This window comes from uncultured Brachyspira sp. (genome assembly GCF_934747485.1).
GTDB lineage: Bacteria > Spirochaetota > Brachyspiria > Brachyspirales > Brachyspiraceae > Brachyspira.
In genome coordinates this window covers 1-57,671 of sequence record NZ_CAKVGN010000006.1, presented here as the reverse complement: position 1 = coordinate 57,671, position 57,671 = coordinate 1, and the positions used below count along the sequence as shown (strand labels likewise).

Sequence of the window (57,671 nt, the reverse complement as noted above, 5' to 3'; positions counted from 1 at the left end):
TAAAATTAATACAGAAATAGAGACTAAAAAATAATAAAGTTTATTTTAGAAAAAAAGGATACTCTTTTATTATTAATTTAAGGGTATCCTTATCATAGTATAATTATTGAAAGAGTGTAATTTATGTTAAAAATAAACATTAAAGATGAAAAATATCAGGCATATTTATATATAGCACCCTTTTTTATACTCTATATAATATTTACATTGTATCCTATAATAGGCGATGTAATTATGTCTTTTCAAACAGGTACTTTTACAAGATTAAAATTTGCAGGACTAGAAAATTATAAAAGACTATTAACAGATAAAGTATTATTAGAAACTATTAAAAATACATTTATGTTTGTTATAGTTTCTACTATAATGTATTTAGCTTTTGCTGTGCTTTTTGCTTTATGGGGACAGCATCAAAATAGATTATCGAGTATGATAAGAATATGCATATATATTCCAACTATACTAATAATAAGTGTTATGACTAATATATGGACTTTAATGTTCAGACCTGAATTAGGACTTTGGAGTTATATATTTAAAGGTACAAGTTTGGCGGATTGGAATTGGCTTAGAGATGTTAATTTAGCAAGGTGGACTATAGTGCTTTCTACATTATGGTGGACTGTAGGTACTAATATGCTTATAATGATTTCCGCTTTAAGGTCTATACCAAAAGAATTATATGAGGCATCTAGTTTAGACGGTGCTAGTGAAATAAAGCAATTTTTTATGATAACGCTTCCTCATTTATATTCTGTGTTTAAAACTTCAAACTTTAGCTAGTTTTAAACTATTTGGACAATCTATGCTTATTACAGGCGGAGCACCCGGACATTCTACAAGGTCTATAGTGCTTTATATATATGATGTTGGTTTTGGTTCAAGAAATCCGGGATATGCAGCTGCTATAAGTGTTTTGTTTATGCTTATACTAATATTCTTTAGTGTGCTGCAGGCAAAATTATTAAAAGAAAAATAATATTAGTGGGAGATAAAAAATGAAAAAGAAAATATGGGTTTCTATAGGGGTTATATTAGCTTTGCTTTGGATATTTCCTATAATATGGTTAATTGTTGTGCCTTTTAAACCGAGAGGATTTTCAGCTTCTTCTTTAGACAAGCTTTTTACAGGCGGTTTTACTATTAACAATTTTCAAAGACTTATTGCAGAATCTCAATTTATATTATGGTTTTTAAATAGTGTTGTTATAGCCGTTATACAAACAGTATTAGCAACATCTTTTGCATCTTTTGTTGCTTATGTATTTTCTCAGATGAAATTCCCGGGCAAAAAGTTTTTGTATGCTCTTTTATTTATTTCCTTTATGGTTCCGGGAGAGGCTATACTTATACCATTATTCAAAATAGTTGCGATAGACATGAATTTAAGCAATAGCATAATAGGAGTTATTATACCTGCTATCACAAATATATTTTCATTTGTTATTATTAAAAGTTTTTATGATTCTATACCTAAAGCATACAAAGAATCCGCTCAGATTGATGGAGCTGGTAATTTTAAGATTTGGTATAAGGTATATTTACCTATGAGTTTTGGCATAACTATGACTATGGGGGTATTAAATTTTATAGGTTCTTGGAATTCATATACTTGGCCTTTACTTATAATTAATTCTCCTGAAAAATATACTCTTCCTATAGCATTGCCGCAATTTCAAACTGCATATACAGCTATTGATTTAGCATTGCCAATGGCGGCCAATTTACTTGCTACTTTGCCTATTATTATATTTTTCTTAATATTCCAAAAACAGATTATGGAAATACAAATGGACGGCGGAATTAAATAATTAAAATAATAGAAAAGTTCTTAAAATAATATTCTCTATATTGCAATAAATAATAGGTATAATTATCAATCCTATTATTTATTGTAATTTTTATTTTATATAAGTTTGTAATAACTTTATAAAAAATTACTGTATGTAAAAAAAAAATCAAATATAAAAACTCTCACAGACTAAAAACCTATCTTTTTCACTTAAATCTTTTTTTATAAAAACATTTTTTATATTTAAATTATTACAAATATCAATTAAAGCATTGCCCTGATTGCATCCTATCTCAAAAAAGAAAGCCCCGCCATCATTTAAATATTTATCTATTATATTCAAAAAACTCTTATAAAAATCAAGCCCATCATATCCAGAATATAATGCATTTTGAGGCTCAAAGTCTAAATCTTTCTGAAGAGAACCTTTATCACTCAAAGCTACATAAGGAGCATTTGAAACTATTATATCAAATTTTGTTTTTGGTGTAAAAATTAAAGCATCTGCATTTATTATATTTATTAATTTTTCATTGCCTAATATATTAAAAGCATTTTTCTTTATAACTTCAAAAGCACCGCTGCTTATTTCAACTGATGTAACAGATATATTTTTATTTTGCTCTATAAATAATTTTTTTAATGTTACTGCTATGTTCCCGCTTCCGCCTCCGATATCGCATATTGCAATATTATCTTTCTCTTTTGCATAATCTAACACTAAATCAACAAGCTCTTCAGTTTCTGGTCTTGGTATTAATACATTATTATCTACATAAAAACAAAAACCATAAAACTCTTTTTTGTTTATAATATAAGCAAGCGGCTCATAATGAAGGCGTTTATTAATTAATTCTTCTATATTATTAAGCTCTTTTTTTGTTAACTCTCTTAATGCATCAGTTATCAATTTAGTTCTATTTATATTCAAAACATGCATTATAATAGTTTGTGCTTCTATATATGAAATTTTATAATCATTATTTATTTTCTCTAAAGTTTTAGCATATTTTATTGAAGCATTATTAATATTCATCTTTTACTATTTCACTCTATTAAATTTTCCACTGTTAATTAAATTCGATATTATATGATTTTTTGATTTATCATTAGCAGCAATCAATATTTCATTAACATCATCTATAAAATCTTGGAATTCTCTATTACAGCAAAGTTTATGCATAGTATCTATATCTAAATAAGCTCTTTTTTTAGCAGAAAATATTATCTGAGAATCTTCAGGATTATAGTAATCTAATTTTATCACACCAACTCCAAAAGATTGATTTAATCTCTTTACCTCTTCCATCAAATCTATATCATTTTCATCTATTTCCATAGTTACAAGCCAAGCCTCATTAGCCCAAGAAGAATTTGATAATGCCTGAAAATAATACTCTGTAATATTACTGAGCGTTAAAGATAATTTTAATTCATAAGCATAAATCTCTGCTGTAGGTATGTTAATATTTTTAAATAAATCTAATACCGATTTATTAATATAATCTTTAAATGTAACAGCAACTATATCAGGAGTGCCCCATTTCATTTTTCCTTTTAGGTTTGTATTTGCAGCATTAGCATTTATAGTTTTAGAATATATTTTCATGTTGTATAAATAATTAGTGAGAGGAGCATGTAAATCTTCTTCTAATATCTTTTTGGTATTAATTTCTTCTGTATCTTCTTCATTATTATTAATATCATTTATTAGATTTTTATTAGAATTGTTAATTTTGCTTTTTAAAAAGAATTTAGCCTTTCCAATTTTAACAAATATAGTAGTGTCAGGATTATATTTGATATCAGAATATATTTTTGAGCCAATACTAAATTTGGGAGTTTTACTCATTTGGAAATCTGGATTATTTTGTCTACCAGTTTCTTCTATTTGCTTATCATAACCTAGTTTACAGGCTTTTTCCCATATTTCGTTTGATTTCATAGGTACATCACTTTGTTCTAAAACTCTTTTTGCTGCCTCGTAGTATGTCATAATAAATAATCTCCTGCATCGTTTTCTACATATATAATACAATATTTTTAATTTAAAATAAACAATATGTAAAAATTAGTAGATTTTATAAAAAATTATTGTATAATTTATATGTCTCTTTATTTTTTTTAAAAAATTACTATACTATAGATAGACACATTTTTATAACTTTTTCAAAGCACTGCCGATAGCTAAAATTTATAAAAAATTAATCGAAAATGTATAGTAGTAAACTTAAAAAAGTTAGAGTAATACAAATATTGAGGTTATTTTTTATGAAAAAAATGCATAGTTTATCAGTAAAAGTCCCGATTATGGTTAGCTGTATTATAGCAGTAACTATATTGGTGTTATCTATAATTCTTACAATAGCTGCTTCTCGAGGTATTAGAACTGCTACTTTAAATGGTTTTCAAAGTACTGTACAAGGTTATTCTTCAACTATAGAATTAGTGCTGCATGAACAGCGTGTTCTTATTGAAACTTATTCAAAAAGTGCAGCTTTTCAATCTTTTATAACAAACTACAATGATATAGAAGTGAAAAATAATTTGGAAAAAGTATTGAAAAACTACAATGATATCAACTATTACTCAACAAATACGGGTATTGCCACTATTGATGGTACTATACTAATAGATAGTTCTGACCCTAATTTAGTAGGTGTTTCACTTGCTGATATACATCCTGATTTATATCAAAGTGTTGTAAAAAACAATTATGATTTTGAGTTTGATAATATTATCAAAAAATCAATAACAACGGGAGGAAATGCTCTACTCCTAATGGGCGGTATAAAAGATGATGTTGGAAATATACTTGGTATAGCATATATAAACTTAGATATGGATAAAGTAAACAACTCTTTTATCAAATCTTTGCCTCTTCAAGGAAGCGAGAGATTGACCGTAGCAAATCATGATAAAATGGTATTATTATCATCTGATGAAGAGTTTGTTGGGGTAACTTTGTCTCCGGTATATGATGTTATTAAAACACAAGATAGCGGTATTATAAACTCTTATAAAAGCGATAATACAAAAACAGCAAGAACATCTGCATATAATGGTATAACCGGAGTTCCTTGGTCTGTAATACTTGCTAAAAATGATTCTGATATATATAGTCAAATATATACTATTATCATAGAAGCTATAATTATAGGTATTATATTTATAATAATATCTTCTATTTTAGTATTGCTATATATTAGAAGTATCACTAACCCTCTACAAAAAATTATTGAAATATCTAAAGAAATATCCAAAGGTAATTTAACTGATACAGAAAAAACAATTCATAGAAAAGATGAACTTGGAGAATTAGCAGACTCATTTGCTGCAATGCGTAAAGAACTTGTAAGTATTATAATAAAAGTAAGAGATTCAGTAGAAAAAATCACAAGCAGTGCACAAGAGCTTTCACAAGGCAGTAATGATTTATCACATAGAACAGAATCACAGGCTGCAAGTTTGGAAGAGACTGCAAGCTCTATGGAACAAATGGCTTCTACTATAAAATCTTCTACAGACCAATCTGTACAAGGTAATAGAATGATGGTTGAATCTAGACAATCTATAGAAAGTGCCGGAGACATAATACTTGAAACTACAAAAAATATAGAAGAAGTTTATGAAGCTAGTACTAAAATCAAAGATATTACAAACATCATAGAAAATATAGCATTCCAAACTAATATACTTGCTTTGAATGCTGCTGTAGAGGCTGCACGTGCCGGCGATCAGGGTAAAGGTTTTGCTGTTGTTGCTTCTGAAGTAAGAAACCTAGCTCAAACTACTCAATCTTCTGTAAAAGATATTACAAACTTAGTAGATAATGCTTATGATAAAATTAATAAAGCCACTGACTCAGCGAGAACTTCTCAAGAGATATTCAATGATCTTAGAGTAAAAATAGATGAAACTGCAAGGATAATGCAAGATATTAGTTCTACTGCTGTGGAACAACAAACAGGTGTTGATCAGGTTAATAGAGCTGTTGCGGATATGGATAGCGTTACTCAGCAAAATGCTGCTTTAGTAGAAGAATCTTATGCTGCTACTATGTCTTTATCTAATCAGGCTCAAGAGCTTTATGAGGCTATGAAGTTCTTTAAGATAGATAAAGAAGATTTAGAAAATAATTAAGATATAATAGTGCAATCAGTAATAAATGCTTTATAAAGTGTTTATTACTGTGATAATAAAAAAATATTTATTTTTTATATAGGTGCTTTTATGGAAATTATTTATCTTTATGCTTTAATTATTTTAGGTTTATTATTTGCCACATTAGTGCTTCTAAAAACATTGATACTGAATAAAGATAAAGTAAAAAAACCAAAGGCATTAAAAAAACGTATAGAAGAATTAAATAAAAGACTCAAAAAAAATCCATATGATTATGATGCAATAAATCAACTCGCAAACATAGAAGAAGAATTTGGAAGCAAAGAAAAGGCTTTAAATCAATATAAAATGCTTCTAGATGAAAACTTCTTTTCAGATAAAGAAAAAATAGAAATATATAAAAAATTAGAAATCATTTGTGAAGAGTTAGGTGATATACAACAGGCTTTCAAATATACATTAATCATAAATAAAGAAGAACCTGAAAATAAATATTATTATACTAAGGTAGCTAATACCCTTGTAGAAGAAGGATACTTTAAATTAGCATATGAATATTATCATAGAGCATTAGTATTAAAAGCTGAATTCTCTATAGATGATTATAAATATGCTGCATTCTCTTCTTTTCAGTTGAAAGATTATAAAAGAACTATTATTTATCTTGAAAAACTATACAAAAAAATGTGTAAGGATATAAACCAGTATAAAATCGACATCGCTAAATTGATGCAATCTTTGGTTTCTATATATATACTTTCTGATGAAATTAATATAGCTAAAACTTTTATAGAAGAGGCTTTTATATATAAAGCAATAGACAGCGATAACAGACTTTATATGAATAAGATTTATTTATTCATATTATATAAGTTAGATGATAATAAAAAATTCACTGAAATATATAATAAACTAATAGATATGTATAAAATTAATAATGATTCTATAGATATAGCTGATTTAATATTTGATTATGGATTTTACAGCTATTTTCTAAAGGACATAAAATCTGCTATTAGATATTTTAACATAATAAAATCTTTCAATATAGAATTATATAGTATTTTCAATATAGATAGTATATTAGAATATTTGAAAAACGTAGAAATAGCTAATTCTCAGTTAACTAAACTCTATGAAGAGAAAAAAATATATGATTCAAAATATAAAAATGATAACTTTGAAAACTATATTAAAAAAGAATATATAGATAATTGGGAAAAAGCTATCAATTTATGGGAAAGCTCATTCATACATTTAGATTATATATCAAACTTAGTAGAAAATAAAAAAACTATGAATATAGAAGAAGTATTAAAAGAGTTCAAACTATATGATATAGTAAATCACAATGTACAAGAGACTCAAAAAACTTCTACATCTGCAAATAAAATTGATAAAATATTTAATTTGAGCTTTTCAGATTTTAAAAAAATATGCCAAAATATAATATCATCAAAACTTTCTTACACTATAGTACAAGAATATATAGATAGTGCTGATAAAATTAAAGGAGATGAGATTGACTATTTGGCTTATAATAATAAAATGGCAAGAGTTGAACTTACTCTAATATCCTTCAGAAGATGGAAAAAAATAGATATAGGAGAATTAAGTATTAGAGACTTTTTTATGAAAGTACAAGAATCAGGAGCAAAAAATGGAATATTGATTGTTCCTGCAGAATTAACTAAAAGTGCAAGAAGCTATGTATCGCACAATGAAAGTATTACAGTGTATTCTAAGCATCAATTTAATAATTTACTTAAGGGTGAAATATTTTAAATAATAGCTTCTTTAATATTATTTTGAAGTTTGTATATTAGGATTTATTTATGGAAAATATATATATATATGTTTTTATATTCTTATTATTATTGTTATTTATAATAGCTTTATATTTATTTATAAATAATAATATTTACAGAAAAAACAGTAAATCTATAAAAAATACTATTAATGAATTAAATAGCAGATTATTAAAAAATCCAAATGATTATAACACTATTTATAAATTGGCTCTAATTAAAGATGAAAATGGAGAAATTATTGATGCTTTAAAAAAATATGAATTTCTTATGTCTGTTAATTATTTTAATGATAATGAAAAAATTAAAATATACAAGAGAATGGAAAACATATGCGATGAATTAAATTATAAAGAAGATACTTTTAAATATGATGTAATCATTACAAATTTAGAGCCAACTAATGCACATTATTTGATAAAAGTTGCATACACATTATTTAATGAAAAAAAATACCAATTTGCATGCAATTACTTTAATAAAGCTATTATGTCTAGAAGAGAATTTAATATAGACGAACTTAAAGCTGCTGTATACTCATATTATAATATAAAAAATTATGAGAAGGTAATTACTTTCTTAGAAGATTTAGATAAGAGAATAGATAAAGATTCTATAAATTTCCAAAGTGAATTAGTAGAAATAAGAAAAGCTTTAATATATATGTATTTATTTACAGATAAACTTCAATATGCCAGTGAATATATAGAGGAACTTTTAAATGACAGCAGAAGTTTAGATAAAAATTTACTAATTTATTACAACAGAATGTATTTATTTGTATTGCATAAATTTGGAGATAAAAAGAAATTCAAAGAAGCATATAGAAAAATAAAAACAACATTAAAAACTGATGAATTAGAAACTGCATATGAAGAATTAATTTTTGATTTTGGATTTTATTCCTATTTTTTAGGATATATAGAAGATGCTATAAAATATTTTGAGATAATAAATAAATTCAGTTCTAATATATCTAAAGCATACAAACTAAATGATGTTTTAGGTTATTTATATCAAGTATACAGAGCTAATTTGCAGGTTAATAAGGGAAGCCGTAAATTAGATAATGTTTATGAACATGAATATTATAAAGACTATATACAAAAAGAAAATTTGAATGAATGGGAAAATACTGTAGAAATTTGGGAAAACAGTTTTATTAATTTTGAATATATTAATACTTTGGCTGCAAAAAATAATAATAGTTCTATAGATACAGATAATATACTATTAAGCTTAAAAATGAGTCATAATATTAAATTTGATAATAAAACTAAATCAAGTTCTAATAATTCAAATAATAATATTGTTGATAAAATATATAATTTAACTTTTAATGACTTTAAAAAAACTATGTAAAAATATAGTAACTAATAAACTTTCTTATACCATAGTACAAGAGTTCATCGATAATCCTGATGACAATATAGATGAAATTGACTATCTTGCATATGATAATGAAACTGGAAAATATAACTTAACATTTATTTCTATTAAACGTTGGAATAACACTAATGTAGGCGAATTGATATTAAGGGATTTTATTGTAAAAGTAAAAGATTCCGGTGCCAAAAAAGGTGTATTAATAGTACCTGTAGAATTAACAAGCAGTGCTAAAAGTTATGCTATACACAGTGAAATTATTACAATCTATTCAAGAAAACAATTGAGCAATTTATTAAAAGGTGAAATCTTTTAAATAATTAGCAAATAAAAAATTTAAGCACTTACATCTATAAACTTAAATTCTTTAACATCAAATAAACCGTTAGTTGTAAGTTTAATTTCTGGTATTACAGGAAGTGCCATAAACGATAAAGTCATAAATGGGTCTATTTCTCTATTAACATTAAGTTCATTATATGCTAATTCATGCATAGAATATATTTTTTTTACTATGTCTTTAGGTGCTTCATCTGACATTATGCCTGCTATTTTTAATTGTAATGTATCAAGCACTTTTCCGTTTTTTACAACAGTTATTCCTCCAGAACATTTTTCTATTTCTTTTATCGCAAGTATTATATCTTCATCATTATCACCTACGGCTATTATATTATGAGAGTCATGAGAAACGCTTGTGGCTATAGCACCATTTTTTAATTTATAATTTTCTATTAGTCCCAACCCTATTTTGCCAGTTGCTTTATGTCTTTCTACAACAACCAGTTTTAATATATCTACACTCTTTCTGTACTTAAAATATCCATTCTCAAAACCTACTATTCTCACACTCTTTTCTGTAACCAAATCTTTATTAACTATCCTTATAACATTAGCTTCATCAGATTTTAATTTTATTTGTATATCATTAGCTGTAATAGGAGCAATATTTATAGTATTAAAAATATTATCATTATAGTTGTCTTTTTCTACTTTAAATAAAGACTTTCCATTTTCTGAAACTAATTTTCCATCTATAAATACTTTATTCGCTTTAAAATCTCTTAAATCATCAAACAAAACAATATCTGCCTTATAGCCAGCAGCAACCAAACCAATATCTTTTAACCTATAGCATTCTGCCGCATTAATCGTAGCCATAGCGATTGCATTAAACACATCAAGTCCATGCTCAACTGCTATTTTTAAATTATGAGATATATGACCATTTTCTATAATATGATCCAAATGCTTATCATCTGTACACATCGCACATCTTCTTGAATTGCTTTGATTAACTCCCTGTAAAAGCGAAATTAAATTTTGTGCAGCAGAGCCTTGTCTCAAAAGCACATACATTCCATTAGCAATCCTTGCCTTCAAATCTTTAGCAGATACGCATTCATGGTCAGTATAAACTCCTGCAGCCCTGTATGCATTAAGAGTTTTTCCTCCAAGCATAACACCATGACCGTCTATAATCTTATCAGCATTAATTGCAGCTAACAATTTTTTAAGTACATCTTTATCAAGAGACAATACCCCCGGACAATTCATCATCTCAGCAAGTCCAAATATATCTTCATCATTTATAAACTTTTCGATAACAGAAGCATCGAGCACAGCCCCAGAATCTTCAAAGCCAACAGCTGGCACGCAAGAAGAAAGCATAAACTTACATTTTAACGGGCTTTTTTTGGCAGATTCAATCATAAACTTAATACCATCAATACCGCATACATTAGCAATCTCATGAGGGTCTGTAACTATTAACGTAGTACCAAAAGGAATAACAACTTCTGCAAAATTGGCCGGTGCACATAAAGATGATTCTATATGCACATGTGAATCTATAAGTCCGCTTGTAGCATAAGAGCCTTTAGCATCAATAACTTCCTTTCCATTATAAGAACCTACTCCTACAATATAATCATCAACAATAGCAATATCTCCGTCCGTAATAGTCGCTGATATTGGGTCCACTACCTTACAATTTCTTATAACCAAATCGGCCAAAACCTTTCCGCTTGATACCTCAATCATCTTTGATAATTTTTCTATAGTCATTAATAATAGTCCTTATAATTTAGTATATATTTTAAATATAGTAAATTATAGGTAGATTTTCAAATTTATTAATTATAATAATTAATATCTATATATTTGCAAAAATCTTTTATCAACTCTTCTGTCCTATCTGCTATTTTTTCATCTGTCCAAGGATCATCTTCTGAAAGTTCTGGTGTATACATAAATAATTTACTTTTATATATAGCAATTTTTTTATTTATTTCATTACCAGCAATGATATTATCTCTTGATGGCAATAATGTTAAATTTCCAAGTTTATGCTTATTTTCATCACTACATTTTATCCATTCATCTTCTTTTGGATTTTGAGGATAAATATGTTCAAATGTCAATTTTGCAGTAAATTCTATATCAAACATGTCTTTTGTAATTGTTAATAATGTTGTATTATGTATAAAATACATAAAAGCTTTTGCCCATTTTGGATAATATAAATCATAAGTTCTTAAATTCTCACATAAGTTTTTACATAAAAAATTTAAATCTTTTCTATCATGTGTTATTATTCTTGGCTGCAAACTACAAATATCCGTTTTATCATCATGATTTTTAATTGCTTTTATTATTGAAAAATTAAATGATTTAATTTTTTCTATAGTATATCCATTTATTAAGTGTATCCAATGCCATTTAACTAAAAATTTTGCCACATCAATTATATCATCTTCAGAGTAATCATAAAATTTCATTGAAACTAAAGCAGGTATCCAAGTATATGAATTTTTACCCATAATAAGCAAATGTCTCAAACACCATATATAACTATTTTTAATTTTAAAAATATCTTCATAACATAATACAAATTTCTCAAATTCTTCTATAGCTTCTAATTTATTTCTATTTTTCCATAATTCTTTAATATTTTCATTATTTGTACCTTTTATAGAATCTGGTTTATACATTGTAATATAATATCTAAATAAAGCCTCTAATGTTATTTTATATTCTTTGGACTTCTTTTCTAGTTCTCTCCATTTAGACTCAAAATATTTATGTTTCTTTACATCTATATCATTCATAGCCTCAGCTTTTATTATATCAGTAGAAGTTAATTCAAGTCCTCTAGTGTTAAGTATAGAAAATATTTTCAAAGCACTATCTCTTGATGTTGTTTCAACTTTAACAAACTCAATATTTTTTAAAATAAAATTAATAAATTTTATTAATTTAAAATTATCTTCATAATCATTTTTCAAATCGTTATATAATTTTAATAATATATCATAATTATCACATAATTTACTTTCTACTTTTTTTATATCTTTATCAGAAAGAATCTTAGTTATTATAACTGTATCATTAGATTTTTCAGATACTAATTTACATAATTCTTTATCCTTCTTAACCCATAAACAATCTCTTATCCATAATCTTAATTGAGATAAATCATCTTTTTCAATTTCAGAAGCTTCACCTATTTCTTTGAAACATGTCTCGTTAAAATCATTTTCTAATATTTTTAAAAATAAAATAAAAGTAGTTAATCTTTGCTGTCCATCTATTAAATTATATTTGTTATTATCTTCATCATCCATTACTGTTATTATAGAACCAAAAAAATAATTTGTATTATTATTTTTTATATAATCTTCGTAAGCTTCAAATATATCCGTAATAAATTCACTTATATTTTCTTTTTTCCAAGAGTAGTCTCTTTGATATAAAGGTATAGAATAGTAAAAATTATTATTAGAATTACTTGATAATAATTCAATTAAACTTAGATGTGTTACATTTTTTATCATATTATTATTCATTATAATCTCCAAAAAATATAAAGCCTAACTATATTTAATAGTCAGGCTTTTTTTATTTTATATTCATTTATTTATTCGCTTAAAATCTTTCTCAATACTTCATTAACAAGTTTAGGATTACCCTGACCTTTAGTGGCTTTCATTGTTTGACCTACTAAGAAGCCGAATGATTTTTCTTTACCTGCTTTGAAATCCGCTACTGATTTAGGATTTTCTTCTAAAACTTTTCTAATTATTGTTTCAAGCTCTCCAGTATCGCTTACTTGTTTGATGCCTTTTTTCTCAACTATAGCGGAAGGAGCTTCTCCTGTTTCGCACATATCCTCAAAAATCTCTTTTGCTATTTTACCGCTTATAACATTCTCATCTATAAGTTTAAAAATTTCAGCAATATGTTCTGGTTTTGGTTTGAAATCTTTTATAGTTTGAAGTTTTTTATTTAAGTACGCATTAACTTCTACCATTATCCAGTTGCTTATTTTCTTAGGCTGTTTAGGATAAGCTTTAACTGCTGCCTCATAATAATCAGCTAAAGCAGCATCTTCTGTTAACACAACTATATCCTGATCAGGCAAATCATAATCTTTTTTAAGTCTTTCACGTTTTTGCTGAGGAAGTTCTGGAAGTTCTTTTTTAGCCTGTTCAATTTCTTCATCTTTAAGAACTAAAAGAGGTATATCTGGGTCTGGGAAATATCTGTAATCTGCAGCACCCTCTTTTGAACGCATACCTTTAGTAGTATTCTCTTTGGCATCATAAAGTCTTGTCTCTTGTAAGATTTTTTCACCGTTGTTTAATGCTTTTATTTGACGCTTAATCTCATAGTCAATAGCAAGTCTTACATTTCTAAAACTGTTCATGTTTTTTACTTCAGTTTTAGTGCCAAGTTCTGTGCTTCCTTTAGGACGTATAGAAACGTTAGCATCGCATCTTAAAGAACCCTCTTCCATGTTACAATCAGAAACATCAATATATTTAAAAATCTTTTTAAGCTCTGTTAAATATTGATAAGCCTCTTCACCTGTAGAAATATCAGGTTCGCTTACACATTCAATCAAACAGCAACCAGCACGGTTAAGGTCAACATAACTTAAAGGTCTTCCTGTATCATCATGCACAAGTTTGCCGGCATCTTCTTCCATATGTATTCTGTTTATTCTTATGCTTTTATTATAAGAAGAGCCATCTTCATTAAGCACAGTTATATCAAGATGACCTTCAGTACATATTGGTTCGTCCATTTGAGTAATTTGATAGTAAGAAGGCAAATCTGGGTAAAAATAATGCTTTCTTGCAAATCTGCTTTTCTTCTGAATAGTGCAGTTAGTAGCAAGTCCTGCTTTGATAGTTTTATGCACCATTTCTTTATTAACTATAGGCAAAGTACCCGGGTGAGCCTGACATCTTGGACAAGTAAGAGTGTTGGCAGGAGCACCGAAAGTGTTTGGGCATGAACAAAATGCTTTAGTTTTAGTGTTAAGCTGAACATGCACCTCTAATCCTATGACTGCTTCATATTCCATATTTATTAATCCTAACTTTAAAATTATTATTTGTTATATTTTATACGAATTTGATTTTTTTTCAATATAGTAAAAAATTATTTCTTGTTTGAGTATTAAGATACAAAAACTTTTTTATTTAAAAAAGCAATTTTTATTTATATTAAAACAAAAAAATTGATTTTAATGTTTATTAAAACACAGTTTTATAGAAGATTTTTATTATATTTTAGATTTAATATGCTTTTATATTTTCATTTTCTAAATTTAATTTAATAGTTTTAGAAGTCTCTAACAAAATTATTTCAAAAAGTTTTATATCCATCTTTGCTATATTAAATCAAATTGCTATCTCTTAATATTTCAACTTTCATTATATCATCTATCCAATGATAATTTTGAAAATCAGATACTCTATTAAAAACATCTTTTATATTGCAATTTATAATTTTGTTTATGTTTGATTTTATCATAATATTTTTATAAATAAAAAGGCTAATCATAAAAATGATTAACCTTCTTTAATAAAACTCTTATCTATAATTTTTAATCTCTTCTTCTGTTAGCAAGCATCAAAAGTCTTAGTAAACTGAGTACCGCAGTAACAGCAGCAGCAACATAAGTTAAAGCAGCAGCATTAAGCACTTTTCTTGCACCATAAAGCTCTTCAGAATCTAAAAATCCGCCCTTATCCAAAATCTTTATAGCCCTATTAGAAGCATCAAACTCTACAGGCAATGTTATTAAAGAAAAGAGTACAGCAAAAGAAAATAATATAATTCCTCCCATCATAAGATATTGAGAAATACTTCCAACTCCTCCAATAACAATACCAATAAGTACAAGCATAGGTCCAAATTGATTGCCAATAGCACATAATGGATAAAAACTATTTCTTAAAGTTAAAGGAGCATAGCTTCTATCATGTTGTATGGCATGCCCAACCTCATGAGCAGCAATACCTAAAGCAGCAACATCTGTGCCATTATAAACATCATTAGAAAGTCTTAAAACTTTAGCACTTGGGTCATAATGGTCTGTTAAATGCCCGTTTATTCTCTCTATAGGAATATTTAAGCCATAAGCATCTAATATATATTTTGCTGTTTGTGCACCTGTTATTCCTCTTTTGTTTTCTACCCTACTATATTTTGAGTAAGCACCATTTACTTTCATCTGTGCCCATAAACCCAATAATATACCGGGTATTAATATCCATATATATCCAAAATAATATTCAAAATATCCGCCAAACATTATTTATCCTCCTAAAAATTACTCTAAAATTATAGCATTAAAATATAACAACCTCAATACCAATAAAGTAAAATTTTTTTACTTCTTTGTAAGAGTTAATATTAAAACTTGAACAACAGACATATCAATTTCAGGAACTCTCAAAGCTTGAGCAATATTATACGGCTTATATTGTTTAAGTTTGTTAATGGCATCAATCTTCACACTTTTTAAAGTAGAATAATCAAAATCTTCAGGTATACGCATTTTCTCGTATTTTTCTATATCTCTTATTTCGTTTAAATATCTTGCAATATATCCTTCATATTTTATAGCAATCTCGGCATTCTCCAAAACATTTTTATTATAATCTCCGTCTATTAAATGTTTAATTTTATCTATACTCCATTCTGGTCGTTTAATTATGGAAGATAAACTCATAGTACGGTACTCTTTAGCCTCTTTTGTAAAACCTAATTCTTCTGTTTCTTTTTGAGTGAGTGTGCGTTTGTTTAAGTATTCCACAAGTATTTGAGTTTTTTGTTTTTTATCTCTTACTTTCTCTAATCGTTCTTTACTTGCAAGACCTATATTATAAGAAAGTTCTGTAAGCCTTTCGTCAGCATTATCCTGCCTTAAAAGCATTCTATGTTCTGCCTGTGACGTAAACATTCTATGAGGCTCTTTGGTTCCTTTGGTAGTTAAATCATCAATTAAAACGCCAATATATCCGTCGCTTCTTTTAAGTATAAATGGTCCTTCTTTTTTTATTTTTAAACTTGCATTTATTCCTGCCATTATACCCTGACAAGCTGCCTCTTCATATCCGCTTGTGCCGTTAATTTGTCCTGCCAAAAATAAACCTTCTATTTTTTTAGTTTCCAAAGTTGGCTTTAATTCTATAGGGTTTACATAATCATATTCTACTGCGTATGCCGGTTTTAATATTTTTACTTCTTCTAAGCCTTTTAATGACCTTATCATCTTTATTTGAACATCTTCAGGTAAGCTTGAAGAAAATCCATTTATATAAACTTCATTAGTTCTGTAGCTTTCTCTCTCTAAATGAAGCTGATGACGAGGTTTATCTGCAAACCTTACAACTTTATCTTCTATGCTTGGGCAGTATCTTGGTCCTATTCCTGTTATAACTCCGCTATACATCGGAGATAAATGAATATTGTCTTGAATTATTTTATGTATATTTTCATCTGTGTAAGTGATATAGCAAGGCTCTTGAATTATGTCAATTTTATCGTCCAAAAAAGAAAATGGAGTTATTTCATCATCGCCTTTTTGCATTTCTAATATATCAAAGTTAATAGAATAATAGTCCACTCTCGCAGGTGTTCCTGTTTTTAATCTTCCTACTTCAAGCCCCAAACTTCTTAAATTATCAGAAAGCCCTATTGCTGGAAGCTCTCCAATTCTTCCTGCCTGTTTTTGATACTTACCAATATGAATAAGCCCATTTAAAAATGTACCTGTTGTAAGTATCACCGCATTACATTCATATTCTCTGCCTCTTTCTGTTTTTAGCCCCTTAACTACATTATTTTCCACTACTATTTCTGTTACTATATCCTGATGAAGTGTGAGATTATTCTCGGCGTATAATGTTTTAGCAGCTTCTTCTTTGTATGCATATTTATCTGCCTGTGCACGCGGAGCCCATACTGCTTTGCCTTTGCTTCTGTTTAGCATTCTAAATTGCATCATAGTTTTATCTATTAATATGCCCATCTCACCGCCGAGTGCATCAATCTCTTTTACAATAGTGCCCTTAGCAACTCCTCCTATAGAAGGGTTACAAGACATTTGACCTATGGTATCCAAATTGATAGATATAATTAAAGTTTTCATTCCAAGTCTTGCAGAAGAAAGTGCTGCCTCTATACCAGCATGCCCAGCACCAACTACTATAACATCATATTTATTATTCATAATTAAGACTTCTCTCTATATTTTTTATTTAATTATTAAAAATGATATATTAAAAATACTATATTGTAAAGCTGCATTTTTATAACTTAATTTTATACTACATTGACTTTATAATAATTTTATGTTATTATGATTTTCATGATTATTCATGAATATACTAAACTTAAAAAAACTTTTTTCAACAAAATATATATAATAGCTGTTTTGTTAAATATATTATCATCAACTATGTTCGCTGAAATAGATTTTAATTTGATTGCACCATTTGGTTACAATTTTACTTTTTCTGATATAAAAACAACATCTGCAGGAACCTATTATTCTTTATTAACTTCTAAAGATAGCGATTATTATGAGGTAGGAGTGCAGTCTCAAATAGGATATAATTTCTATACAAAAAATGGTATTTTTAAAAGCATAAGTGTAATGGCTGAAATAGGATATCAATTATTTCCAATGTCTATGTCATATTATGGATATAATACTAAATATATTACAAATAATGTATTATTTCACACTTTACATTTAGGATTAATTCAAAAATTTTATGTATTTGATAGATTATCATTTGGTATAGGCGGAGGAGTAAGAATACCTTTCTCGGCAGATATTAGAAAAAATAATGTTGAAGATCCAACAGGTAAATCTCCTTTTCCAATTAATAATGGAAAATATGATTATAATTATATAAAAACTTTATTTGACAGCAGAGTTATTCCTTATATAAAATTGACTATGGACGTATATTATTTCTTTAATGATTTTGTTTCTTTGATTGCAGGATTTTATTTTACATATAGCATGGATATGAAATTTAATACAGATACATTAAATCTTTATTTTAATGATGAATACTATCGAAACTATTCATATTCATCAATTGGTGTTGGGCTTAATATTGGTTTATCAATTGGAAGAAAAGGAAGCAATCAAATAAAAAGAATTGAATGATTAACTTAAGGTTATTGTTTATGAAGAAATATTTTAAATATATTATACTTATTTTTATTTTTTATAATAATGTTTTTGCAGGAATAGATTTTTCTTTATTCTTGCATAATGATGGAAATGTGTCTATTTTAAACAAAAGTATAAATAGCCAAGATTATTTAAAAGATGTATATGAATATGTATATTGGAGTGCGGGCGTTCTTTCTGAAATAGGGTATAATTTTAAGTTTGATAATAAATATATTAATAGTTTAAGTGTAGTAGGAACTATAGGTTATATGGCTTCCACACTTCCACTTGAATATAATATAGATCTTTATGGAATAGGCAGATTTTACGAGATTACATTTCTTCACACTCTAACTACAGGAGTTTCAATAAAAATTATTAATAATGTCACTAATTATAATTTATCTTATTCTATAGGTATAGGAGGCGGTGTAAACACTCCTTTTTCTGGAAATGTTATAAGCCAATTAGCTTCTACTGATGAGTATTTTTTAACAGGTAAAGATGAATATAATTATAATGATATAAAAAATGTATTTAAAAGCGTTGTTATACCATATATAAAACTTGATATTAATTTATATTATCATCTAACTAAAAATGTATCTTTTTTGGCAGGAATTTACTTTAACTATAATTTTGCTTTTAAATACAATACTGATTATATAAATAATTATTTTATGAACTATATGGGATACAAAGTACTTGATAAATTAGAAATTTCTGGATTCTCTATAGGGCTATCTTTAGGTTTTGCCATAAGAGATAATGGATATTGATTTTAAAAAATTATCATTCGTTTTGGCTTATAGCGTATATATTAAAATATCTCAAAATCAAATTCTCTATAGTGTTATTACTATTCAAACTAAATCTAATATTAAAACCAATAAAATATTTATTATTAATTAAAACTTTTCTCTCTCTTTTATAATCATCATTAGAAATATAATCATAAACAACCATATTAACTTCTATATGAATATCAGATAAAATATAACCATCTTCAAATATCTCAGCGGTAACAACCTCAAAATTATTATTATAACTATACTCACTAACACAAGAAGAACTATATAGTTTTAAAACACTATTATCCAAATAATTTTCAACTTCCTCTTTTATTTTTTTCTCAAGATTTTTGTCGCTGTAAATCTTTTTTCTAATATCATATTTATCCATTTTTATTATTTCTCATAATATATTTACTTCAAACATTATATACTATATAATACGAAAATCAAAAAAACTATAAGGCAAGAATCACCTTTATGAATGAAAGCTTAGAAACTAAAATTAATAACACAATAGAACAATATAAAACCATTTGCAAATTAGAGCCTAATAACCATAAAGTGAGAGTAGACTTTGCAATATTTTATACACAATTGCAAAAATATAATGAAGCTATAGAAGTATTAAAAACAGCACTTAATATAAATGATAAAGATTATACAATATGGCGTTTGATTGGCATATCATATACAAAAATAGAAAATTTTAAAGAAGCAATTTTTTATTTAACAAAAGCATACGAATTAGAAAATAATGATTATATAAGCCTAAATTATCTTGGAAACTGCTATATAGAATTAAAAATGTTTAATGAAGCTATAGAGGTGTTAAACAAGTCTTTTATGATAGCTCCAAGAGAATATATTAATTGGCGTTATTTAGGCATTGCTTTATTTAATACAAATAGAATTGATGAAGCAATTGATTCTTTTAATAGAGCATTAGAGCTTAACAAATATGATGAAGAGAGTTTATATTATCTTGGTCTATGCTATAAAGAAATAAATGATTATAACAAATCAATAGAAGTATTTGAAAAATGTTTAGAGTATGGTGATAACAATAAAAAAATATATGCTCTTTTATATGAATTATATAAAAAAACAGGCAATGTAAAATCAAAAGATATGCTTGAAAAAATAAAACAGCTTTAATATCTTTATTAAGAACTAATCATTAAATGACCAAATAACCCAACTATAAATATTATACCAATGATGATTACAATATATTTTATTATTTTTATAACTCTTCTAATTTTAGGATAAAAATAAAAAACTCCATTTTGAACACCATGCAATACAGTTGCCACCAATAAAAAACCCTCATCTATTCTGCCGGATAAAGGAAGTATATCAGAGACTATATCTAATGGAGATGTACAATAAAATACACTAGCAACAAAAGGTATCCAAGATATAATATGATGATATTTTTCAAATATACTATCTTTTGTTTTTATAGCTTCCTCATCTTTATTAAACCAATTTAACATATTACCCCTATAACGTACATAAAAATATTATTTCATATAGTCTAACACAATAATAAAAATTTTTAAACAAAAAAATGATAGTTAATATAGTATTATTAACTATCATTATGCTATAAAAGTTAAAATATAATAATTTATTTAATATAGTTATCTTTTATCTCTTTTAATTCATCTTCAGAAAGCACAGATGAAGCAAGCGGTATTAATATATTTTCTTCTTTATAAATCATATCATTTATATTATTGTAAAGCTTATCTATCTCAGTAAAAAAACTATTATCATCAAGATTATTATTCTTTATATAATCCATATGCTCCATTATATCTTTATCTACTTTAGACATAACCTTTGAAGGCTCATCATTATCATGTTTTTTTAATGCTGTAAAAATTAAAGATTCTTTTTTTATATAATGTTTTTTTACTTTTTTATAAAGCTCTTCAAAAATATCTCTATTTCTATTTTCTAATATATCTTTTAATAATTTTTCTATCTCTCTGTTTGTATTTTTGAAATATATTATATCATCTTCACTGTTCTCTATAGCATCTTTTAAAATTAAACTCCTAATATAAAAATATTCTTTAGCTTCATCAACATCCATTCCTTCTTTTATTAATTCATGCATGGCATTATGTATTTCAATAGCAGATACTTTATTTAATTTTATATCAAATTCTTTTTTTATACTTTCAGCATTTTCATTATTATGAAGCCTCATTATCAAATCTTTTAAAATACTGTTTCTATTAGCAATATCAAAACCATTTTCTCTAAATTTTTCTATTAACTTATCTTCACTTACTTTTTTAATCTCTAATGCTTTTTTAATGCTTATTTTCTTAGCAACAGTATTAAACATAAGAGGATTTTTTATAGCCTCAAAACCCAAATCATATAATATATCTTTTATTTCACTATGATTTTTACATGTATTATACACGCTTTCATCTATATTTATAAATTTATTCACAATAAAAACTCCTGTTATATAATGTTAGATTATTCTAACATTTAAAAAACAAAAGTCAATAACCACAAAATGAAAATTATTATATTTTTTTGTAGGAAATAAGAAAATCAATATCTTCTTTGCTTAGAACTTTTTTAGGAATTATTATAGCAGACATATCATCTGTATATATAAAAACACATAATTTACTCTGCTCTATTTTTTTTATATCAGATTTATTAAAGTTTTTTATACCCTTAGTTTCATTAAAAACAATCTTTTCATCATAAACAGTTAAAATTTTCTCACCAAAAATATCATCAAGCTTTCCTGTTTTTATATAAGACAAAACTTTCTTTACGATATTTTTTTGAACTCTTTTTTTATAGCTAATTATCTGTAAAATAGATACAAGAGTTATTAACAAAGCAACTATCAAAAGCATAAATAAACTGCTTTTAAAATATACAAACATTCCTATAAGAACCGCCGCATATAGCAATATAATAATAATTAGATTTTTTTTTAATGAACTTTGAAGCTCAGGATTAGTTTTCAAATAGTGAAGCTGAAAATCAATAAAATCATTATGTTCTATATTGTATCTATATTCTCTTTTCATCTAAAAATAATTTCCTTTTTTAAACTTTTAAATATCAATACCCAAAAATTGTTTTACAAGCATTCCAACAAAGAAACTTATAGCAGCAACTGTTAAGCTAACACCAGCCATCTCAAAAAATCTCTCTCTAAAAGAAATACTCTTAGCCACAGCAATATAAAAAGTAAAACAAAATATTATAGTTATAACAATTATAAGCATGGCAATAAGTGCATAAATAGAAACATTGAAAACTAAATAAGGCATAATTAAAAGACTCACAGTAATTAAATACATTATTCCAGTATAAGAACAAGATTTAAAAGCATTTTTACTTCCATCAGCCTTAGCAGATAAATATTCAGAAGAAGCCATAGAAAGTGTAGCTGATATTCCAGTAATTATTCCAGATAAAGCCACAAGCCTATTATCCTGCAAAGCAAAAGTAAGCCCAGCTAAAGTGCCGCTAATTTCAACTAAAGCATCACTTAAACCCAAAACCATAGAACCAACATATTTAAGCCTATCCTCATCTAAAATTGATATAAGTTTGTTTTCATGCTCATATTCTTCAAAAGCTATAGTTTTAGCATCAGGCACTTCATCAACTATCTTAGAATATATATACTCAGCACTCTTCTCTCCAGATTCCATTATCTTAATAACAAATGTATACCCAAATATAAAACTTAAAATAAAATATTTAAAAACTTTAAACTTTTGAGGTCTTAGTTTTTTATTAGTATATTTTTCTAATATTTTAGCATGAGTAAATTCTTCTCCCCCAATATTGATAAGTATTTGTTTATCATCTTCTTTTTTTACAAATTTAGCAAGGTTTAAATATATTGCATGTTCTGTAATCTCATTTTGCTGTAATTCCAATAAAAACTTAATTGTTTCTTTAGATATAGGCTTCATAATATCAGTCCTAAATATTAATTAATTAAATAGTACAATGAAAATTAATTAATTGCAAAAATTAATATTACTTTATTAAAATTTAAATATTGATATTATACTAAATATTGATATATTTTATATTATATTTTTAATAAAGGCATATATAAAAATGGAAAATAAAAAATTAAATGAAATGATTATTACAATGAGAAGGCAATTACACAAAATACCAGAAGTTGGCACAGAGCTGCCTCAAACAAAAAAATATGTTGTTGATAAACTAAAATCATTGGGACTTGAAATAAAAGAATGCTCTTTAGATTCTGGAATGGTATGTGATATAGGAAATGTTAATAGCGGCAATATAGTTGCTATTAGGGCTGATATGGACGCTTTACCTATAGCAGAAGAGACAGGAGTTGAATATGCTTCAAAGAATGGTAATATGCATGCTTGCGGACATGATGCTCATACTGCTTGTTTATTAGGTGCTGCTTATTATTTATTAGAAAATAAAGATAGATTGAAAAATGGTGCTGTGAGATTAGTTTTTCAAACTGCTGAAGAGATATCAAAAGGGGCAAATAATTTAATAAAAGATGGTTTATTAGATGGTGTTAGTGCTATAGTTGGTACGCATGTTGGAAATATAGATAGTGGTATGTCTAATAGTGAATTTATTATTCAGGAAGGAGGATTAATGGCTTCTAATGATAAATTTATTATTAAAGTTGTAGGTAAAGGTTCGCATGGAGCTTATCCTCATTCAGGATTTGACCCAATATTAACTGCAAGTCAAATAGTACAAGCTATATACAACATAAAAAGCAGAGAAATAATAGCTACTGACCCTGTTGTTATATCAATATGTGTAATTAGCGGAGGAAGCCAATATAATATTATACCTTCAGAAGTAAACATAGAAGGAACTTTTAGAACATTTAGTGAAGAGAATAGAAAATTCATAGGAAGCAGGATAAAAGAAATATCAGAATATATTGCTATGGCTAATAGATTAAAAGCAGAAGTAACTATAGAATGGGGCTGTCCTCCTGTTATTAATGATAAAAAAATAGCAGATGAATTAACTCAAGTGTGCAAAGAATTAGGATTTAAAAAATTGCCTCAATTTATACCTTCTATGGGAGGAGAGGATTTTGCTGAATATCAACAAAAAATACCCGGAGTATTTATTTTCTTCTCTACTATGACAGAAAAAAATATTCCTCATCATAACAGCAAATTTGAAATAGATGAATCACAACTATATCAGCCAACCATATTAATGAGTGAATGGGCTATAAAACATTTAGAAAACAAATAGTTAATAAAAAATATAAAAAAGATGCTAGAATAAGAAAAAATTCCAGCATCTTTTTATTATATAAAAATTATTAATTTCTATTTAAGCTCCCATATCCATTATACCGTCATTAAGCATTTCGTTATTATCCGGAGTATATGAAGGGAAATCATTAGGAGATGAAGGTACTGTATTATTATTAGGGTTAGTGCGTGCTTCATATTTCTCTAATATTCTTGCTGCCACTGTAGTGTCCATCAAACTAAGCAAATAAGAAGTTGTACTGTTTCTTCCTTCTGCTGCAGCTATTGAATCCATTTCTACTAACACATCTATAATTAAATCATCAGAACCATTAGCAGCCAACTGATTAAGCAAAGCAACAGAGTTTTGAGGAGGCATGCTGTTAATTTTGTTAGCCAAATCTGTAAGCACTAATTGATACTGAGCAGATTCGTCCATAGTAGCCTGATAATTAGACCAAGCATTTAATAAGTTTTGCCTATCCTGCTCTATTAATTCAGATTGTGAATTTAATTCTATAGCCTTACTAGCTATTAAAGCTTCCTGTGCTTGTATATCTTTTTCTCTTAAATTAAAAGATTCCCTCATTTTATTAAGGTCATCTCTCGCCAAAAGAGCCATGTCTTCAACTCTTGGCTTTTGAGTAAATCTTGTTAAAAAAGAAGGCACATTAGGAGCTATTTTAGTACGCATTAAAGTATAATAATTAACAACTCCAAATATATCAAACATATAAAGTAATGCTATAAAAGCTATTAAATTAACTACAGTCAATATTGCTATTTTAAATTTCATAAACATTCACACCTAAATAACATAATAGTATACATAATACAGAAAAAACTATAATATGTCAACTAACAATATTATCGTAATCTATAGTTTTTTAGTTATTATATTTTTTGCAAAAAAAGAATTTTTTTATTGTTTTATTAAATTATTTTCTTAATTAGTCCTTTTCAAAATAATCATACTGACATCATCTTTTAAAGGCTCTTTTGTAAAAGATTTTATCTCAGCAATAATCTTTTCTTTAATATCATCAACATTATTTTTAACATTTTTAGAAAATATTTGTCTTAAATGTTCATCGCCAAACATATTATTATTATCATCAAATACCTCATAAGCTCCATCTGTAAAAACAAATAAAATATCATTTCTATTTAATTGAATTTCTATCTCTGTATACTCGCTATTATCAATCATTCCAATTAAAGTACCGTCTATATCTATGGTATGTATTTCATCTTCACTGTTTGAATAGTAAATAGGTTTTGGAGAACCTGCAGATGAACACAACAATTTGCCTGTTTCATTATTATAAATTGCATAAAATACACATGCAAATAAATTTTTATCAAATCCCTCTTCTATAAAAAATTTATTAAGCTTATCTAAAAAAACAGCAGGCGAAGTATTTTTATCATCTATAATAGCATGCGAATCAAAAAAAGATTTTATTAAAATAGTGAGCATGCTTGCAGCAACCCCATGTCCGGATACATCGGCAAGAAGTATAGCATAATATCCATCATTAATGAGCTTTATTCCGCTATAGTCTCCAGAAACCTCATTTGGTGCATAATGATGTATAGATATTTCATTTTTAGGTATAGATGTGTTGCCGTAAGAAAGTATAGTCTTTTGCAATTTGGCAGCATATTCTATATCTCTCTTTAATATATCCATATACATCATATTAGATTCTATAGCCTTTTTAAGCCTAATATAAGATTTCATTTTAGAGAGAAACAAATCCGTATCAATAGACTTCTCAAAAAAACCATCAGCCCCGCAGTCAAATGCTTTAAGAGATTCTGTTTTATTATCAGAAGCAGTTAAAAATAGTACAGCTATATTTTTTAATAAATTATCAGATTTTATATATTCAGCCAATCTGCAAGCTCCCGCATTAGGAAGCATATAATCAACTAATATACAATCTGGTATTTTCTCATATGTCATATTAATAGCTTCTTCATAAGATAAAGCTATATAACATAAATAATTATTTTTTTTTAAGAATTTCTGAATAAACTTAGCATAATCGATATTAGTATCAACTATTAATACTTTCTCAGTTAAAATATTATTTCTTGCAATACCCATTAATGTACATACCTTCTCGCTTCAACATTAAATATAAGCCCAATAGATATAGAAAAAGTTAAAATAGAAGAACCGCCGCTGCTTACAAAAGGCAAAGTTAAACCTGTAATAGGCATCATTCCAACTACCATACCAATATTAATAAGAACATGGCATAAAAACATAGCTATTACGCCAGATATAATTAATGCTCCAAGCCTATCTTTAGCAAAATAAGCAACAGTAATACCCCTCACAAATATAGTAGCATAAGCTAATACCACCAAAGCACTTCCAATAAATCCCCACTCTTCGCAAATATTTGAGAAAATAAAGTCATTTACCTGCTGAGGTATAAAGTTTAATTGAGACTGACTTCCATTGAGAAATCCTTCACCAAAAAGCCCGCCGCTTCCAACAGCAATTAATGATTGAATGATATTATACCCGGAACTAAGCCTAGTAAGCTCTGGATTCATAAATACTAATAATCTCTCTTTCTGATAAGTCTTTAATCCTATATCAAAAGTTAAAGCAGCACACATACTTAAAAACAAAACAAAAAAAGAAAATGAAAGCAGCTCTACATATTTATTGTTCATATAGAAGTTTATTGTAAGAAGGAGTATTGATATAAATAAAAATCCTCCAGCAATATATCCTATATAAAGCCTTTGTGATAGGAAGTTAAAAAGAATATTATTTATATCATCAGACATTCTTTTATATTCCAAAAACATAGGTATAGATAAACCTATAACACCTATACTTAATAATGATATAATATATCTTAAAGGCACCCCTCCCACAAATAACATAACAAACACTATAAAACAATATACTAAAACAGTACCCAAATCCGGCTGCATTAAAACTAAACCAATAGGTATTGAAATAAAAATCCCCGCTATTAAAAAATATTTTTCTTGCTTTATTTTATCACCTATTTGGTCTAAATAACCAGCTAAAAATATAATCATTACTATCTTACCAAACTCTGAAGGCTGCATACCAAAAAGCCAGCTGCTGCTTCCGTTAATAGTAGTACCTACTCCGGGAATAAGTACAAGTATCAAAACAATAAGCATAGGTATATATAAAGACATTCTATGTTCTGCAAGTTTAGTGTAGTTGATAAACATAGTAATACACATAATAACAAGACCGACAACAGAGAAAAATATATATTTCAAAAATATCCAACTCGTTTTACCAGAATCTGGAGAATATGTTGAAGAATATACAGCTATAGCACCTGCCACCATAAGAAAAAGTATGGAAATAAGTATTCTCCAATCAAATACAAATAATCTTTTTAATTCTTTTTTTTCATTCATATTGTATTCTATTATCCTCTTGAGTATTTATATTTTTTTCAGTGTTTTCGTTATTATTATTAGCATTTTCAGCATTTTCTAAAGCTTGCTGCTGTCTTGCAATTCTAACTTGCCTATATATGCTTTGCATTCTTCCATATATAGAGTTTCTTGCCTGTATAGGGTCATCACCGTCTATTATAGAGCGAAGCATAGCAGTAGCAATAGGTCCGGCAGTAGAACCGCCGCCGCCGCCGCTGTTTTCAAGCATAACTGTTACAGCAATCATATCATCTTTAGGTCTTTGATTATAAGGTCCATAAATAGTAATCCAAGTATGGTCTTTACCTTGAGCGTTTTGTGCTGTAGAAGTTTTAGCTGCCAATTTTATATTAGGCGACCAAGCACCATTTCTTGCAGTACCGCCTGCTACAGCCATTCTCATGCCTTCTTTTATAACCGTGAATATATCTTTACTTATTTCCAATTTTTTCATTACAATCTTATCATTGTTATATATTACCTCATCAGTTTGAGAACTTCTAATCTCTTTAACAACATGAGGTCTATACATAATACCGTCATTTATGATAGCAGAAGTAGCCATATGAACCGCTATAGGAGTAGCAGACATATAACCCTGACCAATTGCATATTGAAGCGTATCACCGTCCCACCAATATTCACCAATCTTTCTTCTCTTCCATTCAGAACTAGGAACTGTACCTATTTTTTCACCCGGCAAATCTATACCTGTAAGCTCTCCAAATCCTAATAATTCAGCATATTTCTTTATAAAGTTTGGTCCAAGCTCATAAGCCAAGTTGTAGAAATAAGTGTTGCAAGAAAATTGAATAGCCTTATACATATTAACATAGCCGTGATGACCAGTACATCTATAAAATCTGTTTTCAAGAAGCATACCTCCCGCACAGAATCTTGTAGTATAAGCTCCAATTCTTCCTTCAGCAAGAGCCCCCAAAGCACTAACAAGCTTAAAAGTAGAGCCCGGAGGATATCTTCCCCTTATAGCCTTATTCCAAAATGGATTAGCAGGGTTATTGATGAGCTCAGAATATTTCTTAGCATCTATTTTACCTATAAAAATATTAGGGTCATACCAAGGCGAACTTACCATAGCAAGTATTTCACCAGTAGTAGGCTTCGATATTATAATAGTTCCAACCTGACCTCTAAGAAGCTCTTCTGCATCTTTTTGTATTTTAGAATCTATACTAAGTATTAATTTTTTACCCGGTATAGGCTTACCAACTGCAGGAGCAATGGTTTCTTTTACTCTGTTTCTTGAGTCAACTATCCACTGCTCATAACCGTCTATTCCTCTAAGCTCTTTATCATAATACTGCTCAACGCCTTCTTTACCAATAACGCTGTCTCTTCTATATCCCTCTATTCTTTTACTTTCAAACTCTTCCTGCGAAATATTACCTATATAACCCAATATATGCGTCATAGTCTCGCCAAGCGGATAGTTTCTTATAGATTTACTTCCATAATATACGCCCGGAAAATCCTCAGAACGCTCTGCCAAATAGCTCATCTGGGACATACTAATATTATCAGATATCTCCACAGAATCATAACTGTTTTTAGAAACTTTAGATAAGCTTTCTTTTATAGAACCCAAATCTATATTAAATAGTTTAGAAACCCTATATAAAAGCTCCTCTCTCTCAAAATAATTCTTAGGCAAATAAACAGGTATAATGTACATTGTATAGATTTTTATGTTCTCTGCCACAATAACGCCATTTCTATCGAATATCTCTCCCCTATATGCATCTATTGGTATTATTTGCTCTTTATTGTTTCTTGCTAAACTGTCATAATGAGAGTTCAAAATTATTTGCAAATAAAATAGCCTAATGATAAGCATAGCCGATATTAATACAGAAATAATTAATACTACTATCAGCTTTTTCTTATATTTAAAATCTTCACCTTCGATTTTTTTATCTTTATTTAATTCAATTTCTAAAAAAGTCATATAAAAAAACCCTTATAAAAATTTTTTATACTATTTATTAATAACGGTATTTATTAGTTAAATTTAAGCAAATAAAAAATTTAAAAGGTATATACAAAAATGCATATACCTTAAAAATTTAATTATTATTCTTTTTCATTAGACCAATTTTCTCTTGGTTCTTCTTTATCTTGCGGAGGCTGTTTGCCTGTATTTAAATAATCAATAGCAGATTTAAGCTGTTTATCATATTTAAGATCAACTATCTCATTATAGTTGCCTAAATTACGCTCATTATATATCAGCCTCTCAAGTAAATAATCACTAGCAATGATATTCTTATTTTTAAGCTCTTCTTTAAATTGAGGCAAAGCATTTTTATCTGCTTCTTCTTTTGGATATTTTTTCACATATTCTGCAATCTGTCCGCCTTTTCTAAGCTCTGTCAATGCTATTACATCTGTATTGCTCAATTTAGGCTCAACAACAACAAAATCCGGAGTTAATCCCTTGCCATGAAGTCTTCTGCCATTAGGTGTATAATAATGTGCTACTGTAAACTTAAACGCTGTATTATCTTTTATATCTAAAGGCAAGACATATTGAACACTAAACTTACCGAATGTAGTTTCACCTAATAATTTTGCTCTATTATTATCCTGCAAAGCTCCAGCTAAAATCTCTGATGCGGAAGCACTGTATTGATTAACAAGAACCAACATATCACCATCCACCCACTGATCGCCTTTAACAGTAGCATAATAATCCTGATTTTCGTTTTTAGTTCTTCCTCTTGTATAAACTATTTTACCATCAGATAAAAACTCTTCTACAATATTAATAGCAGTATCCAATCTTCCGCCCGGATTATTTCTTAAGTCTAATATAAGCTTTGTCATGCCTTTCTTTTTAAGATCAACTAAAGCAGTGTCTAATTCTTTTGAAGTATCATCTCCAAAATTTGTTATTCTAATATATCCTATAGTGCTGTCTTCTAACATTTTATATTTTACGCTTTTTATCTCAACTATAGCCCTTGTTAAAGTATATTCTATAGGATCAACCACACCTTGTCTTGCTATTTTTAATTTTACTTTAGTGCCGGCCTTACCACGCATGATATTTGCAGCATTATCTACGGACATATCTTTAGTGCTTTCACCATTTATTTCTATAATAATGTCCCCAGGCAATATTCCAGCCTTCTCGCCCGGACCGTCTTCTATAGGAGCTACAACCAAAAGACCTCTATCTGCTTGCTTTGATATAGATAATCCGACTCCGCCGTATTTTCCAGACATCTCTGTACTAAGTGCCTCATTTAATTTCTCATCAAGCAAGAATGTAAATGGGTCATCGGTTGCTTCAAGCATACCTTTGATAGCACCATACATAAGCTTTTTTGTAGTAACATTATTTGTATCAACAAAGTTTTGCTGTAATGTAGCAAAAACTTTTTGGAATAATCTGCTGTAATAATAAAAATCATTATCTGATTGTGCCATTCCCTGCTGTGCTATTGCTATTGAAGGACTCTTAAAATTAAAAAATGATATGGCTAAAACAAATATTAAAAGAAATATCCATAATGCCCGCTCTTTGTTTTTCATCATATTTTGTAACCTCTATTCTAATATAATTTATTTCTATTTTTCCATAACAATAATAATTGGTATTATAACATAAATGTAAAAAAAAGAATATACATATTAAGATAATTTAAGCAAATAAAATTTATAACAAAAAATCCGATATACAAACTAATATGGAAAATAAAAACCGCTTTATAATTTTTTCTACAGTTATTATTGTATTAATTATAATATCATTTTCTTCTTTAATGATAACAGCAAATGATAATATTAGCAGAGATATAAGCTATAAAAAAACAAATACTAATCAAAATAATTATATAAGCAATAAAAAAGAAAACAGAAAAATTAAAATATTAATAGACCCCGGTCATAATGCAGTTACAAAAGGTGCTAAAGGCTTTTTGGGTTATGAATATTATATGACTTTGAGACTTGCAAAACAGCTTACAGCAATACTTGATAAAGATGAGAGATTTGAATACACTTTAAGCAGAACAGGGGCTTATTACGACAGACCTATAAAAGAATATATAACAAATAATTATCAAAAACTGTTAGGCATATACAATACAGAATTAGAAAAAACTGAAAGAACAGGAAATTTAACAAGATATCAAACTATGGAAATATATGCTATTAGACATTATGCCATAGATAATAATTTTGACGCTTTAATAAGTTTACATTTCGATTATATGCCTTATGTAAAACTAAGAGAAAAAACAGAAGGATTTCATATTATAGTAAGTCCATATAATGGTGAGTTTCAAACTTCTATGAAAATAGCAAACAAAATATCTGAAAGAATGCAGGAAAGTTATAAAATATCTCCTGTTATAGCAACAGATAATATACTTCCAGATAATGTATGGAAATTTTATAATAAAGAAGATTTATTAAATAAAGGAATCGCTTTAAGAGGTTTAGTTCTATTGGGTGATAGCTTTGAATATGAGTACAATAAACAAACATTCAAAAAAGATATACCTTCCGTTATGATAGAATCCGGATTTATACATGATTGGAGATTAGGAAGCACCAAAGAATTAAGCAATATATCAGATAAAATATATAATGCTTTAGTAGATGTGTACTGCAATTAATTTTTAAAGAACATAGCAGCACAACCTAACACACCAGCATCATTACTCAAAGAAGCAGGCTTTATTTCAAGATTTCTCACCATCATTCTAAGCCCATAATTATTAACACCTCTTTTAATATGCTCTATCATCATATCAAAGTCCTTACAAAGCCCGCCGCCTATAAGAACTAAATCCAAATCAAGCATATTCAAAGCCTGTGCTATAGACATGCCTAAATAATAAGAACATTCTGCAATAGTCTCTTTAGCAAGAAGGTCTCCCTTTTTAGCTGCATCAAATAATGCCTTAGCCTTGCCTTTATCTAATTCTTCATAAGTTAAAGTAGTAGGGATTACACCTTTATGAATCTTTTGCTTAGCCATAGCAATAAAACCAGTAGCAGAAGCATAACGCTCTATACAGCCGCTTGAACCGCAATTACATTTATCTCCATCAGGAACTACAAATACATGCCCAATCTCGCCGGCACCGCCCAAAGAACCTGTAAACAATTTTCCATTAAGCACGAATCCTCCGCCTACTCCTGTACCAAGTGTAACAAACATTACAGATTTATATTCTTTGTCCTTACCGCTTCCATATTTAGCCTCGCCTAATGCCGCCATACTTGCATCATTGGCAGTTCTTACAGGTAAGTCAAATAAATCTCCTATATCAGAAAACTTAATGCCATGCAAACCAGGAACGTTCTCTGCTCCACCCATATGAAGTGTCTCAGAATTCATAACTCCAGGACAATCTAAACCAATTCCTATAGCTCTATATTCTGAAGGCATATTTTCTAAAAGTTTTTTGATTATATTTGATATGTTTGTCTTATGTTCTTCAGAAGTAAAATTAGCTTCTATATTAAAATTATCTTTATATAAAATATCTCCATCTTTATTAATTATAGCACCCTTTATTGAAGTGCCTCCGATATCTAATGATATAACTGCATCTTTCATTATTTATATGCCTCCATAATTTTATAGTCTTATTTTAGTATTAAGATGAAAAATTGTCAATGATTAATAATTAATAATAATATATCTATTTAAATTTTATAAATTATCAATTATAATAAACATAATAAAAAAATAATTAAAGTATTCCTATGAAGATAAATGAATTAGTATCAATATTAGTGCCTGTATACAATATAGAAAAAAATATAGAAAAAAATATTAATATACTTATAGAAAAAGTTTCTCCGTTTTTGATGAACTTTGAAATAATTATTTCTGATGACGGAAGCAGCGACAACTCGAAAGAAGAAATAAAAAAAATATGCTTAAATTTTAAAAATAAAAATGCAAACCTAAAAAACATAATAGGGGTTTATGCTAAAGAAAATCAAGGCAAAGGTCATGCATTAAAAAGAGCTTGTGAAGTTTCTAACGGCAAATATATAATTTTTTGTGACGGAGATATGGAAATAGACCCTTCGCAATTAGAAAACTTCTTTGATATTATGCAAAAAGAAAATGCTGATGTTGTTATAGGCTCTAAAAGACATAAAGATTCTATTGTTAATTATTCTAATATACGAAAACTTATTTCTTTTATTTATTTTATGTTTGTAAAGATATTTTTTCATCTCCCAATACAAGACACTCAAACAGGATTAAAACTTTTTAAAAGAGAGGCAATAATAAATATTTTTCCAAGAATACTTGTAAAGGCATTTGCTTATGATTTGGAAGTATTAGTAGCTTGTAATTCTAACAATAAAAAAATAGTTTCTGCTCATGTAATAGTTAATCCAAATAGACATTTTGGTTTTATTAGATTTCCTATTTTGTGGAGAACATTTATTGATACTTTGGCAATATTTTATAGGCTCAATATTATTCATTTTTATGATGATTTATTTTCAGAATTAAAAGAAAAACCATTAGTAAGCATTATTATACCATTAAAAAAAATTAATGATTATATAAAAGAAGAAACAGAATATTTACTTGAACAAATATACACAAACTTTGAACTGATAATACTTCCAGACAAATATACTGAAGAAGAAATTGATATAGCACTTTTTAAAGATGAAAGAATAAAAATAGTAGAAACAGGAGAACTTCCTCCTGCAATAAAAAGAGCTATTGGAGTGAAAAACTCTAAAGGAAGCATATTAGCATTTTTAGATGATGATACATATCCAGAAAAAGATTGGCTTTTGAATGCATTAAGAGCAATGGAGAGTAAAAAAGTTTATGCACTTGGAGGACCTGCTGTTAATACTCCTAAAGATAATTTTTCAAAACAAATTAGCGGGCTTATTTATAGCTCAACACTTATGAGCGGAAAACATAAAGCAAGATATATACCTGATAAAGTTCAATATGTTAATGATTATCCAAGCTGTAATTTTATAATTACAAGAGAACTTTATGATAGAGCTGGAGGTTTTGACAGCGAGTATTGGCCCGGAGAAGATACTATTCTTTGCAACAATATTATGAAACAAAAAGAAAAAATATTATACACTCCTGAAGCTTTAGTTTATCATCATAGAAGAGATTTATTTTTTGGACATTTCAAACAGCTAAAAGGTTATGCATGGCATAGAGGATATTTTGTTAAAAGATTCGGCGGAAACTCATTAGCTTTATCATACTTTATACCTTCAATATTTTTAATTTATACTATTTTTCTGCCAATTGCATTATATTTTAATTTGCCTCAAGTTTTAAATAATTTAATACCAGCAATTAGTAAAAATATATTTCCTGCTTTATTACTATTTCCTCATAGTTTTTATGCATTATGTTTGCTTGGAAGCTGGGCAAGTACATTGTCGATTGCAAAAGGTTTTTGTAAAGCTGTGGGAATATTTTTATCGCATCTCACTTATGGACTTTTCTTTATAAAAGGATTTGTACAAGGATTTATTAGTAAAAAATAACTCCAATCACTGCTGCTATTAATATTATAGCTATGATGGGTACTTTTCTCCCTGCTATTTTTATTTTTTTAAGAAAGATAGATAAAGCAAATATAAATAATCCTATTGGGCTTATATAATTAAAAATATTTTTTATAAATGCTATATTATTAAGTATAGAGGAGTCAGTTAATTTTACAAAGAAAGCATCTTTGCAAAATGTAATAACAGCAGAAACTATTAAAGCAACAGCACATACTCTAAGTCCATTCATTATACTATTAAACTGTTCATTGTTTTTTAGAGTATAAAAAAACTTAGAAACAACCATGCATATTATAAAAGCAGGCAAAAATATGCCAAAAGTAGCAACAGAAGAGCCTAACACACCAGCAACCTTATAACCAACAAAAGTGGCAGCATTAATAGCTATAGGACCCGGAGTAATTTGAGATATAGCAACAAGATTAGAAAACTCGCTAGAACTAATCCAGCCGTATCCTTCCAATATTCCTAAAAGTAAAGCTATAATAGCATAGCCGCCGCCATAAGTAAAAATTCCAAGCTTTGCAAATATATAAAACAATCTAAAATATATCATTATTAATTCCTAATAAACTTTTTGCTAATTAAATAATAAACCCAGCCCAAAAAAGCAGAAATAAGTAAAGTGTATATAACATTAAAATTAAGAAATACAACCAAAATAAAACTTAAAATAAAAAGTATAGCTGTAAATTTATTTTTTAAAACACTCTTTCCCATATCATAAGCAGAGAGAAGTATTAAAGCCGCTATTGCCCCCTTTATGCCCAAAAAAGCCTTATTCACATATTCTAAGTTTTGTATTCTTTCAAATATAGGAGCTATTATAAGTATAATAATAAAAGAAGGCATCATCACCCCAATACCAGCCATTATACCTCCAAAAACCCCGGCAATTTTAAAACCAGTAAGAAGCGAAGTATTAACTGCTATAACACCGGGAATACTCTGTGCCAATGCAAATACATCTACTATCTCAGACTTTGTTAAAAACTTCCTCTTATCAACAAACTCTTCCTGCATAATAGGGAGCATAGCTAAACCACCGCCTATTGTAACAAGACCTATGTAAAAAAACGAAATAAACATTGTAAGAGCAGAAATTTTATTTAGTTTTTCTTCTTTTTTCTCTTCTATCATCATCTTTGAAACAATCCCATTATTATATTTATTTTAATATAAGATAATATTAGTTAAATAAATTGTCAACTATAAAGATATTTTTTATAATAAATTTAATTTTTTGAAATTAATTTTCTTTGAACTAAATAAAAAAAAAGATAATAGCAATCATTAAAAATTGCCATTATCTTATAAAAAATTATATTTAATTATAAATTAATACTGCACCATCTGTTCATCAACTAATTTAGCAGCAGGAACATAATCATTAACCTTTTGAGAGAAAACTAAAGTATCAGCAAATCCGCCTCTTTTTACAGATAATAATAAATCATTATATTCATTAGCAGGTCTGCCCATTTTTTTAAGTGTTAAAGCTTTATAGAATATAGCATCATTAGCAAATCTTGTTCTTGGGTAAGAATTGATAATGTTGTCAAACAATGAAACAGCATTTTGAAGCTCATTAGGGTCATTAGAATAAGTTTGATACAACATACCATTCCATAATAATGATAAAGGCTTAAATTTTTCTATTCTTGTAGAAGCTGATACCATTTTAAAAGCATCATTAGCAATAGTAATATTTGACCTATCAGACTTAGATAAGAAATAATGAACTATTCCTTTAAATTGATATAATTGACCTAAATCAACATTAGCAGGTAAATTATTAAAGTCTAATCTATCTATATAGTTTTTAGCTTGAACATATTCTCTATTTGCTATCATTACCCTAATTTCTTGTATTATTACAGGGTCTGTTTTATGTGTATCTGCCCAAGGGCTGTAAAAGTTATTTACTGTAGCTTTTCTTGGACCTTTCATAGCATATGTATTTGGCGTTGTTGATGTATATAAATTATTATTAGCCGGCATATTATTATTAGGAGTTTGAGTGTAAATATCATTAGTCATATCAGAATATTGATTATCTGTTAGTATACCAGTATCTTCAATAGTAGTATTATCTGTTTCTAATACTACATTGCTGCCTGTATCTTGATTATATTCATTTTCTATTTGGCTAAGATAATCGTTTTGAATATTATCATCTTTTTTATTACAAGATATTATAAAAATTAAACTTAAAACTATTAATAAAGCTTTCTTCATCATTTTATGCTCCAAATATTATAATTCTATAATATTCTCGGAAATATATAAAAAAAGATTAAAAATTTTAATAATACTTTTATATTTTGAAATTATTATTTTTTTAATTATAGCAATTATTAATAATATAAGCTTAATTAATTGATAAAATAATTTTTAATCAGCAATAAATCAGCAATAATTATTATTTATAGAATTTTTTATTGACTTTGCATAGACATATCATATAATGTAAAAAATCTTTAGGAGTATTAAAAATGAAAAAAATTGTATTAATTATGTTTTTTATCTTTATATCGATAATCTCTTGTACAAAACAAAATTCTTTTATAAACGAATATATATCTATTAATATGGGTGCAGAACCAAAAACTTTAGACCCAACATTAAATTCATTAAATGCTGTATCCTGTTATATACTTCATGCATTTGAAGGATTAACTAAAATTGACTCTAATAATAATGTTCAGGAAGGTATGGCAATAAAATGGGATATATCAGATGATGGACTTACATATACGTTTCATTTAAGAACCAATGCTTTATGGTCTGATGGAAAAAATGTTACTGCTAAAGATTTTGAATATTCTTGGAAGAGAAGCGTTGATCCGAATGTTGCTGCAGAATATGCATATATGATGGAAATAGTAAAAAACGCCAAAGAAATCAATGAAGGCACTATGAACTATAATGAATTGGCTGTAAAAGCTATAGATGATTATACATTTCAAGTAACATTGGTGAATCCTTTACCATATTTTCTTGAGTTTATAGCTTCTACTGGAATATTTATGCCATTAAGGGAAGATATAATAAATAGTTATGGAGATGAATGGACTCTAAACCCAGAAACCTATATAGGAAATGGACCTTATACTATGACAGAAAGACTAATAGATGAAAAGATAGTGTTTTCTGCAAATAAATATTATTATAACCCAAATGAACAAATACCAAAAAAAATTAACTTTATCTTAATGAGTAACCCTAATACAGCTATGTCTGGTATTAAAAACTCTTCTATACATTTTTCTGCTTTAGAGCCTCCTTCTGCTGAAATAGAATCTCTAAAGGCTAATAATTCCATAGCAGAAAATAATGCTATTGGAACATATTATATAGAGCTTAATATTACTAATGATGCTTTGAAAGATAAAAGAGTAAGGCAGGCTTTATCTTTAGCAATAGACAGAAATTATTTGGTATTAAATGTAACTAAAGGAGGACAAATACCGGCAGGAGCATTTGTAGCCCCTACTGTTAGAGGCTCAAATTCAACATTTAGAATTGAAAATCAAGAGTATATAAACAATAAAACTTATTTAGCTAATGTTGAAAAAGCAAAAATGTTAATGTCTGAAGCTGGATACCCAAATGGAAAAAATTTCCCTGTTTTAGAACTAAAAGTATCACCCGGAATTTATGTACTTCTTGGAGAGACTATACAGCAAATGTGGAAAGATAATTTAAATATAGATATTACTATATTACAAGAAGAGTTTCCAATCACATTACAAAGTTTAATAGACAAAGATTATGAAATGGTTAGAATGAGTTGGACTGGAGACTATAATGACCCTATGACTATGCTTGAAATAATGTCTAGTTATAGCGGAATTAATCATACAGGTTTTTCAAATTCTAATTATGATAATTTTATTAATATAGCAAAAACTTCCGCTGATAATAATGTTAGAATGAATGCTATGAAAGAAGCTGAGGCTATACTTATGGAGGAAATGCCTATAATACCGCTTTATTATAAAACAGATTCGCTCATGATTAGCCCAAAATTAAAAAACGTAGTATTAAGCCCTTTAGGAAGACATAAATTTAATTATTGTTATATAGATCAAAATCAAACAAACAAATAAAAATTATTCTATACTTAATAAATAAAAAAGTCTTACTTAATTGCAGTAAGACTTTTTTATTAGTTATTTTATTATTATAAGTTTACTTGAAGTATAAGCATTAATATACAAAATACTACAAGTATTCCCATAAAAGGCAATATTAATTTAAGCCATTTGTTATAAGTAACATTTACCATAGCCAAAGAAGCCAAAGCAAGTCCTGTAGGAGTTATGAATGCCATTAAGCCTTGTCCATATACATAAGCAGAAATAACAGCATCTCTTCCTATGCCAACAGAATCTGCTAAAGGAGCCATAATAGGTATAGAAAGTACAGCCATTCCAGAAGTTGATGGTATAAAGAAACCTAAAATCAAATATATAAACAGCATCATTACTATAAATATATTTTTATTCATACCCATTACTAAATTTGAGAAAAAGTATAAGATAGTATCTGAAACCATTCCATTTTCTAATACTATATTAATACTTCTTGCTATACCAACTATAAAAGCAACTCCCAATAAATCGCCGGCACCTATGAGAAATTGATTAATAAACTCTTTTTCTCCAAGTCCTGATAAAAATCCTATAATTAAAGCAGTAACCAAAAATAAAGCTGTCATCTGCTCAAACCACCAACCCTGAGAAGCAACTCCATAAACTAAAACACCAAAACTTGCAATAAACACTAATAATATAATTTTAAATTTTAAAGTTAAAGCAGGTGCTTCACCTTCAGTTTTAAATTTAGCTTCAAACTCTTCTCTTTGATCGTATACAAAAGATTTAGAAGGGTCTTTCTTTACTTTTTTAGCATATACCAAAATATAAATAATAGTTAAAGCCGTACCCAAAATAAATGCAATGAGCCTGAAATTAAATCCATTTGCAAAACTAATTCCAGCTGCATTTGATGCTACAACCACAGAAAAAGGTCCTATAGTAGCAAACATAGTTCCTATACAAGAACCCATATAAACAGAAGCAATACATACAAGTACATCATATTTAGCTGCTAAGAATACAGGAACCAATATAGGATATAATGCTATGGTCTCTTCTGCTAAACCAAAAGTTGTACCGCCTAAAGATATTAATGCAGTAACTGCTATTATTAATATAAACTCTTTTCCTTTAGTGGCTCTTGATAATGCAGCAATACCTGCACTAAAAGCCCCTATTGCATTCAATACACCTATAATACCGCCCAAAATAAACACAAATAAAATTATTCCTATTGTATCATATACACCAGATATAGGTGCTATTATAAATTCTTTTGCCCCCTGAGGCTTCTGTTCAACTTTCTCATAGGTTCCGGGTATTGATACAGGCTTATTAATGCTGCCGTCTAAAAATTTCTCAATATCTCCTGTAATCTTTAATTGGTCTAAGCTCTCCTGTGTAGCAGGCATCTCTGTTATATTGCCTTTGGAATCAGTAATTGCAAATACATTCTTAGCAGAATCATAAGACAATTTGGAATACAGACCAGCAGGAATGATATAAGTCAATATACATGACAAAAACAAAACTATAAATAAAACTGTAAATGCTGTTGGAAATGATAATTTTTTCTTTTTTTTAGTCTCCGACATAATTTCTCCTTAAAAATTATTATTTTATTTCAGATAGTATCTTTTTAAGATATTCAAACGTTCTCTCTACTGAAGATATAGAGCAATATTCATCTGGAGTATGAACTCTAAAAATGTCTGGTCCAAAACTTATAATATCTGCATTAGGAATAAGATTCTTTAATATACCGCATTCCAATCCAGCATGAACTGCTGTTATTATAGGCTCTTTGCCAGAAAAATCTTTATAAGTATTTACTATTATATTTCTTATATTAGAATCTTTACTATATTGCCAAGAAGGATAAGCACTGTTTTCTTCTACTTTAGCATTCATTCTATTAGCTAAAATCTTTATTTTGTTTCTTATCTCATCTAAAATGCTGTCTACCGCACTTCTTATAGATATAGTAAATAAAACCTCTTTGTCTTTTTCTTCAACTATACCTAAATTTAAACTAGCCTTTACAACTCCTTTTAATTCATCATTATTAAACATATATTCTACACCATAAGGCATGCTGTAAATAAACTCTATTATATTTTCTGTTAAATCTTTAGAAAACATCTCATCTCTTTTCTCTCTAAAATCTTCAATATCTATTTTTATATCAGGGTCTTCAAATTCATATTCTGCTTTTATCATTAAAGAAATTTTTGATATAATCTCTTTTACCCTCTTCATATTATTAGAAGCTACAACAATTTCCCCATATGTAGCTATAGCATTATCTTTGGAGCCTCCTTTTATATTAACTATATTTATTAAATCTTTCACTTCATACAATATTCTTCCCATCAATTTTATAGCATTTGCCCTTTGCTTATTTATCTCCATACCAGAATGTCCGCCTTTAAGCTCAGACACAACTATCTTAGCTAAATCTCCGCTACACTTCTCTCTGTTTATATCAAATGATACTAAAGATGTTATACCGCCGGCAGAGCTAATTAAAAATACTCCCTCTTCTTCTCCATCTATATTTAATACTATCTCTCCTTTCAAATGTTCCTTGCTTAAAGACAAAGCACCATTCATGGTAGTCTCTTCTGCTGTAGTGCATAAAATCTCTAAATTAGGATGCTCTATGTCATTAGAATCTAACAAAGCTAATCCATATGCTATAGCTATACCGTCATCTGCTCCCAATGTAGTATTATCAGCACGCAATATATCTCCTTCCCTTATAAAAGCTATAGGATCCTCATCAAAATTATGATTAGAACCCTGTGCTTTCTCACATACCATATCCATATGCCCTTGTATTATCACTGTCGGAGCATTTTCATATCCCTTTGTAGCAGGCTTCTTTATTATTACATTCAAAGCCTCATCTTGATATACTTCCAAATTCCTTTCCTTAGCAAAATCCACTAAAAAATTACTTATCCTCTCTTCTTTATCAGATTCCCTAGGTATGCTGTTTATTTTTTCAAACCATTTTAATACTTTTTCTATCATAATAATATTTCCTATGATTAATATATTATGCTATACATTATAGTACATTAATTCACAATTTTCAAATTTAAATGAACAAAAAAGGTTATTATTAGATACAATAATATTATATATATAAATAATATCTTGATTATTATTTATTATATTAAATACAAAAAATACATATTTACATACTTTATTCATAAAAAATATAAAATAAAATATGTAAAAATATACAAATTCAATTTATAATAATAAAAACCATTAAAAATTAAATTGCAATTTTTTTAAGTGATAGAAAGTTCTTTAGACATAAAGTATATATCCAATAATAATATTATTAAAATAGAAGTAGTATCTACAAAACCTTGTAAAACTGCTGATGATTTATCTTTAGCATATACTCCGGGTGTTGCTAAACCTGTACTTGAAATAGCAGAAAACCCAAATGAGGCATACAAATACACTTCCAAATGAAACTTAGTAGCAGTTATTTCAAACGGAACTGCTATACTTGGTTTAGGAGATAGAGGGGCTTTAGCTTCAAAACCTGTAATGGAAGGAAAGGGTATATTATTTAAACGCTTTGCTGATATTGATGTTTTTGATATAGAGATAAATGAAAAAAATCCTGACAAAATTATAGAAATAGTTAAAGCATTAGAGCCTACATTCGGAGGAATTAACCTTGAAGATATAAAAGCTCCTGAATGCTTCAAAATAGAAAAAACTTTAATAGAAAAATGTGATATACCTGTGTTTCATGATGACCAACATGGCACTGCTATAATATGTTCTGCCGCTTTGATTAATGCTTTAGAGATTTCAAATATAGATAAAAAAAATGCTAAGATAGTTTTTAATGGTGCTGGTTCTGCGGGTATTTCTTGTGCTAAGATGTTTATAGCTTTGGGTGTGCCTAAAGAAAACATTATTATGTGCTACAGTAAAGGTGTTATTACTAAAAAGAGAATAGAATCTGTTACATAAGAGAAAAGAGAGTTTGCAACAGATTTAAAAGTAAAAAATTTAGAAGAAGCTATGAAAGGGGCTAATGTATTTGCTGGACTTTCTGTTGCTGATTGTGTTAGTGAGGATATGGTTAAATCTATGGCTAAAAACCCTATAATATTTGCTATGGCTAACCATGAGATACAATACGAAAAGGCTATAGCTGTAAGAGATGATTTAATAATGGCTACAGGAAGAAGCGATTATCCTAATCAGATTAACAATGTATTAGGTTTTCTATTTATATTTAGTTGGGCTTTAGATGTGAAGGCAAAGGCTATATCAGAAAAAATGAAAATGGCCGCAGCTTTGGCAGCTCTTACTAAAGAAAAAGTGCCTGAGAAAGTTTTTAGGGCTTATGGAAACAAAACTTTTGAGTTTGGTAAAAATTATATAGTGCCAAAACCTTTTGACCCGAGGGTTATAGAATGGGTATCTCCTGCTGTTGCTAAAGCTGCTTGTGATGAGTGGCTTGCAAGAGAGCCTATTAATGATTTTGAAAAATATAAGTCTTCTCTAAAAGAGAGAATGAAAAAATATTGGAATTAATACAAATATATTTATTAATTTACAATAAATACAAATAAAAAAAGAGAATTTATAATAAAAATAAATTCTCTTTTTTATTTCTTCCTTGATTTATTATTAATTACTTACTGTCTTTTATTGCTCTATATTTTGCTAAAAACTCGTTTGATATATTTTGTAACTCTTTTGCATATTCAATATTTAAATTCATTGAATTATTAATTATCTCACTGTCTGGATTTTCTTTAAGCATTTCTAAACGCATTTTTGTTTTTTCTGTATTTATTTTTTGTTTCAACTCAGAAATCTTTGGCTGATATTCAGTTTTTAATTTTGTTATTTCAGCTAATTGCTCTTTAGTGAGAGAAGCAGAATTATAAATAAAATATCCATAATTATAAACTTCGCCGTCACAATAAGAATAATTATTAGCTTTGTTATAAGAAGAATAATTCTTAGCAAAAGCCGGTACTGATAAAATTGATACGATAAAAATAATGCTTAAAACCTGTTTCATATTTATCTCCATAAATATTATTTATATATTATTAGACGAGCTTTTAAATACAAAAGTTCCCTAAAAAATAAATATTATTAAGAGTTTAAAAAGTTTTTTATATATTTTGTCTGCTCATCATTTTTAAGCAAAAAAGCATCATGTCCATAGTTTGATTTTAATTCATGAAACTCAGTATCAATATTAAGTTCTCTATAAGTTTTTACTATATCTTCAGACTGATAACTCGGATAAAGCCAATCTGATACAAATGATATTACAAAAACTTTATCTATAGAATGCTTCTTTATTTTTTTTATATCATCTCTCACATCAAACAAATCCATAGCCTTAGTAAGATACAAAAAACTATTAGCATCAAATCTCTCGCTAAACTTTTCACCATTATAATGCAAATAATTTTCCACTTCAAAGGAAGGCGTAAAATATTTTAAAGCTTTTTTTCTTCTTCTTCCAAATTTTTTTCTCATATACTCTTCGCTCATATATGTGATATGCCCAAGCATTCTAGCCAAAGCAAGACCATTATCTGGAGTGGATATGCCATAATATTTGCCTCCATACCATTCTGAGTCTTCTGTGATAGCCTGTCTTGATATTTCATTAAAAGCTATTTGCATAGGTGAATGGGTCATACAGCTTGCTATAATAATGAGCTTATCCATCATATTTGGGTATGATGCACTCCACTCTAAAGCCTGCATTCCTCCCATAGAGCCGCCTACAATTGCATAAAGCTTATCTATTTTTAAATAATCTATTAATAATTTTTGAGCCTTTACAATATCTTTCATAGTAAAGCTTGGAAAATCTGTACCATAACATAAATGACTATTTGGCTTCTTTGATGAAGGACCAGTTGTGCCGTAGCAGCCTCCAAGTACATTTGAACATATCACAAAATATTTATCTGTATCTATAGCCTTTTTCTTGCCTACAAAATTGCTCCACCAAGTTAAAACATCACTGTCTCCTGTAAAAGCATGACAAATCAATATGGCATTATCTTTTTTATCATTTAATTTACCGTTTGTAGTGTATGCTATTTTTAAATTATCTATAGCAGCAGAGTTTTCAAATTTAAAAGTTTTATTATAATCAAAATACTCTATCATACATAACTCACTCTATTTTTTATTTATTATTTACTCGCTATAGTTAAAGCCTCATCAAGATAATATAATATATCATCTATATGCTCTATTCCTATAGAAAGTCTTATAAAGTTTTTAGTAATACCTGCATTTATTAACTCTTCTTCAGACAATTGAGAATGTGTTGTAGAAGCAGGATGTGCCACCAAACTCTTAACATCGCCCACATTAACAAGATGAGAAAATAATTTTATATTGTCTATAAACTTAACAGCAGCATCATATCCGCCCTTTATGCCAAATACAACCATACCCCCAAACTTATTATCTTTCAAATATTTTTTAGCTATATTATATGAAGTATCATTCTTAAGACCGGGATACCTCACCCACTCAACCCTATCATCTTTTTCTAAAAACTCAGCAACCTTCATAGCATTAAATGAATGCCTATCCATTCTCAAAGGCAAAGATTCCATTCCCTGAATAAATACCCAAGAATTATCAGGCGACAAACAAGCTCCTAAGTTTCTTAACGGCACAGTTCTAAATCTCATAGTAAAAGCAATATCTCTTAATTCTTCAGGCAAATCATAAGCCCATTTTAAACCATGATAATTAGCATCAGGCTGAGTAAACAAAGTAAACTTATCATCTTTCCAATTAAACTTACCAGCATCTGTAACTGCCCCTCCAACGCTGCTTCCATGCCCGCCAATCCATTTTGTTAGAGAGTTAATTACTATATCAGCTCCATGATTTATTGTTTGAAGCAAATATGGTGTTGTAAAAGTACCGTCTACTATTAATGGTATATTGTTATCATGAGCTATTTTTGCCACTTCTTCTATATCTGTAAAATCTAATGAAGGGTTTGATATTGTTTCTATATATATTACTTTTGTCTTTTTAGTAATTGCTTTTTCAAAGTTTTTTGGGTCTTTTGCATCAACAAAGTTTGTGTTAATTCCAAATTTCGGAAGTATGGCAGCAAACTGAGAATATGTGCCTCCATATAAACTAAAAGATGATAATATCTCATCGCCAACCTCACATATAGTAATCATAGTATTAAATATGGCACTTGTTCCAGAAGACACCGCTATAGAAGATTTACCGTTTTCCATTGCTGTAATTCTCTTTTCTAATACGTCTGTGGTTGGGTCGCCTAATCTCGTATAAATATAGCCTAACTCTTTTAAATCAAATAAATCAGCAGCATGTTTAGAGCTTTTAAACATATAAGAAGTTGTTTTATATATAGGTACACCTCTGCTTCCAAATACATCATTATTCTCTTGCCCTGCATGAACAGATAAAGTTTCAAATTTTAATTGTCTTGACATATAAACTCCTAAATATTTTGTTGTAATTTAAAAATAAAAAAGCCGCCAAAAAATTTGACGGCTGTAATTACAAAATCAATATTTAATATTATTATGCAGCCGTAATTATTTTTTGCATTTGCATGAGACAAAGCATATTATTAATAATAACTGCATTATTCATAAATATTTTACATTTCCTAAAAATTTTATATTTATAATATGTTATATATAAAAAACATATTGTTGTCAATAGTAATTATTAAAACTTTTAGAAAATTATTTATATATATATCTTTAAAAGCTAAATTACAGTATTGAAATTGGTATATGCTTAATATATAATATAAGTTAACAATAAAATAAAAGGTCTTATAAAAATGAATATTTTAAGAAAATTTATATTTATTTTTGGATTGTTATTTGCTTTAATCTCTATAGGAACAATAACGACTTATGAAAAAAACAAAAAAGATAAAACTATAGGAAAAGATTATTAAATATATGTTAAAATACAAAATTATTTCATTATTATTTTTATTAACATTATTCAATTCTAATTTATATAGTATAAAAGTAACGGTGCTGCCTTTTCTAAGTAAAGATAAAAACTGGATAGATGAATATATGGTTGATGACGGTATGCCGAGAGCTTTTGAAATATCTTTAAAAAATACTCATATGTTTGATGTAAGTGATTATGATTTGCTTATATCATATTTTGAATCTTATGACAATGTTGTAGAATATAAAACATTATCTACAAATCTCACTGTAGCGGGCGATTTTGTTAAAGAAACTTTTGAGTCTGATTATTTAATTACTGGAGAGGTTCTCGATTTTAACCTAAAACGCGGCGGAAAAGATACTGCTAATGTAGAGTTTGAAGTTAATCTTATAGATATAAATACTTTAAAAACTTTAAAAACTTTTACAAATTCTGCAAGCTATATACTTCCGGGAAATAGTGATGTATATAATTCTGAAGATGCTTTATTTTATGAAAGTGCATTAGGCTGGGCTAGTATCTTAGCTTTCAATAATATAGCAAATGATATAGCAGAATTTTTGAAAATACCGCCTTTAATTGGAAGTGTTACAAGAGTAGAAGATAATAAAATATTTATAAACTTAGGAAAAAGAAATAATATAAAAATAGGAGATGAATTTGAAATATATAGTTTAGAACGCTACTTGGATTTACCTCCTAATAATGAATATCTCATAAATAAAATTAACGAAAGAAAACAAAGCTCTCTAACTAATGGAATATTAACAAATAATATAGACCCAAATAATTTTGTAGTTCATAACAATACCAATTTTTATACTACAAATAATTATATAACTAATAGTCAACAAATCACTAATACTCAACAAATTACTAATGATAAGCAAGCTATTAATAATGAACAAACTTCTAATAATCAAAAAAGTAATATATCTAAACAATATCAAAGCACTGTAAATAATAATTCCTCTTCTGCATATCAGCAAACTAGAGAAAATGCTGATGGAGATTTTTGGTATACAAGCGAAATGCTTTATATATATAGATTTTATAAAACTAAAAAAACATTAATAACAAAGGCAAAAGTAGTAGAACTATATGATAATTATGCCGTATTAGAAAATAAAAGTGATGCAAAAGTTAATATACTAATGGAAGTAAGAATTAATAATGAAAAAGAGGGTAAAAACTTATGATAATAAAACAAAATGTTATTTTTAATAAAACAGACAAAAAAGACTATTATATATATATAGACAAAAAAAATAATAGAGGCATATTTACTCCATATTTTAAAGGTTCCTATAATAGTTTCTTCTATGATTTTAGTCTTGATAAATGCAGAATATTTCATAAGAATGCTAAATCTTATTCTATATTAGATTTATCTTTAGACGGCAAAAAAGTAATAACTATATCTGTAGATAGTGTTAATACTTCAAATAATACATTAAAGATTGTAGAAATAGGCACTAATAAAGTATTTTTAGAATTATCTGGAATGTATGTTTATGAGGCATATTTTACAGCTAACCCAAAATTGATAATATGCAGGGCTAAAGAATTTAATAGAACTAATGTTTTTTTATATAACATAGAAGAGAAAAAAATAGCATATACGTTAAAAGAAAATACATTTATAGCTGACGGAGCTTTTGATGAAAAAAGAACAATGTTTACATATCCATCTGCTGTAAATAATAAAATATTATATCAAATAAATTTAATTACTCTAAATGACGGCAAAATACAATTAGAAAATCCAAATATGAAAGTAACAAATATATATTCTGTAGAAAAAGACTTTATATTAATGGAATCAAATAAATCTATTGCCTTTTACAGCAACAGAAAAATAGTGTGGAAAGTAGAATTATCATCTGTGTTTCATTGTGAATATGACGGAGGAATATTTTATTTAGATAAAAAGATATATTTTGATAATCCTGCTATATCAAAAGATAACATGGAAAATGATAAAAATCCAAAAGAGAGTATGATACTTTATAGAATTGATATAGATACAGGTAATATAGAATATTTATTATTGCCTGTAAATATAAAATATAAAAGATTTACAACTATGTTTGGAAGTAAAATTATAGATACAACTGGAAACATATTAGATATTAGAAGCGGAAAAACTTTAACCTTCCCTCTAAAATTATATAAATAATTGTAAATATTTATATTTTTATTATATTTTTCATATAGGGTATATATGTAATTTAAAAAACAATTTAATAGGAGTTTTAATTTGTATAAAATATTAATTTTTATAATATCTATTATATTTATATCTTGCAACGGAAAAGAGATAGAAAATATAATAGTTCAAACAAATAAATCTAATATATCAAATAATAATAATATAGATGATATAAAAGTATCTACATCTAAATTAACATCAAAAGAATATGACGTGTTAATAAATAAAGGCACAGAGTTTCCTTTTACAGGCGAACTTTTAGATGTGAAAGATGATGGGGTTTATACTTGTAAATTATGCGGAAGCTTATTATTTAAATCTGATGCCAAGTTTAATTCAGGTACAGGTTGGCCAAGTTTTGATGATGCAATAGCTGAAAACATAGAATTTGTAAAAGACGGATGCAGAGTAGAAGTGCTATGTGCAAAATGCGGCGGACATTTAGGACATGTATTCTACAATGAAGGTTTTACTGATAAACAAACAAGATATTGTATTAATTCTGTATCTTTAAATTTTATAAACAAAGCAGATTTTGAGAAAACTAATGATACTACAAATAAATAATAATGAGGTAAAAACTATATATGAGAAAAATTGTTTTAATAGCAATGATTTCCATATTTTCTTTAATATCCTGCAATGAAAAATTAAACAGAGAATCTTCAAATGTTAAAGAAAATAAGGAGGAGATAAAAATGATTCCAGAAAATGTTAAATATGCTTATTTTTCTTCTGGCTGTTTTTGGGGAACTGAATATTGGTTTGAAAAAGGAAAAGGAGTATATGCTGTTATAAGCGGATATGCAGGAGGTCACAAAATAAACCCAACATATCAAGAAGTTTGCACTGGTCTTACAGGTCATTTAGAAACTGTACAAGTTGCTTATAACCCTGATGAAACTACTTATGAAGATTTAGTTAAATTATTCTTTGAAACTCATGACTTTACTCAAAAAAATGGTCAAGGTCCAGATATAGGTTCGCAGTATTTATCAGCTATTTTTTATCAAACAGAAGAAGAAAAAGAAATAGCTCAAAAATACATAAATATGCTCACAGAAAAACATTATGATGTGGCAACAACTTTAAGAGAGTATAAAAACTTCTACCCAGCAGAAGATTATCATCAAAATTATTATGAGAGAAAAGGCTCTATACCTTATTGCCATTTCTATAACAAAATATTTTAATAATGTAGTTGTTAAAAATAAGTTATTAAATATTCATATTGTTTTAGTCTAATTATATATAAAATAATATTATTTTCTTAACTTGCACTTTCGCGAAGTGTGTCCGAAGGGCGAAAACTTTGACGAAGTCCGCAAAGCGAAGGCGGGAAAAAGTTGAATAAAACATGCATTAATATAAAAAAATTATTTGTTTAAATTAATATATTTGCAGGGCTTTGCCCCGCACCCCAGTTCTTTTATTGGTATAAAAGAACCAAAAGAACTGCATTTTTATGCAAAATACAATCATTAATTTTATATATTCTAATATATAAAATTAAAGTATTTGCACTTTCGCGAAGCGTGTCAGAAAGGCAAAAACTTCGACGAGGTTCACAGCGTGTAAGGCATGAAAAGTTGAATAAAATAAAAATTTATATAATAAAAAATATAATGTTTAGGTATATATTAAAATAATTAATATACAAATTATCTCTATAATTTAATAAAATAAAAGAGCTATTACTACTAATTATTAGCAATAGCTCTATTATATCCAATAATTAATAAATCACTAAATCAAACCCTTGATATATCTAATCAATTCAGCAATCACAAAAATTAGAAACACAAATCCAAAAAATATCCAAGACTTGATAGTTCTTTTTCTTGTCTCTTTTTTATTAAACTCTGTTCTAAAAGGATCATTTTCCACGATTCATCAAACCTTTTTCAAATATTTTTGAGTATCAACAGCAACAGCAGCAATGATGATAGCACCTTTAATAATGTATTGCATATAAGGTGAAATACCAACGAAAGTCATACCGTAGTTAATAACTTGGAATATCAAAACCCCAGATACAATACCCAAAATAGAACCAATACCTCCAGAGAAAGAAACTCCGCCCACAACACAAGCAGCAATAGCATCAAGCTCATAACCATTACCCAAGTTGTTTGTAGCAGAACCAACACGAGCAACCTCTAAAGAACCAGCTATACCATATAAAGCACCAGCCATAGTATAAACTATCATAAGAGTAAGAGGAATGTTTACACCACTAACAGCTGCAGCTTCAGGATTGCCACCAACCGCAAATATGTTTTTACCCAATTTAGTTTTATTCCAAATTACCCACATAATCAAAGTAATAATCACAGCAAATATTATTAAATATGATATTGTAATGCTTCCTAATTTTATACCGCCCTGAGCAAGATTAGTAAAGCGAGGGTCAAGTCCTCCGATAGGCTGAGCACCATAAGGAGGTCTGTCAAAATAAGTACTAGTAACACCGTAAAGTATAAGCTGCATACCCAAAGTGGCAATAAATGGAGTTACATAAAGTTTAGAAATAATAAAACCATTTATAAAACCAAATACCATAAGTATAAGCATAACTAAAAGTATAGGTAATATAACAGGAAGTAAAGGCAAATCAGGATACATTCTAGTAGGGTTAGTAGCAGATTGTAAAAGAGAAGCACTAACAACCGCAGCAAGACCAACAGCTCTGCCAGCACCAAGGTCATTACCCTGAGTTACTAATAAAGTACCAATACCCACAGCAATAATCATACGAGTAGAAGCCTGAGCAAAAATGTTTACAAAGTTGCTAAGTCTAAAGAAAGATGGCTCTTTAATAATAATACCAATAAGTATGAGCAAAAGTGCAGCAAATATGGCATTATTCAGTATAAATTTAGAAATTTTGTTTATAGTAGAATTTTTGTCTGACATATATTATTCCTTTATTAATAAATTATAAATATTTGGCAGATAATGCCATTATTTCTTCTTGATTAGTATTAGCCGTATCAACTATACCCGCAACCCTTCCATTACTCATAACCATTATCCTATCGGTTATACCAAGCAACTCAGGCATTTCAGAGCTAACCATAATAATAGTCTTACCTTCCGTAGCTAAATCTATTATAAGTTTATATATATCATATTTCGCCCCTACATCAATACCCCTCGTAGGCTCATCAAGCATAAGAATATCAGGAGCACTCAAAAGCCATCTGCCCAATATTACCTTCTGCTGATTACCCCCTGATAATGTTTGTATAGCTGTTTTCTCTGAAGGAGTCTTTACCTGCATACTGTCTATTACCCATTTGGTATCATCTCTCATCTTTTTATTATTCAAAAATCCAAAATTACCTTTATAATTATCTATATTAGCTATTACAGAATTGAAATTAATAGAAAGCATACCAAATATTCCAGTCTGTCTTCTCTCTTCTGTTACCAAAGCAAATCCATGTTTAATAGCTTTTCTTGTTGTATTATTTTTAATATCTTTATCATTTTTAATAATACTGCCGCTTGATAAAGTACGCATACCAAATATACTTTCAAGCACTTCTGTTCTTTTTGCTCCAACAAGACCTGCTATGCCAAAAATCTCCCCTTTTCTCACACTAAAATTAATATCAGTGAGAGAAGGCTGATAGAAAGCTGTAAAATTTTTAATCTCTAAAATTCCTTCAGCAGGTGTGTTAGTTTTAGGAGGGAATCTATTAGTCAAATCACGTCCAACCATCTGTTTAATAATAAGGTCGGTTGTTAATTCTTTTGCATGAGTAGTAGAAACAAATTTACCGTCACGCATTATTGTAACTTCATCAGATATCTGCAGTATCTCTTCCATTTTATGCGAAATATATATCATACCCACGCCGCGACTTTGAAGTTTTCTTATTATTTTAAATAATTTAGCAACTTCTTTTTCTGTAAGCGAACTAGTAGGTTCATCTAAAACAAGTATTTTAGAATTATATGATACCGCCTTTGCTATTTCAACCATTTGCATCTCAGATACTGATAATGTAGAAACCTTAGTTTTAGGGTCTAAAGGTATTTCTAAATCATCAAAAATAGCCTTAGTATCATCATACATCTTTTTCTCATCTACAAATCCAAATTTAGTAGGATATTTACCAAGCCAAATATTATCTTGTATGTTTCTTTGCCTAACCTGATTAAGCTCCTGATGCACCATTGCTACACCATTATTTAAAGCCTGTTTTGGAGAAGTGAAATTAACCTCATTACCATCTAATAATATTGTTCCTTCATCTTTATGGTAAATACCAAATAAACATTTCATAAGGGTGGATTTTCCAGCACCATTCTCTCCCATAAGGGCTACAACACTTCCCTCTCTCACAACAAGCTCAGCCTTATCTAAAGCTTGAACACCGGGGAAATATTTTGATATACCCTTCATCTCAAGAATTACTTTTCTCTCTTCCATAAAAATAAAATCCTTAAAAAATTGCAAAACTAAATACGATATAAAAAATTAAAAAATGCAAAATTAGGGGACATTATAAAAACATAATATCCCCGTTAATAAATAATATTTATTACTTATAAGCTTCTTCAGCAATAGTAATATTATCTGCAGTTATAGGAACATAAGGAACACGTACAGCTTTTACCTCATCTAAAGTCCAAGTAGTACCATCTAATGGGTCTTTACCAGCAGCAACATTCAAAGATAAATCTATAAGAGCCTGAGATTGTCCAACTGGGTCATTAAGAACAGAACCAAGTATTGTACCTTTTTTGATTTCGTTCAACATATCAGGAATAGCATCTACACCTACTATAGGAATATATTTAGCTTTATCACCTGTGTTGTATCCTAAAGCCTGTATAGATTGTAAAGCACCTAAAGCCATAGCATCATTGTTAGAGAAAATAAACTCTATTTTATCTCCATATTTTTGTATCCAAGCATCTACTATATCTTTAGCTCTAGCAGTGTCCCAGTTAGCATTTAATTCTTCTAATTTTTCTACTTTAATTCCATTATTAGTAATATACATAGTTACATGAGAAGTTCTTGCTTCAGCATCTGGGTGACCTGGTTCACCTTTAATTAATACATATTGTATAACACCATCGCCATTTTTATCTAAAGTAGGGTCTGCTTTCCAAGCATCTACTACGATTTTTCCTTGCATATCGCCAGATTCTTCTGGTTTAGTACCTACATACCAAGTTTTGTCATAGCTAGCCATAGCTTCTGCACTAGGCTGTTTGTTAAAGAAAATAACTGGTAAATTTTTAGCTTTAGCTTTATCTATAATAGTTTGAGCAGCTTGAGGGTCTACCAAGTTAATAGCCAAAGCATTTACATTTTTATTAAGCATAACATCTACTTGGTCATTTTGCTGAGCCTGATTATTTTGTGAATCGTTCATAATAAGCTGAGCTTTGCCTGCTATTCTAGTTTCAATGTTTCTTCTTAAAAATGACATAAAGTTATCATCATAACGATAAATTGTAACTCCAATAAGCGGACCATTAGCATTTGCAGTTGCTGTATTATCTTTAGTACCTCCGCCGCAAGATATGATGAAAATTGTTGCTATTATAAGCATGAAACTTATAATGAATATTTTTCTCATAATAGAAAACTCCTTAATTAATTAATATTCTATAATTTTAGTATATAAATTTTATTAGCTAAATCAAGTTTTTAATACTTAAATAAAAAACCCTTATAATGCAATATTTGATTTTTTTATACACAAAAAATAAAAAATATTATCTTTTCATATATACTACAATGAATAATAATAACTAAAATCCGATAATATACATATAAAACATTTAGGAGGTAAAAAATGGAGGTTTCTATTAATTCTATTTATTCATCTAAAATGTTTCCATTAACTGGACATATGTATAGTGCAGGGCTTAATGTTTATAATTTATCTGATTCCATAATCAGAATAAATGAATTCATCTCTGGACAGGGTACTTCAGTTAAAGTAAATTATAATTTAGGAAAAAATTTAGATGCATATGCTTAAAAACTTTATATAAGCCAATTGTAAATTAAATATTTCAATTGGCTTATTTTTTTAAATTTCATCTGAAATCAAAAAGTCCTTAAAATAATCTGTATAATCAACTTCAAATTTCATAATCTCGCCGCTAATTGGGTGACTGAACTCTATTTCTTTCGCTATTAACATTAAATTACTATAGTTAGAATAACTCTTAGAATAAATCTTATCTCCTGCTACAGGAAAACCTTTATATGAACAATGAACTCTTATTTGATGAGTACGTCCTGTTTTAATATTAACTTCTATTAAACTATGCTTTTTAAATCTGTTTAATACTTTTATATAACTCAAAGCCTTTTTACCATCTTCACGAACTGTCATTTTTTTTCTATAAACACTATGCCTTCCTATAGGCAAATTAATCTCATAAAAATTCTCTCTCAATACACCTATAACTATAGCATGATAAATCTTTTTTATTGTTCTATTTTTAAATTGCTCTTGAATAGCAGAAACTATATCAGCATTCTTTCCTACAATCATTATACCAGAAGTGTCTTTATCTAATCTATGTATAATACCCGCCCTACTCTTGTCTCCAACAAAATTAAAATCTTTTATATGATAAAGCAAAGCATTAACCAAAGTACCATGCTTTTCAGAAGAAGAACAATGAACACTCATATTGCAAGGCTTATTTACAACCAATAAATATTCATCTTCATACAAAATATCCAAATCAATATTCTCTGCTAATATATCATCTTCTTTATTATCATCTGTCTTTATGTTTATCTCTACAATATCATTAAGCTTTAGAGAATATGAAAGTTTTTTTATATTATTATTATTAACTAATATACAAGATAAATAATTTTTTACTTGAGACCTGCTTATATTCAATTGCTCGCTTACAAATATATCAAGTCTTTTATTTAAATCTTTTTCTTTTATTAAAAAACTATACATTTATTATTTCATTATTTATTTTCTTTTTTCTTAAAACTACTGTCAAAATCTTCTTTAAAGAAAAATACACCTACAGCTATAACAACAATACCAATAGTAATGGCAGCATCAGCAATATTATAATTCCAAGGAAATCTAATATTTAAGTTAAAACCCATATTAATAAAATCAGTTACAAAACCTCTCATAATTCTATCCAACAAATTGCCCATAGCTCCGCCTAATACCATGCTAAAGCCAATAATCGATATTTTCTGCTTGTTTTTATCTATTATTGTTATTATATAAAATACAACAATCATTGCTAAAAAAACAACAACCTTTAAAAACTCCGGTATAATATGCTTTATAACCTCCGGTACATTATTGAGAAACCCAAAAGAAACTCCATAATTTCTTGTGTATATAAATACTAATATATCACCAATAATATTTTTATAACCAATAACCTGTAAATATTTATCAACAAAATATTTTGAAACTGTATCTGCTATAAATATTAATATGGATATTAAAAAATATATCTTTTTTTCTTTTATCTGCAATAAAATCTTACTCATAAAAAACAAATTCCTTATATAAATCAAGTGATAATAATAATTTATATTAGCAAAAATTACAACCTACAAAAAATGAAATTAATGTTTAGGAGCCAGAGATATTGCACATTTTTTAGTTAAAAAAAGTAGGTATTCCTTATAATATAAATAACCCAATT

55 protein-coding genes and 1 pseudogene (1 of these 56 running past the window's edge) are annotated in these 57,671 nt (G+C 27.9%); 23 read left to right on the top strand and 33 right to left on the bottom strand.

The annotated features are described in order from the left end of the window. The 4 genes from Q0H31_RS02200 to Q0H31_RS02185 form a co-directional block, all read left to right on the top strand. On the top strand, positions 1-34 hold the final stretch of the coding sequence (locus Q0H31_RS02200) for an extracellular solute-binding protein (protein ID WP_295295525.1). The gene continues 1,214 nt to the left of window position 1, outside the view; 34 of the gene's 1,248 nt are visible here — the last part of the coding sequence; the start codon falls outside the window, past its left edge; the stop codon is at positions 32-34. A gap of 89 nt (positions 35-123) precedes the next feature. Then, on the top strand, positions 124-783 hold the full coding sequence (locus Q0H31_RS02195; protein WP_295295524.1) for a carbohydrate ABC transporter permease: 660 nt from the start codon (positions 124-126) through the stop codon (positions 781-783). A 22-nt stretch (positions 784-805) separates the two neighbouring features. Beyond that, the gene (locus Q0H31_RS02190; RefSeq protein WP_295295523.1) at positions 806-979 is read left to right on the top strand and encodes a hypothetical protein; all 174 of its coding nucleotides are present in this window, start codon (positions 806-808) and stop codon (positions 977-979) included. A 19-nt stretch (positions 980-998) separates the two neighbouring features. Continuing rightward, positions 999-1,811 carry a carbohydrate ABC transporter permease gene (locus Q0H31_RS02185; RefSeq protein WP_295295521.1) on the top strand — a complete coding sequence of 271 codons (813 nt, stop codon included), beginning with the start codon at positions 999-1,001 and terminating at the stop codon, positions 1,809-1,811. Between the two features lie 147 nt (positions 1,812-1,958). On the opposite strand, the gene prmC is transcribed toward Q0H31_RS02185, so the two are convergent. Both prmC and Q0H31_RS02175 read right to left on the bottom strand, forming a co-directional pair. Further along, complete coding sequence (gene prmC, locus Q0H31_RS02180) at positions 1,959-2,828, bottom strand: peptide chain release factor N(5)-glutamine methyltransferase (protein WP_295295519.1); 870 nt, start codon at positions 2,826-2,828, stop codon at positions 1,959-1,961. Between the two features lie 6 nt (positions 2,829-2,834). After that, entirely contained in the window at positions 2,835-3,788 is a 954-nt protein-coding gene (locus Q0H31_RS02175; protein WP_295295517.1) for an HTH domain-containing protein, read from the bottom strand. A 275-nt stretch (positions 3,789-4,063) separates the two neighbouring features. Between Q0H31_RS02175 and Q0H31_RS02170 the strand changes: the two genes are divergently transcribed. From Q0H31_RS02170 to Q0H31_RS02155, 4 genes are all read left to right on the top strand, one after another. After that, entirely contained in the window at positions 4,064-5,935 is a 1,872-nt protein-coding gene (locus Q0H31_RS02170) for a methyl-accepting chemotaxis protein (protein WP_295295515.1), read from the top strand. A gap of 90 nt (positions 5,936-6,025) precedes the next feature. Continuing rightward, the gene (locus tag Q0H31_RS02165) at positions 6,026-7,702 is read left to right on the top strand and encodes a restriction endonuclease (RefSeq protein ID WP_295295513.1); all 1,677 of its coding nucleotides are present in this window, start codon (positions 6,026-6,028) and stop codon (positions 7,700-7,702) included. Positions 7,703-7,752: 50 nt separating this feature from the next. Beyond that, a complete protein-coding gene (locus tag Q0H31_RS02160; RefSeq protein ID WP_295295511.1) occupies positions 7,753-9,087 on the top strand; it encodes a restriction endonuclease in 1,335 nt (444 codons plus the stop codon). Then, positions 9,065-9,427, top strand: a complete 363-nt coding sequence (locus Q0H31_RS02155) for a restriction endonuclease (protein ID WP_295295509.1) — start codon at positions 9,065-9,067, stop codon at positions 9,425-9,427. Before Q0H31_RS02160 ends, Q0H31_RS02155 begins: the two co-directional genes overlap by 23 nt. A gap of 20 nt (positions 9,428-9,447) precedes the next feature. Here Q0H31_RS02155 and ade read toward each other — a convergent pair whose 3' ends face one another. The 6 genes from ade to mnmG all read right to left on the bottom strand — a co-directional run bounded on the left by ade (position 9,448) and on the right by mnmG (position 17,641). Further along, positions 9,448-11,178 carry an adenine deaminase gene (gene ade, locus Q0H31_RS02150; RefSeq protein WP_295295507.1) on the bottom strand — a complete coding sequence of 577 codons (1,731 nt, stop codon included), beginning with the start codon at positions 11,176-11,178 and terminating at the stop codon, positions 9,448-9,450. A gap of 68 nt (positions 11,179-11,246) precedes the next feature. Continuing rightward, positions 11,247-12,959, bottom strand: coding sequence for a DUF262 domain-containing HNH endonuclease family protein (locus Q0H31_RS02145; RefSeq protein ID WP_295295505.1), 1,713 nt, complete (start codon positions 12,957-12,959; stop codon positions 11,247-11,249). A 71-nt stretch (positions 12,960-13,030) separates the two neighbouring features. Continuing rightward, a complete protein-coding gene (gene gatB, locus Q0H31_RS02140) occupies positions 13,031-14,482 on the bottom strand; it encodes an Asp-tRNA(Asn)/Glu-tRNA(Gln) amidotransferase subunit GatB (RefSeq protein WP_295295504.1) in 1,452 nt (483 codons plus the stop codon). A gap of 314 nt (positions 14,483-14,796) precedes the next feature. Next, complete coding sequence (locus tag Q0H31_RS02135; RefSeq protein ID WP_295295502.1) at positions 14,797-14,964, bottom strand: hypothetical protein; 168 nt, start codon at positions 14,962-14,964, stop codon at positions 14,797-14,799. Between the two features lie 43 nt (positions 14,965-15,007). Then, positions 15,008-15,718: a zinc metallopeptidase gene (locus Q0H31_RS02130; RefSeq protein WP_295295500.1), complete on the bottom strand. Its 711-nt coding sequence runs from the start codon at positions 15,716-15,718 to the stop codon at positions 15,008-15,010. A gap of 78 nt (positions 15,719-15,796) precedes the next feature. Continuing rightward, the gene (gene mnmG / locus Q0H31_RS02125) at positions 15,797-17,641 is read right to left on the bottom strand and encodes a tRNA uridine-5-carboxymethylaminomethyl(34) synthesis enzyme MnmG (protein ID WP_295295498.1); all 1,845 of its coding nucleotides are present in this window, start codon (positions 17,639-17,641) and stop codon (positions 15,797-15,799) included. Between the two features lie 138 nt (positions 17,642-17,779). Between mnmG and Q0H31_RS02120 the strand changes: the two genes are divergently transcribed. Further along, positions 17,780-18,592, top strand: coding sequence for a hypothetical protein (locus Q0H31_RS02120; RefSeq protein ID WP_295295496.1), 813 nt, complete (start codon positions 17,780-17,782; stop codon positions 18,590-18,592). Between the two features lie 20 nt (positions 18,593-18,612). Further along, complete coding sequence (locus tag Q0H31_RS02115; RefSeq protein WP_295295494.1) at positions 18,613-19,380, top strand: hypothetical protein; 768 nt, start codon at positions 18,613-18,615, stop codon at positions 19,378-19,380. 13 nt (positions 19,381-19,393) lie between these two features. Here the strand turns inward: Q0H31_RS02115 and Q0H31_RS02110 are convergent, their stop codons facing one another. Continuing rightward, positions 19,394-19,783, bottom strand: a complete 390-nt coding sequence (locus Q0H31_RS02110) for a hypothetical protein (RefSeq protein ID WP_295295492.1) — start codon at positions 19,781-19,783, stop codon at positions 19,394-19,396. A gap of 89 nt (positions 19,784-19,872) precedes the next feature. On the opposite strand from Q0H31_RS02110, the gene Q0H31_RS02105 reads away from it, so the two are divergent. Next, positions 19,873-20,550 (top strand): tetratricopeptide repeat protein, encoded by a 678-nt coding sequence (locus Q0H31_RS02105; RefSeq protein ID WP_295295491.1) that lies wholly within the window; start codon positions 19,873-19,875, stop codon positions 20,548-20,550. An 8-nt stretch (positions 20,551-20,558) separates the two neighbouring features. Here the strand turns inward: Q0H31_RS02105 and Q0H31_RS02100 are convergent, their stop codons facing one another. The 4 genes from Q0H31_RS02100 to Q0H31_RS02085 form a co-directional block, all read right to left on the bottom strand. After that, positions 20,559-20,891 (bottom strand): DUF1232 domain-containing protein, encoded by a 333-nt coding sequence (locus Q0H31_RS02100; protein WP_295295489.1) that lies wholly within the window; start codon positions 20,889-20,891, stop codon positions 20,559-20,561. Positions 20,892-21,025: 134 nt separating this feature from the next. Further along, positions 21,026-21,865, bottom strand: a complete 840-nt coding sequence (locus Q0H31_RS02095) for a DUF438 domain-containing protein (RefSeq protein WP_295295487.1) — start codon at positions 21,863-21,865, stop codon at positions 21,026-21,028. 79 nt (positions 21,866-21,944) lie between these two features. Next, positions 21,945-22,466, bottom strand: a complete 522-nt coding sequence (locus Q0H31_RS02090) for a YcxB family protein (protein WP_295295485.1) — start codon at positions 22,464-22,466, stop codon at positions 21,945-21,947. Between the two features lie 27 nt (positions 22,467-22,493). Then, entirely contained in the window at positions 22,494-23,366 is an 873-nt protein-coding gene (locus Q0H31_RS02085) for a VIT1/CCC1 transporter family protein (protein WP_295295483.1), read from the bottom strand. Between the two features lie 151 nt (positions 23,367-23,517). Between Q0H31_RS02085 and Q0H31_RS02080 the strand changes: the two genes are divergently transcribed. Beyond that, the gene (locus Q0H31_RS02080; RefSeq protein ID WP_295295481.1) at positions 23,518-24,672 is read left to right on the top strand and encodes a M20 family metallopeptidase; all 1,155 of its coding nucleotides are present in this window, start codon (positions 23,518-23,520) and stop codon (positions 24,670-24,672) included. An 81-nt stretch (positions 24,673-24,753) separates the two neighbouring features. Here the strand turns inward: Q0H31_RS02080 and Q0H31_RS02075 are convergent, their stop codons facing one another. The 5 genes from Q0H31_RS02075 to Q0H31_RS02055 all read right to left on the bottom strand — a co-directional run bounded on the left by Q0H31_RS02075 (position 24,754) and on the right by Q0H31_RS02055 (position 31,682). Then, positions 24,754-25,470, bottom strand: coding sequence for a flagellar protein FlbB (locus Q0H31_RS02075; protein WP_295295480.1), 717 nt, complete (start codon positions 25,468-25,470; stop codon positions 24,754-24,756). Positions 25,471-25,620: 150 nt separating this feature from the next. After that, positions 25,621-26,787: a fused response regulator/phosphatase gene (locus Q0H31_RS02070; protein WP_295295478.1), complete on the bottom strand. Its 1,167-nt coding sequence runs from the start codon at positions 26,785-26,787 to the stop codon at positions 25,621-25,623. Further along, positions 26,787-28,103, bottom strand: a complete 1,317-nt coding sequence (locus Q0H31_RS02065) for an FtsW/RodA/SpoVE family cell cycle protein (protein WP_295295477.1) — start codon at positions 28,101-28,103, stop codon at positions 26,787-26,789. Before Q0H31_RS02065 ends, Q0H31_RS02070 begins: the two co-directional genes overlap by 1 nt. Then, positions 28,096-30,090: a penicillin-binding protein 2 gene (mrdA, locus tag Q0H31_RS02060; protein WP_295295475.1), complete on the bottom strand. Its 1,995-nt coding sequence runs from the start codon at positions 30,088-30,090 to the stop codon at positions 28,096-28,098. Before mrdA ends, Q0H31_RS02065 begins: the two co-directional genes overlap by 8 nt. A 125-nt stretch (positions 30,091-30,215) precedes the next feature. Then, positions 30,216-31,682, bottom strand: a complete 1,467-nt coding sequence (locus Q0H31_RS02055; protein WP_295295474.1) for a S41 family peptidase — start codon at positions 31,680-31,682, stop codon at positions 30,216-30,218. Positions 31,683-31,834: 152 nt separating this feature from the next. Between Q0H31_RS02055 and Q0H31_RS02050 the strand changes: the two genes are divergently transcribed. Further along, on the top strand, positions 31,835-32,767 hold the full coding sequence (locus tag Q0H31_RS02050) for an N-acetylmuramoyl-L-alanine amidase (protein ID WP_295295473.1): 933 nt from the start codon (positions 31,835-31,837) through the stop codon (positions 32,765-32,767). Here Q0H31_RS02050 and Q0H31_RS02045 read toward each other — a convergent pair. After that, positions 32,764-33,717 carry an ROK family protein gene (locus Q0H31_RS02045; RefSeq protein WP_295295471.1) on the bottom strand — a complete coding sequence of 318 codons (954 nt, stop codon included), beginning with the start codon at positions 33,715-33,717 and terminating at the stop codon, positions 32,764-32,766. The genes Q0H31_RS02050 and Q0H31_RS02045 overlap by 4 nt on opposite strands. Positions 33,718-33,866: 149 nt before the next feature. On the opposite strand from Q0H31_RS02045, the gene Q0H31_RS02040 reads away from it, so the two are divergent. After that, positions 33,867-35,657 (top strand): glycosyltransferase, encoded by a 1,791-nt coding sequence (locus Q0H31_RS02040; protein WP_295295470.1) that lies wholly within the window; start codon positions 33,867-33,869, stop codon positions 35,655-35,657. Here the strand turns inward: Q0H31_RS02040 and Q0H31_RS02035 are convergent. From Q0H31_RS02035 to Q0H31_RS02025, 3 genes are all read right to left on the bottom strand, one after another. Further along, positions 35,644-36,237 carry a chromate transporter gene (locus Q0H31_RS02035; RefSeq protein ID WP_295295468.1) on the bottom strand — a complete coding sequence of 198 codons (594 nt, stop codon included), beginning with the start codon at positions 36,235-36,237 and terminating at the stop codon, positions 35,644-35,646. The genes Q0H31_RS02040 and Q0H31_RS02035 overlap by 14 nt on opposite strands. 2 nt (positions 36,238-36,239) lie before the next feature. After that, entirely contained in the window at positions 36,240-36,824 is a 585-nt protein-coding gene (locus Q0H31_RS02030) for a chromate transporter (protein ID WP_295295466.1), read from the bottom strand. Between the two features lie 195 nt (positions 36,825-37,019). Next, positions 37,020-37,922, bottom strand: coding sequence for a hypothetical protein (locus Q0H31_RS02025; RefSeq protein ID WP_295295464.1), 903 nt, complete (start codon positions 37,920-37,922; stop codon positions 37,020-37,022). Between the two features lie 254 nt (positions 37,923-38,176). On the opposite strand from Q0H31_RS02025, the gene Q0H31_RS02020 reads away from it, so the two are divergent. After that, on the top strand, positions 38,177-39,793 hold the full coding sequence (locus Q0H31_RS02020; protein ID WP_295295462.1) for a peptide ABC transporter substrate-binding protein: 1,617 nt from the start codon (positions 38,177-38,179) through the stop codon (positions 39,791-39,793). 74 nt (positions 39,794-39,867) lie between these two features. Here Q0H31_RS02020 and Q0H31_RS02015 read toward each other — a convergent pair whose 3' ends face one another. Together Q0H31_RS02015 and Q0H31_RS02010 are read right to left on the bottom strand one after the other, a co-directional pair. Beyond that, a complete protein-coding gene (locus Q0H31_RS02015; RefSeq protein WP_295295460.1) occupies positions 39,868-41,379 on the bottom strand; it encodes a YfcC family protein in 1,512 nt (503 codons plus the stop codon). A 19-nt stretch (positions 41,380-41,398) separates the two neighbouring features. Continuing rightward, complete coding sequence (locus tag Q0H31_RS02010; RefSeq protein WP_295295458.1) at positions 41,399-42,820, bottom strand: aminoacyl-histidine dipeptidase; 1,422 nt, start codon at positions 42,818-42,820, stop codon at positions 41,399-41,401. A gap of 270 nt (positions 42,821-43,090) precedes the next feature. Here Q0H31_RS02010 and Q0H31_RS02005 point away from each other — a divergent pair. The 3 genes and pseudogenes from Q0H31_RS02005 to Q0H31_RS01995 form a co-directional block, all read left to right on the top strand. Next, positions 43,091-43,522: pseudogene (locus tag Q0H31_RS02005) on the top strand (malate dehydrogenase); the annotation flags it as partial. A 33-nt stretch (positions 43,523-43,555) separates the two neighbouring features. Next, positions 43,556-43,789: a malic enzyme-like NAD(P)-binding protein gene (locus Q0H31_RS02000; protein ID WP_295295543.1), complete on the top strand. Its 234-nt coding sequence runs from the start codon at positions 43,556-43,558 to the stop codon at positions 43,787-43,789. Between the two features lie 51 nt (positions 43,790-43,840). Beyond that, entirely contained in the window at positions 43,841-44,359 is a 519-nt protein-coding gene (locus Q0H31_RS01995) for a hypothetical protein (RefSeq protein ID WP_295295456.1), read from the top strand. A 100-nt stretch (positions 44,360-44,459) separates the two neighbouring features. On the opposite strand, the gene Q0H31_RS01990 is transcribed toward Q0H31_RS01995, so the two are convergent. The 3 genes from Q0H31_RS01990 to Q0H31_RS01980 form a co-directional block, all read right to left on the bottom strand. Continuing rightward, positions 44,460-44,855, bottom strand: a complete 396-nt coding sequence (locus Q0H31_RS01990; protein WP_295295454.1) for a hypothetical protein — start codon at positions 44,853-44,855, stop codon at positions 44,460-44,462. A gap of 77 nt (positions 44,856-44,932) precedes the next feature. Beyond that, on the bottom strand, positions 44,933-45,970 hold the full coding sequence (locus Q0H31_RS01985; protein WP_295295452.1) for a homoserine O-acetyltransferase: 1,038 nt from the start codon (positions 45,968-45,970) through the stop codon (positions 44,933-44,935). 26 nt (positions 45,971-45,996) lie between these two features. Then, on the bottom strand, positions 45,997-47,295 hold the full coding sequence (locus Q0H31_RS01980) for an O-acetylhomoserine aminocarboxypropyltransferase/cysteine synthase family protein (protein WP_295295450.1): 1,299 nt from the start codon (positions 47,293-47,295) through the stop codon (positions 45,997-45,999). Between the two features lie 483 nt (positions 47,296-47,778). On the opposite strand from Q0H31_RS01980, the gene Q0H31_RS01975 reads away from it, so the two are divergent. The 4 genes from Q0H31_RS01975 (at position 47,779) to msrA (ending at position 51,187) form a co-directional block, all read left to right on the top strand. Further along, positions 47,779-48,981 carry a hypothetical protein gene (locus tag Q0H31_RS01975; protein WP_295295449.1) on the top strand — a complete coding sequence of 401 codons (1,203 nt, stop codon included), beginning with the start codon at positions 47,779-47,781 and terminating at the stop codon, positions 48,979-48,981. Further along, positions 48,978-49,961 (top strand): hypothetical protein, encoded by a 984-nt coding sequence (locus Q0H31_RS01970; protein WP_295295447.1) that lies wholly within the window; start codon positions 48,978-48,980, stop codon positions 49,959-49,961. Before Q0H31_RS01975 ends, Q0H31_RS01970 begins: the two co-directional genes overlap by 4 nt. Positions 49,962-50,042: 81 nt before the next feature. Next, the gene (msrB, locus tag Q0H31_RS01965; RefSeq protein WP_295295445.1) at positions 50,043-50,561 is read left to right on the top strand and encodes a peptide-methionine (R)-S-oxide reductase MsrB; all 519 of its coding nucleotides are present in this window, start codon (positions 50,043-50,045) and stop codon (positions 50,559-50,561) included. A gap of 20 nt (positions 50,562-50,581) precedes the next feature. Then, positions 50,582-51,187: a peptide-methionine (S)-S-oxide reductase MsrA gene (gene msrA, locus Q0H31_RS01960; RefSeq protein ID WP_295295443.1), complete on the top strand. Its 606-nt coding sequence runs from the start codon at positions 50,582-50,584 to the stop codon at positions 51,185-51,187. 553 nt (positions 51,188-51,740) lie between these two features. Here msrA and Q0H31_RS01955 read toward each other — a convergent pair. From Q0H31_RS01955 to Q0H31_RS01940, 4 genes are all read right to left on the bottom strand, one after another. Then, on the bottom strand, positions 51,741-51,881 hold the full coding sequence (locus Q0H31_RS01955; protein ID WP_198294967.1) for a hypothetical protein: 141 nt from the start codon (positions 51,879-51,881) through the stop codon (positions 51,741-51,743). Positions 51,882-51,887: 6 nt separating this feature from the next. Continuing rightward, entirely contained in the window at positions 51,888-52,910 is a 1,023-nt protein-coding gene (gene mglC, locus Q0H31_RS01950; protein WP_295295440.1) for a galactose/methyl galactoside ABC transporter permease MglC, read from the bottom strand. Positions 52,911-52,932: 22 nt separating this feature from the next. Then, on the bottom strand, positions 52,933-54,435 hold the full coding sequence (mglA, locus tag Q0H31_RS01945) for a galactose/methyl galactoside ABC transporter ATP-binding protein MglA (RefSeq protein WP_295295439.1): 1,503 nt from the start codon (positions 54,433-54,435) through the stop codon (positions 52,933-52,935). Positions 54,436-54,547: 112 nt separating this feature from the next. Continuing rightward, a complete protein-coding gene (locus tag Q0H31_RS01940; protein ID WP_295295437.1) occupies positions 54,548-55,597 on the bottom strand; it encodes a galactose ABC transporter substrate-binding protein in 1,050 nt (349 codons plus the stop codon). 219 nt (positions 55,598-55,816) lie between these two features. Here Q0H31_RS01940 and Q0H31_RS01935 point away from each other — a divergent pair, with 219 nt between their 5' ends. Beyond that, complete coding sequence (locus tag Q0H31_RS01935) at positions 55,817-56,005, top strand: hypothetical protein (RefSeq protein ID WP_295295435.1); 189 nt, start codon at positions 55,817-55,819, stop codon at positions 56,003-56,005. 51 nt (positions 56,006-56,056) lie between these two features. Here Q0H31_RS01935 and Q0H31_RS01930 read toward each other — a convergent pair whose 3' ends face one another. Then, positions 56,057-56,953 (bottom strand): RluA family pseudouridine synthase, encoded by an 897-nt coding sequence (locus Q0H31_RS01930; protein ID WP_295295433.1) that lies wholly within the window; start codon positions 56,951-56,953, stop codon positions 56,057-56,059. Positions 56,954-56,964: 11 nt separating this feature from the next. After that, on the bottom strand, positions 56,965-57,513 hold the full coding sequence (lspA, locus tag Q0H31_RS01925) for a signal peptidase II (RefSeq protein WP_295295431.1): 549 nt from the start codon (positions 57,511-57,513) through the stop codon (positions 56,965-56,967). Positions 57,514-57,671 lie beyond the last annotated feature (158 nt).

Excerpts from the sequence above, each read along its gene's own strand:
- Q0H31_RS02100 (WP_295295489.1), bottom strand. The coding sequence starts at position 20,891 with ATGTTAAATTGGTTTAATAAAGATGAGGAAGCTATAAAAACAAAAGAT.
- Q0H31_RS01990 (WP_295295454.1), bottom strand. The coding sequence starts at position 44,855 with ATGAAACAGGTTTTAAGCATTATTTTTATCGTATCAATTTTATCAGTA.
- Q0H31_RS02105 (WP_295295491.1), top strand. The coding sequence starts at position 19,873 with ATGAATGAAAGCTTAGAAACTAAAATTAATAACACAATAGAACAATAT.
- mnmG (WP_295295498.1), bottom strand. The coding sequence starts at position 17,641 with ATGAATAATAAATATGATGTTATAGTAGTTGGTGCTGGGCATGCTGGT.
- Q0H31_RS01935 (WP_295295435.1), top strand. The coding sequence starts at position 55,817 with ATGGAGGTTTCTATTAATTCTATTTATTCATCTAAAATGTTTCCATTA.
- Q0H31_RS02055 (WP_295295474.1), bottom strand. The coding sequence starts at position 31,682 with ATGATGAAAAACAAAGAGCGGGCATTATGGATATTTCTTTTAATATTT.
- Q0H31_RS02145 (WP_295295505.1), bottom strand. The coding sequence starts at position 12,959 with ATGAATAATAATATGATAAAAAATGTAACACATCTAAGTTTAATTGAA.
- Q0H31_RS01995 (WP_295295456.1), top strand. The coding sequence starts at position 43,841 with ATGAAAGGGGCTAATGTATTTGCTGGACTTTCTGTTGCTGATTGTGTT.
- Q0H31_RS02085 (WP_295295483.1), bottom strand. The coding sequence starts at position 23,366 with ATGAAGCCTATATCTAAAGAAACAATTAAGTTTTTATTGGAATTACAG.
- Q0H31_RS01940 (WP_295295437.1), bottom strand. The coding sequence starts at position 55,597 with ATGAGAAAAATATTCATTATAAGTTTCATGCTTATAATAGCAACAATT.
- Q0H31_RS01930 (WP_295295433.1), bottom strand. The coding sequence starts at position 56,953 with ATGTATAGTTTTTTAATAAAAGAAAAAGATTTAAATAAAAGACTTGAT.
- gatB (WP_295295504.1), bottom strand. The coding sequence starts at position 14,482 with ATGGAATATGAAGCAGTCATAGGATTAGAGGTGCATGTTCAGCTTAAC.
- Q0H31_RS02010 (WP_295295458.1), bottom strand. The coding sequence starts at position 42,820 with ATGATAGAAAAAGTATTAAAATGGTTTGAAAAAATAAACAGCATACCT.
- Q0H31_RS02045 (WP_295295471.1), bottom strand. The coding sequence starts at position 33,717 with ATGAAAGATGCAGTTATATCATTAGATATCGGAGGCACTTCAATAAAG.
- ade (WP_295295507.1), bottom strand. The coding sequence starts at position 11,178 with ATGACTATAGAAAAATTATCAAAGATGATTGAGGTATCAAGCGGAAAG.
- Q0H31_RS02190 (WP_295295523.1), top strand. The coding sequence starts at position 806 with ATGCTTATTACAGGCGGAGCACCCGGACATTCTACAAGGTCTATAGTG.
- Q0H31_RS01970 (WP_295295447.1), top strand. The coding sequence starts at position 48,978 with ATGATAATAAAACAAAATGTTATTTTTAATAAAACAGACAAAAAAGAC.
- Q0H31_RS02080 (WP_295295481.1), top strand. The coding sequence starts at position 23,518 with ATGGAAAATAAAAAATTAAATGAAATGATTATTACAATGAGAAGGCAA.
- Q0H31_RS02030 (WP_295295466.1), bottom strand. The coding sequence starts at position 36,824 with ATGATGATAGAAGAGAAAAAAGAAGAAAAACTAAATAAAATTTCTGCT.
- msrA (WP_295295443.1), top strand. The coding sequence starts at position 50,582 with ATGAGAAAAATTGTTTTAATAGCAATGATTTCCATATTTTCTTTAATA.
- Q0H31_RS01975 (WP_295295449.1), top strand. The coding sequence starts at position 47,779 with ATGTTAAAATACAAAATTATTTCATTATTATTTTTATTAACATTATTC.
- Q0H31_RS02110 (WP_295295492.1), bottom strand. The coding sequence starts at position 19,783 with ATGGATAAATATGATATTAGAAAAAAGATTTACAGCGACAAAAATCTT.
- Q0H31_RS02075 (WP_295295480.1), bottom strand. The coding sequence starts at position 25,470 with ATGAAATTTAAAATAGCAATATTGACTGTAGTTAATTTAATAGCTTTT.
- Q0H31_RS02160 (WP_295295511.1), top strand. The coding sequence starts at position 7,753 with ATGGAAAATATATATATATATGTTTTTATATTCTTATTATTATTGTTA.
- Q0H31_RS02130 (WP_295295500.1), bottom strand. The coding sequence starts at position 15,718 with ATGTTTGGCGGATATTTTGAATATTATTTTGGATATATATGGATATTA.
- Q0H31_RS02040 (WP_295295470.1), top strand. The coding sequence starts at position 33,867 with ATGAAGATAAATGAATTAGTATCAATATTAGTGCCTGTATACAATATA.
- mrdA (WP_295295475.1), bottom strand. The coding sequence starts at position 30,090 with ATGACTTTTTTAGAAATTGAATTAAATAAAGATAAAAAAATCGAAGGT.
- Q0H31_RS02115 (WP_295295494.1), top strand. The coding sequence starts at position 18,613 with ATGAAGAAATATTTTAAATATATTATACTTATTTTTATTTTTTATAAT.
- prmC (WP_295295519.1), bottom strand. The coding sequence starts at position 2,828 with ATGAATATTAATAATGCTTCAATAAAATATGCTAAAACTTTAGAGAAA.
- lspA (WP_295295431.1), bottom strand. The coding sequence starts at position 57,513 with ATGAGTAAGATTTTATTGCAGATAAAAGAAAAAAAGATATATTTTTTA.
- Q0H31_RS02135 (WP_295295502.1), bottom strand. The coding sequence starts at position 14,964 with ATGATTAGCCTTTTTATTTATAAAAATATTATGATAAAATCAAACATA.
- Q0H31_RS02120 (WP_295295496.1), top strand. The coding sequence starts at position 17,780 with ATGATTATTCATGAATATACTAAACTTAAAAAAACTTTTTTCAACAAA.
- Q0H31_RS02020 (WP_295295462.1), top strand. The coding sequence starts at position 38,177 with ATGAAAAAAATTGTATTAATTATGTTTTTTATCTTTATATCGATAATC.
- Q0H31_RS02065 (WP_295295477.1), bottom strand. The coding sequence starts at position 28,103 with ATGAATGAAAAAAAAGAATTAAAAAGATTATTTGTATTTGATTGGAGA.
- Q0H31_RS02165 (WP_295295513.1), top strand. The coding sequence starts at position 6,026 with ATGGAAATTATTTATCTTTATGCTTTAATTATTTTAGGTTTATTATTT.
- mglC (WP_295295440.1), bottom strand. The coding sequence starts at position 52,910 with ATGTCAGACAAAAATTCTACTATAAACAAAATTTCTAAATTTATACTG.
- Q0H31_RS02090 (WP_295295485.1), bottom strand. The coding sequence starts at position 22,466 with ATGAAAAGAGAATATAGATACAATATAGAACATAATGATTTTATTGAT.
- Q0H31_RS02025 (WP_295295464.1), bottom strand. The coding sequence starts at position 37,922 with ATGATGAAGAAAGCTTTATTAATAGTTTTAAGTTTAATTTTTATAATA.
- mglA (WP_295295439.1), bottom strand. The coding sequence starts at position 54,435 with ATGGAAGAGAGAAAAGTAATTCTTGAGATGAAGGGTATATCAAAATAT.
- Q0H31_RS01980 (WP_295295450.1), bottom strand. The coding sequence starts at position 47,295 with ATGTCAAGACAATTAAAATTTGAAACTTTATCTGTTCATGCAGGGCAA.
- Q0H31_RS02170 (WP_295295515.1), top strand. The coding sequence starts at position 4,064 with ATGAAAAAAATGCATAGTTTATCAGTAAAAGTCCCGATTATGGTTAGC.
- Q0H31_RS02015 (WP_295295460.1), bottom strand. The coding sequence starts at position 41,379 with ATGTCGGAGACTAAAAAAAAGAAAAAATTATCATTTCCAACAGCATTT.
- Q0H31_RS02035 (WP_295295468.1), bottom strand. The coding sequence starts at position 36,237 with ATGATATATTTTAGATTGTTTTATATATTTGCAAAGCTTGGAATTTTT.
- Q0H31_RS01985 (WP_295295452.1), bottom strand. The coding sequence starts at position 45,970 with ATGATAGAGTATTTTGATTATAATAAAACTTTTAAATTTGAAAACTCT.
- Q0H31_RS02070 (WP_295295478.1), bottom strand. The coding sequence starts at position 26,787 with ATGGGTATTGCAAGAAATAATATTTTAACTGAGAAAGTATTAATAGTT.
- Q0H31_RS02175 (WP_295295517.1), bottom strand. The coding sequence starts at position 3,788 with ATGACATACTACGAGGCAGCAAAAAGAGTTTTAGAACAAAGTGATGTA.
- Q0H31_RS02185 (WP_295295521.1), top strand. The coding sequence starts at position 999 with ATGAAAAAGAAAATATGGGTTTCTATAGGGGTTATATTAGCTTTGCTT.
- Q0H31_RS02155 (WP_295295509.1), top strand. The coding sequence starts at position 9,065 with ATGACTTTAAAAAAACTATGTAAAAATATAGTAACTAATAAACTTTCT.
- Q0H31_RS02195 (WP_295295524.1), top strand. The coding sequence starts at position 124 with ATGTTAAAAATAAACATTAAAGATGAAAAATATCAGGCATATTTATAT.
- Q0H31_RS02050 (WP_295295473.1), top strand. The coding sequence starts at position 31,835 with ATGGAAAATAAAAACCGCTTTATAATTTTTTCTACAGTTATTATTGTA.